Source organism: Flavobacterium niveum, from assembly GCF_055231775.1.
Map to the genome: position 1 here is coordinate 1 of NZ_JBUYSX010000007.1, position 57,671 is coordinate 57,671.

Below are 57,671 nucleotides of genomic sequence, written 5' to 3' on the forward strand. Positions count from 1 at the left end.
ATTAAGCCTGTGTCTTTTAGACACAGGCTTTTTGTTTTTGGTATGATGCTGTTTGGTCAAAGACCTGGGTTTCTTTGTTGTGTTTTATCTTCGGTATGAGCATAAAATCTTTTTTGTTTATCTATGATGAATAGATTATTGTCTTTTTATACTTAGGGGAAAAATATACTCCGGTTATTATTCTTTTCTATATCGGCTTTATTTTCTTATTATACAGAAGATACGAATGGTAAATTTCAATTGTAGCTTTTTTGATTTTGTCATGATATTTCACGCGTATTTAACTGGTTGTTAATCTGTGATTTAACAAGATAAATCTTTTTAAATTTCTTATTTTTTTGACTTGCATTTTATATGTAAATAATTTCCTATTTATAATTTACTTGTTAAATATAATCTTTCGTTTATTTTTATTTTTTACTGATTTAATCCTCATCTGAATGCTAATTTCGCAGATTTTATTCCTTAGTATTTAAGCAAAGTGCTTAATACACAGTGTCTTTAAGATTTTTTTAACGACTAAAAACCTATAACACCGACAAAGTGTATGTCATTTAAAATTTAATATTATTCAGATAAGGGCTTAAATTGGTGTAATCTTAAAATTATTATCTCTTTTTCAGTGTTTTATGTCTTTTTGGCTATAGTTATAATTTAATTATTGTTAAAATTATCGTTGTATTATACTTTCAACATGCTAAATATCACTTTATTACATTGCTTCTTTTCATAAAATTGTAATGGGGAAATGCTAAAGCAATAAGCCTTTAGTATTTATGGATTCTTACAAAATTAATGAACAGGATTTAAAGGGATTAAAACATGAAGGGATTATTACGTTTACTTGCATTAGTTGCCTGTTTTACTACTACAGCATTACATGCGCAACTTTCGAACTTTACACTTAATGTGGTTAAAACTGATGAGACGTGCCAGGGCAACGGATCACTAACTTTTTCGGTTTCTAACATTACTGCCAATGCGGCAATTTTATATAAGGTATATAAGTTGCCTAATACAAATAGCCCGGTATCTATTCAGGCTTCATCATATCTTGGCGGACTTTCTTCAGGAACGTATAAAGTTATAGCGATACAGTCGTTAAACAGCTTGCAGAATACTAAAGAAACGCAGGTAACGATTCAAAAAAATATTGTGCCGTTCGCGTTTTCTGTTTCATCTACTAATAACAGTTGTGCGCAAGGAGGTAATATCAGCCTGACTGCTACTTCGGGCAGTATAGCTACCTGCGAAATTATTTCGGGCCCGGAAATTAGGCCGTTACAAACATCTACGTTATTTGCTAACTTACAGTCGGGTATGTATAATATAAGGGCTTATGATGAGTGTGGTGTAGGTAAAGTAAAAACATTTACACTATCAGTTATCAATGCACAACTGAACATATCTGACCCTACATTTGAGGATAATTTTTCTGCTCCTTGTGATTCTATTACTGTTGTAAATACAATTACACCATCGGCAGGGGTTATAAACTATCCTATTACTGTGAAGCACAATATTAGCCTTATGGAAATAGGCGGACAGAATATTGTAATCGAACAGACTTTTGAAACCGGTGATCCGGCATCTAAAACAGTTACGGCTGTTGTGCCAAGGCTTCAAACGGATTCATATACTTACGAACTATCTGTTACAGACAACTGTAATACAGTATATATGAAAGACGACAATGTGGTAGATCCAAGCCTTGGCCTAGTGTTAACTACTGGAGAAGCACCTTGTGCTGAAAAATTCCTTAAAGTTGTTGCGTCTAAATTTAAGGGGTCATTTACCGTAAATTTTATCAGCTATCCTGAAGGTTTTGACCCGGCTGCTTTTAATGCTACACCACAAGGACCATTTACCACGCCAACTGTTAATTACGGAAGTGCTACAAACCCTGTGCCTTTCGGTACTTATGTCGTGGAAATAACTGATACTTGTGGAAGGACTATAACTGAAAGCATCATTATTGAATTTATAAAACCGGTTCCTTCGGTAGGTGCATACAATAATGGTTGTTTTGCATTGTACGGTGGTATTAACGCCGCTGTACAGCCGCAAATGATTGTTACTGCTACTATTACCGCTGCACCTGCATCTTATACAGGTACTTTGCCACAAGACGTTACTGAGTTTATTAATGCTCAGGGTGTACTTAGGCTGACAGACTTGCCTTTAGGAAGCTACACAATAACTTTTATAGATAATTGTGGATTTGATTATGAAAAAACAGCCAATGTTCCGGTATACTCAGACAAAGGACTTGGACTTGCTGCCCTGCCTGGCTGTGAGGCACACTTTGGCTCAGCAAGGTTCAGGAGTGGAAACGGGAAGCTTATAAATGCCCAGATTACTCAGGCACCTGCTACTTTCGGGCAAACTATACCTTATGACGTAACTGCAGCACTGACTGCAAATGGAGAACTGTACATGGCAAACCTACCTGAAGGTACATACAAATTTATAGGTACTGACGAATGTGGCGTTACAGCTGAAAAGGAAGTAAACGTTGAAGGCTATTTGGCACCGTCAGTTCCTTTTGTATATACTCCAAACTGTGGCACGTTTAACGTAAAAGTTACTGATGATGGTAACGGCATGGAAGGTGCTACATACTGGCTTCAGAAATATTTCCCGGATACTGACAGTTGGGGCCATCCACAAACCGGTGGTACTTATGTAGAGGGCGAAGAGCCGGTTGCGGCTAATGCTATCAGGCTTTATAATAATGTACAACGATCTAACCTTAGCTACTCTGGTAAATTCAGGATAGTGAAGAAGTTTGAAACTTTTGGCGACGGTACTTCACAAAATGTAAAATGTGTAAGTGTGTTGGGTGGATTTGAGTACAATGAAGGCCTTTCTATAAGCACTGCTTATACAATGGCATGTAGCGGATCTCCAAGGGATGTGGTTATTGAATACACAGGTAACCCTACTTCATTTAAAATCATTAAAAAGAACGGTGTAAACTTTAATATTAACAATGGTTCGAGCAATGTTTTCCAGAACCTTGAGCCTGCAGAATATGTGTTCCAGGTACAGGATGGTTGTGGTAACGTACTTACTCAATGGTTTAACTCTGTAGACCTGCCTGCAATAAGCGCTGCACAACAGCCTGCTGATATGGTAGAATGCGGACAACCGGGCGCGGGTACTACGGGCCAAAACTTTAACCTGCCTTCTAAAGATGCCGAAATACTTGGGCCGCTGTACAGCTCTATGTATTCTATTACTTACTACCTGACTGAGATAGAAGCTGAAGCTGCCGAAAATCCACTGCCTGCTGATTACGCTAACGTAGAAAACGGACAGGTTATATGGGCCAGGCTACAGCACAACGAAATAGACATTTGCCATACCCTTACATCATTCAAATTGTTTGTGGGCGAAGTGCAAACTGTGGCTGTAGAAACTTTCGGTACTATATGTAACCAGGGTTCTGTAACCATTACTGCCGATGCCGGTTTTGATGACTATGTATGGAGTAACGGTGCTACAGGCCAAACAATAACAGTTACTGAGGCCGGTACTTATACAGTTGAAGCCCGCCGTAATTATGGCAACGGTTATTGTTCAGCCACTGCTTTTGCTGAAATTATAGAGTCTACTACTGCTAAGATTACCAATTTGGAAATTGCCGACTGGACAGATGACCATAATGCAATTGTAGTACATGTAGAAGGTCTTGGTGATTACGAATATTCTATAGACGGAATCAACTACCAGACAGATAACACCTTTACAAACCTGGAAACAGGTGTATATAGGGTGTATGTAAAAGATATTAACGGTTGTGGTGTTGCATCACAAGACGTAGCTTTGTTAAACTATCCGAAGTTCTTTACTCCTAACGGAGATGGTACACACGAAAAATGGCATGTTAAATATTCATTTAGGGAGCCTGATTTCTGGGTGTCTATCTTTGATAGGTACGGTAAGCTTATCACCACGCTTAATGCATCCAACGATGGTTGGGACGGTACTCTAAACGGCATCCAACTCCCTAGTACAGATTACTGGTTTGTGGTAAAAAGGGAAGACGGTCGCGAGCTTCGCGGGCACTTCTCACTGATAAGGTAATTTCGACATGGTTTAATTCCTTTAAAAAAGCCTTCTGTTCAGAGCAGAAGGCTTTTAGTATTTTAGGTATTTATCTCAAGGTCCCTTATGTAATCCTCATATTCGTAGAAGAAGCGTTCGAAGGCATCCATATTAAGGCTGAAGAACCTGAAAGTAGCTACCCAGCTGGCCATATTGTACAGGCTTATACCGGTAAGCTCTACCCATATACGGCTTATTACCTTGCCGTTTTCCAGGTGGAAATCACGTTCAAATATCGCTTCGGGCAAAAATTCTTCAAGCAATATGGTTTTTAAGGATTCTATCTTTTCGTAGTAAATGGTCCTTTTGTCGTCCTCTTTCGGCTCAATGTCCAGCATTACCTGTGCCTTTTTGTTGTCTACATAAAATTTAAACGACACATCTTTTATACGGGTGTTGTACAACAGCCATTTACGCGGATAAGCTTCCGAAAAGGCCGTCCAAAACTCCTTTTTCATCTTTTGGGCTTCGGCTTTACTAAACATAACAGTGTATTTTTTTGTATCTTTAAGCAATAGTTACTGCAAAAAGAATGCTTTTTTCTGAGTTTACCAATTATCTGCCCAAAATACTCATACAGCAGCTCCCTGCCCTGAATGCCCAGCTTATTATGGCACCTGAAGGGCGCAGGCCCACCATGCTGCCTGATTATTACCTGAAGCTTAACCCCAGGCGGTCGGCAGTGATGATGCTTTTTTATCCTAAGGATGGGCAAGCCACACTGGTGCTTACGCAAAGGCACAGCTATGCCGGTGTGCATTCGGCCCAGATTTCTTTCCCGGGTGGAAAGGCGGAGCTGACCGATAAAGACCTGGCATATACAGCACTGCGCGAAACTGAAGAAGAAGTGGGTATACCTATAGGGGACATCCATGTGGTGATGCCGTTCACCGAAATCTATATACCGCCCAGCAACTTTTTGGTATCGCCGTTTTTAGGGGTGTTGAAAAGTGAACCTGATTTTAAACCTTCACAGGCGGAAGTGGCTAATATCATAGAGTTGCCGTTAAGTACATTGCTGGACGACTCGATTATAGTTGATGCATCCATACAGACTTCCATGGACATGCAGCTTAATGTACCGGCTTTTAATGTAGATGGTAACATAGTATGGGGCGCTACTGCCATGATGCTGAGCGAGCTTAAAGAAACAATAAAAAGCGCACTAAAATAATTTCGTTTTTGTAAATTTGCTTCTTATTTTCTAAACAAATATGGGTTTATTTAAAAGAAATCCGTTCGGACATATATTATTCTTAAAACGGTGGATGATTTTCGTTTTTGGGGTGCTTACCCACCGCCGTTACCGTGGCTTTAACCGCCTGGAAATTGATGGCTCTGAAATACTGCGCGATTTACCGGATACCAATGTACTTTTCATATCGAACCACCAAACGTATTTTGCCGATGTGGTGGCCATGTTCCATGTATTTAACGCCAGCCTTAAAGGCCGCGAAGACAACATTAACAACGTGGGCTACCTGTGGAAACCAAAGCTCAACATCTATTATGTGGCGGCTAAGGAAACCATGAAGTCGGGTTTTTTGCCGCGTATACTTTCGTATGCAGGGGCTATATCTGTAGAGCGTACCTGGCGTGCCGGCGGTAAGGACGTGGATGTAAAACGCGATGTAAACCCTAACGATACCGAAAACATCAGGATAGCCCTTAACGATGGCTGGGTTATTACCTTTCCGCAGGGGACTACCAAGCCGTTTAAGCCCATCCGTAAGGGAACGGCACATATTATTAAGCAGCACAAGCCTATAGTAGTACCCATTGTTATAGACGGTTTCCGCCGCTCGTTTGACAAAAAAGGCCTCAGACTAAAAAAGAAAGGCATCTTTCAGTCGTTTGTAATTAAAGAACCGCTGCAAATAGACTACGACAACGAAACCATAGACCAGATTGTAGAGAAAATAGAATACGCCATAGAACAGCACCCAAGCTTCCTTAAGGTAATACCACTGGAAGTGCTTGAAGCCAACGAAGAACTTAACAAGCAGCGCAGCTGGGATGCGTATTAATTCCCTATTTTTTCCTGTGGTTTAGGGCTGTTGCTGTTCAGCAGGTCGGCTTCTTTTTCCGGTTTGTTTTTAGACGGTATTTTGTAGTTTAATGATATACCCACCCTGCGCGAATCGTAGCGGCTGGTGTATACCAAATCAGTACCCGCCATTAAAAACGCCTGCCTGTTCGTATTCAGCACATCGTTCATCCACAACGAAACCGATAGGTTATCGGATAAAAACTTGCGTGAAAAGTTGAAATCAAGCTGCTGCTGTAGCGGCTTTTTCGCTATGTAATAGTAGTAGTTACCATCTTTGTTAGATGTGTTGTAATTCGCTGTGAATTTTATCTTCTTAGGTAAAATAATTTGCGAAGAGAGGTTATAACTCCAAATGCCTTTAGTGTTTAGCCCGGGTATTACGTGCTTTTGGTTACCCGCATAAAAGTACAGAAAGTTAATTTCATCCGGGTTAAAATTGAATTCCAGTGTTTTAGCCAACCCTTCGGTAAACAGCATCAGGGGGATAGGGATACCAAAGTTAAAGTTATGCGTGGTGATACGGCGCAGGTTTTCGGTTATGCTTGCGGCGCCGTCATCGGTAACAATCATGCGGTTGATAATCTGGTTATCAGCATCGGTAACCGAGTAGTTTATAAAGAAATATTCAAAGGCATTAATACCCACCTCATAGTTGTGGAAGAAGGTAGGCTCCAGGTTCGGGTTACCGAAAAAGCCCACATTAGGGTTTTGGTAATTGGTGTTGTTCGGGTTTAACGAGCTGGTGTCGGGTAACTGTATTTTGTTGTTATAGTTTACCTTGGCATACACCTGATCCATAATGTTATACTGTACAGAGGCATTAGGGAACAACCGAGTTTTGTGGAATGGTATCAGGTCATCGGTATCAGTATTACCCTCCACATTATAAGATTCCAGCCTGCCGCCGACTATAATGTCAAACTTTTTATACGTGGTTTGCCCTTCCACATACGCCGCACCCGATGTCCTGCGGTAATCAAGGTTGGTAAGCCCGAAGCTTTTGGCATTGAAATCCAGTATATCGCCCAGTATACCGGTGCTTATCTTAGTCTTTTCAAGGAAACTTATTTCTTGCGAGTAGTCGGTTTTAAACTGGTAAAAATCCTGCAGGTTGTCGTTGTTTAGCAGCGTGGCCTGTGTAAGCCTTGAATCCTGGTCGAACTTATTATTCCCGTTGTTGTAGTTAAAACGGAAATCCAGTTTTTTCGTTACATCTTCAAAACGTTTCTGGTAGGTAAGCATCACGTCATGGTAAAAGTTTTTTGTAATACCTTTATCGTCTGATACAAACCCTTCGCCACTTGCGGCAATATACGTGTCGTTATTGCTGTTGCTAAGGTCATAATTTACCAGCATGCGGTCTTTCCCGAAATCAAATTTCAGCCCGGTTTTCAGGTAATAAAAGCGGTTAAACCTGTCGCCATAGTTATCGCTCAGCGTTATTTCATCGTTATAAAAACTGCTCTGCCTGTAACTTTCACTATAGCTTTGCCCGCCCTGTATCTGCCAGCTGAACAGCTTGTTTGAGGCACTTACCGTAACACTGTTGTTAAAGCGGTGCCTTGCCTTGTCGTAATTGGTATAGCTGTAACCCGAAGAATAGGTCGCTGTTAAGTATTTCTGCGCTTTTTTTGAAGTAATGATATTGATGATAGCACCACCTGATGTAGCCGGGAACTCCGCACCGGGACTGGTAATTACTTCCACTTTTTCCACCGAATTTGCAGGTAGTCCTTCAAGGTAGGCAGTAAGTTCGTTAGAGTAAATGTTCAGCGGGCGGCCGTCCATGTATACTTGGAGCTGCTTGCCTTGGTAGAGCATACCGGCTACTTCGCTTACTATAAGTCCTGGCAGTTTTTTTAGCCCCTCCATAAGCGAACCCGAATTAAGGCTGGATTGTTCCGAGAAATCGAAAATAGTACGGTCGGCTTTGCGCTCTACGGCCTTTTTCTTTTTTTCTACTACAACTTCCTGTAGCTCGGTTTGTTTCAGTTCGGTTTCTTTAATGCTGTCTTTTACGGTTTCCTGGGAGAATGCAGTAACAGAGCCGAGCAGCACTGCACAGCGTAACAGGTTTTTCATAACTGGTTTGGTTCTTTTGATTGATGATGATGATTGATATTCGGTTGCCCTCAGGGCATTATTCGGGATATATTACATTGATGAAATGTTTTATTTAACAGCCTCTACCTTATAACCTTTTTTGCGCAGTAACAGTATCACGCCGTTTTCACCGCCGAGGTGCGCGGCACCTACAGCAAAAAGGGTAGGGGTGGCTTTGGCAGCTTCCTCTATTTTTGGTATCCAGCTCTGGTTGCGCTCGGTAAGCAGTACATCGGCATGGTCGCCATACATCTGGTTGTCTTCGGCATCCATAAAATCGGCTATGGCTTTCAGGTCCTGGCTGCGGTACAGGGCATCCAGTTTTTTACCTTCTTCTTTTTGTTTTTCAAGGCCTTCCTTAGCCATATCTACCAGCTCTTTCATCTGCTCCTCATACGGGATAGCATCAAAAATAGCCATCTGTTTTTCTACCGTTTCCAGCCCGAAAACCTGTTCGTTCTGTTCTTTAGTGGCGCTCATCAGCTCCATTTCTATAGATTCTGCCGGGCAGTCCATCATTTTCGGGGCCATCATCATGGCTATAAGGCCGGGCTTAAAACTGTCCAGCAGTGTGGCAGGCATACCCAGGTTGGTATTCAGGAAATCACTAACCAGCTTAAAGTCTTCGGCGCTGGCAAGTGTACTCATCTTCTGGCCGTTTTTCATCATTACCCCCTGCATCATCTTGGCTTGGAGGGCAGGGTCGTCCATGTTTATTTCCAGGAACAGCTGTTTGGTGGCTTTCAGGGCATTTACAACACGCGGATCCAGTGTGGCATCGCAGGTGATGTGTATGGTGCCGAAAAGGTACGAAGGCTCTTTAAGGCCGTTGCCCGATATTTTCCAGACAAGTGAATTTTCCAGTTTTTGGCTGTAGCCAAACAGGGAACAAAACCCAAGTATAACGATGAATAACTTTCTCATAGGCCGGTCATTTTTTTCAGTTCGCGGTAGTTTTTGTTTAGTTTCTTAAGCAGCCTTCCGTACAGCAGGTAGTACATAAGGCCGATGAAACCAATAAGTATAAGTAGCGTAACTATGGTAATGGCCATTAAGATATTGGCATCTAAAGTATCGTCTGCATTTTGCTTGTTGAATAACATTACCCCGCACAACATGCTAACAGTAATCATACCAATGTTATAAATAACATAAGCCGTAACAATGCGCTTTACCCGGATAATATTGTTCAGTAGCCCTTTAACCGGTTTTTCGGCAGATATTTTCCGGTAGTTAAAGTAGAACAATACTATAAACGTGATTACTACAACGTAGTTAATGTCTTCTAATATATAAATAAAGCCCGGCAGGCTGCCGTAATCTGCTATACCAAATACTGAATTGGCCAGCGATAAAAGCCCCCAAAACGCAAACTCCAGTACGCTGATAATGAGTATCCATTTTACAATGGAAGACGAGCGCTTGTGCAGCATGGCATAGATATCGCCCTCAGAAACCTTCGGGAAGGTTTCCTCATTTTTCTGCCAGTGGCTTTTTAGTTTATCCAGTTCGTCCATATTCTTTTTTAGGGGTTTAATAGTTTTTTCAGTTTGCCTTTAATCCTGTTCATCTTCACACGCGCATTCACTTCGCTTATGCCAAGTGTTTCGGCTATTTCTGTATAGTCTTTATCTTCAAGGTACATAAACACCAGTGCTTTTTCTATATCGTTCAGCTGGTGCACGGCTTGGTAAAGCTGTTTTATGTGTTCCTCTTCCTCGTAGTTGTATTCTTCCTGGTTTACCCGGTGCAGCTTGGAGTCAAACTCTATGGTATTAATGCTGCGGCCTTTTTTGCGGTATAGGGTAATGGCGGTATTAAGGGCTACCCGGTAGGCCCATGTGGTAAATTTTGCATCGCCCCTAAACTGTGGGTAAGCTTTCCAGAGCTGTATGGTTATCTCCTGGAAAAGGTCTTTGTGGGCATCCTCATCGTTGGTATAGAGCCTGCACACCTTGTGTATCAGGTTCTGGTTTTCCTGGAGCTGTTTTACAAATTCCTTTTCTGCGTTTGCACTCATGCCGTATAGGTATGCTTTAAGGTTAAAATGTTACAGTAGGTGTTACAATTCTTTATCCTTGTAGTAATTAATAAGTAGGCCGGTAAACTTGCTGTAGGTTTCCATGCCGTCTTTCTGCTCATTAGCTTTCAGGTAGTTGTCGTATATGTATTCAAAAATATCCTCTATAAACGATTCGTATTTTTTACTGAAATCTTTACTCTCTTTAAAGTTTTTACGGATGCCTTTGTTTATCCCCTTAGCAATGCTTTTGGCCTTAGCCTCGTCAAATTTGGCAATATTACCCAGGCAATACCGTAGCGCAAAGGTGTACCCCGAGTATTTAAAATAAACATCATCGCTGTAGGTACTGGCCATAAACCCTATGAAGTTGGCCTCGCTTTCGTTGGCATAGCCTATCTGGTGGCTCATTTCGTGGCAGGTGGTAGTAGGGAAGTTGTACAAAGGAATTTTAATATTCACCTGGGCTTCGTTAGTAAACGGGTTCAGGTAGCCACCAAAGCCCATATACGACTGCGGTACACTCATAAGCGACGATTTAATGCTCTGGTGTTCATACGTAAAGTAGGGGAATGCCTTGGAGAGTTTGGCATAAGCCTGTGGCGAACGGTCGTATATTTCGCTTACGGTGTAGGGCATTATTACTTTTACAGTATCGCTATGGGTTATTTGCAGGTGCAGGGCATTGGTTTTGGTAATAAGCCTTTGGGTAAAATCGATAAGTTCGGCCTGGGTATATTCTTTTTCGATGCCCATTTTCTTGTAAAGCGGCATACGCCTGTAGTTTAGCGCCCAAAGCAGGGTAAAGGCAAAATACACTACCGACAGGCAGGCGGCTATACGCAGCAGGTTGGTTTTGTATTGCTTTCGCCAGGTTTTACGGGTTTTCCAGAGCCAGCGCAGGGCAAGGATTATGAGTACGGCATACATAATGTCGCCTACTGAAAAACCAATCCACCCCAGGAGTATACGCTCAAAACTGCTGATGTACGGAAAAATGCCGTTGCTATAATACTTCTCTACAAATTCAGGGAAGAACGAAAGTATGTTTACGATAATAATCTGTACGGGAAATAATATAGCGAGCAGTTTTGTACGGTTCATGGATTTTGAAAAATGGTTGAGTAAATATAAAGAGTATTTTTATTTAAGGCTAATCAACAGAAGTTTTTAACCCCTACCTTTGCAAAGCATTTAACAATGGACAACAAACAACGAACATAATATGAGTAACGAAATACGCAACCTGGAGCCAAAAGCGCTCTGGAATAAGTTTGCCGACCTGAATGCCGTGCCGCGTGCGTCAAAAAAAGAGGAACGCGTTATCGCCTTTATGAAAGATTTCGGCCAGAAACTGGGCCTTGAAACCACTGAGGACGAAGTAGGCAATGTAATCATTAAAAAGCCTGCCACCCCGGGAATGGAAAACCGCAAAACAATAGTGATGCAGAGCCACCTGGATATGGTACACCAAAAGAATGCCGATACGGTTTTTGATTTTGATACGCAGGGAATAGATATGTATGTGGATGGCGACTGGGTACGTGCTAAAGGCACCACACTTGGCGCCGATAACGGCCTTGGCGTAGCTACCATTATGGCTGTCCTTGAAAGCACCGATATACCACACCCTGCTATTGAAGCGCTGTTTACCATAGACGAGGAAACCGGTATGACGGGGGCACTTGGCCTTAAAGGCGGACTGCTAAACGGTGAAATACTGCTGAACCTTGATACCGAAGAAGACGATGAAATAGACATCGGCTGTGCGGGTGGGGTAGATGTTACTGCCGAACGCGGATATGAAGCGGAGGAAGTACCTGAAAATTCGCTGGCGTATAATATTACGGTAAAAGGCTTAAACGGTGGCCACAGCGGTATGGATATCCATAAAGGGCTGGGCAATGCCAATAAGATAATGAACCGCCTGCTGTTTGACGGTTTTGAAAACTGGGGGCTTCAGGTGGCTGAGATAAACGGTGGCAGCCTGCGCAATGCAATCCCGCGTGAGAGCTTTGCCAAAGTAATTGTAAGCGATATTTTTGACGGTGCTTTCCAGCTGGATATGCAGGAAATCATTGCCGATATTAAGGCCGAGTTTAAAACTACCGAGCCTAACCTGCAAATCCTTATAGAAAAGGCTGATGAGCTGCCTGCAAGTGTTATGAACCTTGGTGTACAGGAAGGCCTGCTGCGTGCTGTTTATGCCGCGCACAATGGCGTATACCGCATGAGCGCCGATATGGAAGACCTGGTAGAAACCAGTAACAACATAGCCCGCGTTATTGTAAAAGACGGTAGCGTGTATGTGGGTTGCCTTACCCGTTCGTCGGTAGAGACAAGTAAGTTTGACCTGGCTAATGCCCTGCGTAGCGCGTTTGAGCTTACCGGTTGTGAGGTTACCTTTGGCGGTTCGTACCCGGGCTGGACACCAAATGTAAACTCGCCTATACTGGAAGTGCTGAAAGATATTTATACCAAACAAAACGGTACTGAGCCGCACGTGGTGGCCTGCCATGCCGGGCTTGAGTGCGGTATTTTGGGCACGAATTACCCTGATATGGACATGATTTCGTTTGGTCCTACAATCAAAGGTGCACACAGCCCCGATGAGCGCGCCGGCATAGCATCGGCACAGAAATACTGGAAATTTGTATTGGAAATTTTAAGTAATATCCCGGTTAAAGGGTAACTTTAATATTGAGATTAAACCTCCAAGAACTTGTAGGTTTCTAATAAAATAATAGGATGCCCCTGTAATTATGCAGGGGCATTTTTTGTACCTGCATTCCGGTTTCCACAATTCAAATAAAAATTTTAGATTGCGGTATCCAAACAAAACCCACAGACAATGAACGTAATCATCATCGAAGACGAAAAACCCGCAGCGCGCCTGCTGCAACGCAAGCTTGCCAAATTCGGTCTGGAAGCCACCACCATGCTGCACTCGGTAGAGGAATCGTTGGAATGGTTCGGCAGTAACCCGCAACCCGACCTGATTTTCCTGGACATACAGCTTAGCGACGGGCTTTCGTTTGAGATATTTGAAGCCATGCCCATAACCAGTGCGGTGATATTTACCACGGCCTATGACGAGTATGCCCTGCGTGCCTTTAAACTGAACAGTATTGATTATCTGTTGAAACCCATAGACGAAGACGACCTGGAAACGGCTGTAAATAAATACAAGGAGCGCCTGCCGAAACAGGAACCTGTGTCGCTGGACTTTGACCAGATAAAGCGCATGCTGGCCGGCGGTACTGCCGAAAAGGTGTATAAAAAACGCTTTACCATAAAAATGGGGCAGCACCTTAAGATGATTAATGTGGAAGATATTGAGTGCTTTTACAGCGAAAATAAAGGTACCTACGCTCATACTACAGACGGACGCGATTACCTGCTGGAAAATACTTTGGAACAACTGGAAACAGAACTCGACCCTAAACAGTTTTACCGCGTAAGCCGTAAGTTTATCGTATCGGTTAATGCTATAAAGGACATACTGGTATATACTAACAGCCGCCTGAAGGTGGTGCTGCCTACGTATAAGGATGACGAAGTAATCGTTAGCCGCGAACGGGTGAACGACTTTAAGGAATGGCTGGGGTAGAGAGAATGTGGTAGTTCGGTGATGCGGTTATTTGGTTATTCGAAATTTTTGAATCTTTAAATCTTTCAATCTTCTAATCTAAAGCGTACTTTTGCATCCGTAACTGCAACACAAACAACATGACTACTGAACAACTTTATTCTCAAATTCTTGCAAAGAAATCGTTCCTGAGTGTAGGACTCGATGTGGACCTGACCAAAATCCCGCCGCACCTGCTGGAAACCGAAGACCCTATCTTCGAATTTTGCAAGGCTATCATTGATGTAACACACGACCTGTGTGTGGCTTACAAGCCGAACACCGCTTTCTTTGAAGCGTACGGACTTAAAGGCTGGCAGGCCCTTGAAAAGACCATTGCCTACATCAATGAGAAACATCCTGAGATATTCACCATAGCCGATGCAAAACGCGGCGATATAGGCAACACCAGTGCCATGTATGCCAAGGCTTTCCTTCAGGATATGGATTTTGACAGCATTACCGTGGCCCCGTATATGGGTAAGGACAGCGTGGAGCCATTCCTTGCGGTAGAGGATAAGTTTACCATACTGCTCGCACTTACCAGTAATGAAGGTGCTTTCGACTTTCAGACGAAAGATGCCGGTGGTAAGGAACTGTATAAAACAGTGCTGGAAACCAGCAAAACCTGGAAAAACAGCCGGAACCTTATGTATGTGGTAGGCGCCACCAAAGCTGAATACTTTACCTCAATACGCCAGATAATCCCTGACAGCTTTATCCTGGTGCCCGGTGTGGGCGCGCAGGGCGGTAGCCTGCAAGATGTATGCAAGTACGGTATGAACGATAAGGTGGGGCTTTTGGTTAACTCATCGCGTGGTATTATCTATGCCTCTACAGGGGAAGATTTTGCTGAAAAAGCCCGTACAGAAGCACTGGCCATGCAGCAGGAAATGGAACAGATACTGGTATCTTCAAGGCTGAAAGCGCTTAAATACAATCTTTAATTTTGTTTCAGGTTTCAAGTTTCAGGTTTTTTTACAGTTGTGTATGGACCAAACTCAAATGGATACAAGAAACTTTAAACCTGACATGGATTCGACAGGATGATCTGAACGAAGCTAAATTTGGAACAAATTATGAAAACATACGTTGATCAACTGGGTAATTCCATAGCTCTTGAAAAACCGCCTGTGCGCATCATATCGCTTGTGCCGTCGCTTACAGAACTGTTGTTTGATTTGGGGCTGGAAGACCGCATTGTAGGCATTACCAAATTCTGTGTACACCCATACCACCTGAAATCTACCAAAGAAAAAATAGGCGGTACCAAAAAGGTACAAACGGAAAAGATCCGCCTGTTGCAGCCGGACATCATCATTGCTAATAAGGAGGAGAATACCCGGGAGATTGTGGAAACCCTGCAAGGCATAGCCCCGGTGTATGTTACGGACATCAATTCGATAGATGATACCCTGCATGTGATTGCCGAGTTTGGCAAACTGTTTTCAGTACGCACGCAGGCACAGCAATTAATAGACAAGATAGTATTTGGCCGTGCCGATTTTGCCAGATTTATGGAGGGCAGGCCGTGGCAGCGTTCCGCATATTTTATATGGAAAGACCCGTATATGGCAGCCGGTAACGGTACGTTTATAGACGAAATGCTGAAACTAAACCATTTTAGCAATATCTATGAAGCCCGTGAGGAACGCTACCCCGAAGTAATAGCACAGAAAATGCGCATACAAGGCGATCCTGAGGTTATTTTCCTGCCAAGTGAACCCTATCCGTTTAAGGATGAAGATGCATTTGAGTTGGGCCGCTTTACCCACCATGCCAAGACCGTTTTTGCCGATGGCGAAATGTTCAGCTGGTACGGCAGCCGTATCATTAAGGCGTTTGGGTATTTTAAGGAATTACAGGAACGGACTACTGAGCCGGTGTAGGTGTTTAGGGTATCTTACCTCCCCATTTTATCCAGCAGCGATACATACTCCTCGGCGGTGTCCAGGTCTTCATAGCCCTGCTTGTCCAACTTGGCGCCGTTTTTATCCAACAGCACTACAAACGGAAAGAACCCGTCGCGGTTGTACTTTTCTGCGAGGATTACATTTTCGGCATTCACGTTAAAAGGTTCGGGCATGCCTTTCTTCTGCGGGAAGTCCGCACGGAGTAGTACCCATTTCTTTTCGGCTTCGGCCTTAAAGGCATCGCTGGCCCACAACAGTTCGTCAAGGCGCATGCAATTGGCGCACCACCCGGGGCCCGAGAAAACAAGTAGAATTTTTTTGTTGGTGGCCGCTGCTTCTTTCTTTGCAGCATCGAGCGTGGTATACCATTCCTGGCTGAATCCTACCGCATAAGTCAACAAGCACAAGGCAATAAGCGACTTTTTCATCCTGCACAATTTTTTAACAAATGTAATAAAGTACAGCAATTATCAAAATATTATTTGATAAAAAAAATGTGAAAAAATCATTGTCCTGATGAAGATTTCGTAATATACATTCTGTCAACCCAAAGCAGATTGTAAATGTGCTATGTAAACATAAAAAATGCCGCGACTTTACAGAAGCGGCATTTTTCTAACTAACCCTAACCAAATGTGAGAAAACCATTTTATTAAACCGCAAATTACTTAAAAAGCTGCGGAAAATATGTTAAGGTTATGTTATATGTTGTTGTAATACAAATGTTTAACTTTTATTGTCCTGAAGTGCAAAAACACGTTGCAGCAGCGTAGAGGTACGTGCCGAAATATTAGTACGTATTTCCTTCTCTTCTACGGCTATCATTTTAAATACACCTTCCAGTGCTTTATTTGTCGTGTAATCTGTAAGGTCGGGGTTTACCTTTTTCACCAGGGGCAGGGCGTTATATTTTGTAATGATATTTGCCCAGACTTTATCGGCACCTACTTTACCGAACGATGATTTTATCACCGGGTTAAACTTGGCATACAGTTGCGTCGTGGTCGAATTTTGCAGATAGGTGGTAGCCGAACTGTCATTACCTAACAGTATATTGCGGGCATCATTAAAAGTTATGTTCTTTACTGCCGATACAAATATAGGCGTGGCTTCCTTTACAGCATCTTCAGCGGCGCGGTTCAGCATTTTCAGGCCTTCATCAGCAAGGCTGCCCAGGCCTACCTTACGCAGGCCACTGTCTACTTTTTGTAATTCTTCGGGCAACAGGATTTTCACCAGCTGGTTTTTATAAAAACCGTCGGTAGCGGTAAGTTTGCTTACTTGTTTTTCTATGCCTTTGTCTAAAGCCTCGCGCAAGCCTGAGGCAATATCAGCATTGGTAACGCCCACGCTTTGTGGCAGCTGCTGGGCCACCTGTTGTAATTCAGCACAGCCCGAAAGGGTAAGGCACAATGCGGCTACAGGTATAATGAGTTTTTTCATTCCGGTGTATTTTTGTACCATAAAAGAAAGGCTTTTTACAATACAAATGCATAAAGATTGTGATAAATTTCTGCCAAAATATTGTTCTTGATCAATGCCGGGGCAGTAACCATTATATTATCTTTGCGTAAGCGAAACCATAAACTGCTCCTACCCATGAAAATAAACCTGATGTATGCCATAGTTATGGCTTTGTTTTTTGGTACTGTGCTTTCACCTGTACGCGCACAGGTAGCTACAGACAGTACCGCTGTTACTGCCACAACCATTGTTACCGACACCATAACCGAAGCGCCTGAAAACGGAAACTTCGGGCACCGTTTTGCGTACGATATGGGTAGTATTTACCACAGTATACTATTTACCGCTACCGGACCGGGCCGATGGGATAAAGGTGATTTTATTACCGCCGGTGCATTCATAGGCGGCTCAGGGCTTTTGCTATTGGCCGATGAAGATGTGGCGCATTATTTCAGGGAGCAGGGCGAACGGGTGCCTTCAGGTTGGCACAAGGCAGGCTGGTACATGGGTAAGCCACAATACAACTATACCTTCAGCCTCGGGGTGTTTGCTACCGGGCTGATTACCAAAAATGAAAACATAAGGCGTACCAGTGTGTTAATCATTTCGGCTGCTACCACAGCAGGTGTTATGCAAACCATATTAAAAAAAGCTACAGGCCGTGCACGTCCGGGTGTTAATGAGGGCAACCTGTCTTTTAAACCGTTTGATAAGGGTGAGGGGTACCATTCATTCCCATCAGGGCATACCATACTTTCTACTACTGTGGTGTATGCTATATCTAAACAATTTAGCAATCCGTGGGCTAAAGCAGGCGTACTAAGTGTAGGGTTACTTACGCCGGTATCGCGTATGTGGGACAATGCCCACTGGATTAGTGATGTAGCTATAGGTGCGGGTTTGAGTATTATTTGTGTGGAATCTGCCGACCGTTACCTGAAACTGAACGGCCGCTATGCGCAGGACAGGCTGGCCGACCCACACCGCAAAAAAATATCATGGAACTTCCAGGCCGGGTATAATACCGTTGGGATTACCGGAACCTTTTAAAAACATAAAGCCTTTCCATTTCGAGCGAAGCTTTAGCGGAGTCGAGAAATCTCGTTTTTAATATTTTGAGATTTCTCGGCTTCATTGCATTACGCTCGAAATGCAAGAGCAATTATAACACTGTTTATTTACTATCCTGCAGGGCAAAAACCTTTTTAAGCAGGTCGCTTGTACGTGAATTTAGATTGTTTCGTATGTCTTTTTCCTCTACGGCTATCATTTTAAAAACACCTTCAAGCGCCTTGTTTGTGGTATAGTCGGTAAGATCCGGGTTTACCTTGGTTACCAGCGGAAGGCTGTTGTATTTGGTAATAATTTTTTTCCAAACCTCTGTAGCGCCCACCTCATCAAGCGAGTTCTTTACTACCGGGCTGAATTTTCCGTACAGTGGGGTAGTGGTGGTGTTTTGCAGATAGGTGGTAGCCGAGTTATCGGCACCCATAAGTATGTTCTTGGCATCGGTAAACGACATGTTTGTTATGGCATTTACAAATATCGGCGTCGATTCCTTCACGGCATCTTCGGCAGCGCGGTTAAGCAGTTTTATGCCCTCATCGGCTAGGCTGCCCATACCTATCTGGCGCAGTTTTTTGTCAACCATTTGCAGTTCTTCGGGCATTAAAATCTTTACTGCCTGGTTTTTATAGAAACCGTCTACAGCGGTAAGCTTGGTTACCTGCTCACTCACGCCTTTGTTCAGCGCTTCTTTAAGTGCCGATGCAATATCGGTATTGCTAAGCGATGAGGTGCCGGTGGCAGTGCTTACTTTTTCCTTGGCTTTTTTAAGCAAATCTTTTACCTGTGCGTGGGTTGTGCCCGAAACAGCCACAATAAGCAGGGCCGGTAACAGTATCTTTTTCATAATTATAATTTGTATTTTCAAAGGTAAACCAAAAACCGTACCTCAACGTGGGGCTTTACCTCATAAAATTTGCCATACTCCGCATTTACCCCATTACATTAATGGAGTATAGCGTTACTTTGACATGTGAATTCACGATATGTCGTTCTTTTGAAATTTTGTATTGACGCTTAGTTGTTGTCTGTTAATATTTTAGTAAATTGGTAAGAGGTTTGGCAATGGTGTTATAGCTATAATCAATGGTAGTTTGAATAATCAAAATCTATTGGTGTTTAGATTTGCATAGGTTTAATAACAATGAATCAATCGTATACATTATGTCACAACAAAAACTTACTACAGCATCGGGCAGGCCTTACACAGAACATGAGGACTCCCAAACCGTAGGCCCGCGCGGCCCCATACTGTTACAGGACTATATCCTGCACGAAAAAATGGCGCACTTTAACCGTGAGCGCATCCCGGAAAGGGTGGTACACGCCAAAGGTTCGGGAGCTTACGGTACATTTACTGTTACACATGATATTACAAAGTATACACGTGCTAAGATATTTGGCGAAGTTGGTAAGCAGACACCTATGTTCCTTCGCTTTAGTACGGTAGGTGGCGAAAAAGGTTCGGCAGACAGTGAGCGCGACCCGCGTGGGTTTGCCCTAAAGTTTTATACTGAAGACGGTAACTGGGACCTTGTAGGAAATAACACTCCTGTATTTTTTATAAAAGACCCTAAGAAGTTTAGCGACTTTATCCATACGCAGAAACGCGACCCGCAGACGAACCTGAAGTCGCCCACCATGATGTGGGACTTCTGGTCGCTTAACCCCGAAAGCCTGCACCAGGTAATTATCCTGATGAGCGACAGGGGTACACCGTACGGCTACCGCCACATGCACGGTTTTGGCAGCCATACGTTCAGCTTTATCAATAAAGACAATGAAAGGTTTTATGTGAAGTTCCATTTTTTAACTGCACAGGGCATTAAGAATTTTAATGATGCCGAAGCAGCCGAAATGAAGTCGAAAGACATGGACTTTGCACAGCGCGATTTGTTCGAACATATAGAAAACGGCAACTTCCCTAAGTGGCACCTAAAAATACAGGTGATGACTGAAGCAGAGTCTAAAACGTACCACATCAATCCGTTTGACCTTACCAAGGTGTGGCCGCATGCCGATTATCCGCTGATTGATGTAGGCGAAATAGAACTGAACCGCAACCCGGACAATTACTTTGCCGATGTAGAACAGTCGGCTTTTGCACCGGCGCACGTTATAGACGGTATAGGTTACAGCCCTGATAAAATGCTGCAAGGCAGGCTGCTGAGCTACCCCGATGCACACCGTTACCGCCTGGGGGCTAACTACGAGCAGATACCGGTAAACCGTTGCCCGTTTGCAGTGCGTAACTACCAGCGCGACGGACAGATGAGGGTTGATGGTAATGGTGGCAGTACGCCAAACTATTTCCCGAACAGCCTTGACAATGTGGTTGTAGACCAAAGCTATAAGGAGCCTGCATGGGAACTGGATAGCCTGGTGGCGGACTGGTACGACCGCAATGCTGAGGGTGAAAACGACCACTACACCCAGCCGGGTAACCTGTTCAGGCTGATGGATGACGAGGCGAAGCGCAATACAATACACAATATAGTAGGTGCCATGAGCGGTATTGCCGGCCCTAAACGAAACGAGATTATAAACCGTCAGCTGTGCCACTGGTTCAGGGCAGACATAAGCCTTGGCCTGGGTATAGCACAGGGATTACAAATACAAATAGACCCTGCCATGATGGGTGGCGGGCATCAAAAATAATATTGGCCTTAGAAGGTTAATAATTGGTTGGTTGGTTTTTTTGAAAACCCTGCTCTCTCAAGGCAGGGTTTTCTCTTTTATAGCCTCACCCCAACCCTCTCCAATGGAGAGGGAGCAGCTTCACTCAGCAAAAAAATCCGTGAAAATCAGTGATTACGCAGTATCTGTGTCATCTGTGTTCCAATTAAGCCTTGTTTACGGAATAATTCCCCACATTAAAAATGATTATGGAAACCACGATAAGCGCATACGAAACCAATTGTATGGGGGTAATGGCTTCATTATAATAAAATGCGGAAAGCCCGAAACCGATAAGTGGGTTCAGGTACATAAGTATACCCAGTGTAGAGGATTTGATGCCCTTTAGTGCAAACAGGTTCAGGAACATCGGGATGATTGTAAAACCTACAGCAATCAGGCTTATGTAGCCATAGAACTTGGGTTCCTGTGGTACGTTGCCACTGTATATAAAATAGAAAGGCAGCAGCATAATACCCGTAAGGGTAATCTGTACGCTGAGCAACACAAACCTGTCAAAACCGGCAAATTTCTTTTGTAATACAAGGTATAGCGCATACGAACCCGCCACAAGCAGGCTGTAAAACAAATCGGCATAACTGCCTACAGACAGCAGTGCGCAACCTGCAACGCTAATCAGCACGGCGCCCCACTGTATTTTACCCAATTTTTCGCGCAGTATAAAATACGCCAGTACAGTGGTGAGTATGGGGCATAGCATATAGGCCAGTGATGCAGCCTTTACGCTGATGTGGTTCATTACGAAGATAAAGGTAAACCAGTTGGCCACCAGCATCATCGAGCTGATGAGTGTAAGCCATAGTATATTTCTCTGCTCTCTTTTTTCCATCGACCTGAAATACTGAAGCGTATCTGCAAGGGGTTTCCTGCGGAAGAGCAGGTTTAGTGGCAGCATCAGGGCTACACAGGTAAATATGCGGAAAAACAGTATGTCCTGAGACGGATAATCGTGTAGTGGGCGCAGCACAAAGCTAAACATGCCCCAGATAGCGAAGGCGGTTATGGCTGCGGCGTAGTATTTAGAGCGCATTTTCTGTTGGGTAAAATTACGCCGCAAAGGTATTGCATTTCGCCTTAAAAAAGCAGGCTACTCTATATCTATCTTGTACTTATGCAGCAGGCCGTCTATATTATCGCGGCTGAAACGGGCTTTTTTAATATGGTTGCTTTCGGGGCAAATGGCAAAGTTATAGGCGCTGCGCAGGTCGGCCTTTTCCAGTACGGTACGGTCGAACACAGCGTTTTCGAGGTCGCATTCGGCGAAGCAGGCCCCGGTAAGGTCGGCTTCGGTAAAATCGGCTTCTGAAAGGTCGCAATGAATGAACTTTGTGCCTTTTAGCTTCATTTTGTAAAACGATGCAAGGTCCATAAGGCAGTGGTCAAAACTCACACTGAATAAAAACAGGTCGCATCCGCTGAAGTTGAGCCCCAGCAGCTTACACTCCTTAAACTCACATTCCTTAAAAGCGCTTCCGCCTATGTGGGCATTGCCCATATTACAGCTTACAAACGTGCAATGGCTGAATACAATACCGCTGAGGTTGGCATTCTCAAAGTTGCATCCCGTAAAGGTACAGCTGTCGTATTCTGCTTTGGCAAGCGGGTTGTCGGTATAATCCTTCTTTTTAAAATCAAGGTCGGTAATCAGTTGCATGGTCACAAATAAAGTGCTAATGTATTCAAAAAAATAATGCAATGCTGAAGATGAGAATACCGATTATTACTTCACCTTTTTCATCGGGAAGGTTTCGCTTGCAGGCTTACCCTTTTGTGTACCGTAGATAACCGCAACAAGTGAATCGGGCTTCACCTGTGTGTACACAATCTTATTAGGGTAATCGTGTTTAGGGTTTTCAAATACCATTTCGGTATCGGTAATTTTTGTCAGGTCAAAGCGTACGGGCTGTTCGTTATTTTGTCCGGGTACGGTAACGGTGTAGGCCATTTTCCCTGCCGTATCATCCAGCACTACCGTTTCAGCAAACAGGGTGTCTTTACCCGAAATGTAATAGCTTGCTCCCTTTAATACCGAGTCATTTGCTTTTACCCACGTTTCCTCATACAGCCCGTCTTTAGATGGGTTTTCCCAACGTCCCAATAACCATTCGGCTTTGGTAATCTGCTTATCAGGTGCAGGGATTTCCTGTTTTTCTTTTTTGCACGAAGCGGTAAGCAATCCTAAAGCGATAAAAGTGGTGAAAAGGGTACGGTTCATGGTATTTCTTTTTATGCAATTTAAGCAAAAAATGAGATGTATCCACAAACCAAAAAATCCATATATTTGCTATACGGCAATGATGTCTGCCCCGAACCGCCCTAAAAAGCTGATGACGTCTACTTAACCGGCTTATGCCGCTGTAGATGTATTTTAGTAAACCAGACATAATGAAAGAACAACAAAACATTGCCAATACTCCTGTAAAACATTTCCTGATTTCTTTTTGTAAATGGCTGCTGCTTGCTGTGCCTATAGGTGTGCTTGTGGGTTGCGCTTCTGCATTTTTTCTGTGGTCGCTTAACAGGGTTACCGATTACAGGGAAAGCCACCTTTGGCTCATCGCCCTGCTACCGTTGGGCGGATTTATCATTGGTCTTACCTACCATTATTTTGGCGAAAGTGTAGTGAAGGGGAATAACCTGCTGCTGGAAGAAATGCATTCGCCTAAAAAGATCATCCCGTTCCGTATGGCGCCACTGGTGCTTTTTGGCACTCTGGCTACGCACCTTTTTGGTGGTTCGGCGGGGCGCGAAGGTACTGCGGTGCAGATGGGCGGTGCTATTGCCGACCGTTTTACCAAGTGGTTTCGTCTGGAAGATATTGACCGTAAGGTGGTGCTGATTATGGGTATCAGTGCGGGTTTTGCCTCGGTATTCGGTACGCCGCTGGCCGGTGCCGTATTTGCCGTTGAGGTAATGATGATAGGCCGTGTGCGTTACCATGCCTTGCTACCCAGCCTTGCCGTGGCGTATATAGCTGACTGGTCCTGCGAATTTTGGAACATTGGACATACACATTACAGCATACCCTCAGTCCCTGATATTACTGCTGAAGGATTGTTGTATACGTTGCTGTGTGGCGTATTGTTTGGGTTGGCGGCGTTGCTGTTCAGTAAGGCTGTACATTTCTTTAGCAATCAGTTTAAGAAATACATCAGCTACCCTCCGCTGCGTCCTGTAGTGGGTGGGGTGGTTATAGCCCTTGCCGTGTGGGCGCTGGGTACTACAAAATATGTAGGGCTTGGAGTACCTACTATAGTGGAATCATTCAGCGTAAGCGAGCCTCCTTATGCCTTCCTACTGAAGTTACTGCTTACCACCTTTACGCTTGGAGCAGGCTTTAAAGGCGGCGAAGTTACCCCGCTATTTTTCATAGGCGCTACGCTGGGCAGTGCACTCTTTATGGTAGTACCATTACCGCTGGCATTACTGGCGGGAATGGGATTTGTTGCCGTATTTTCGGGTGCTACCAATACACCTATAGCCTGTACAATTATGGGTATAGAGCTTTTCGGTGCTGAAGCCGGTGGATACCTTGCCATAGCGTGTGCGGTGGCGTACCTGTTTTCGGGGCATACCGGTATTTACAGCAGCCAGGTTATGGGCGGGCCAAAGTATATACTGTACCGAAAGTTTGGTAAAAATAAAAGCCACGAATTACACTAATTGGCACAAATTAATTTGTAACCCTATAGTTGTAATCCGTGGCTCAACTGTTTACTGTGACTGTAAACTGCGGCTGATTATTTTCCGTAAACCCCGGTTAAATAGTCTTTTAATGCCGTAGGTTTCCTTCCGATAAGCGCTTCAAGGTCAGACTTTCCGGTTTCGTATTCATGCTCTTTAACCGACTTGGCAAATACGCTCAACATCCACACAAAAATATCAGGTACACCTGCATCTGTAAGCACTTGCTTGTAGGTATCTTCATCCGGGCTTACATAGCTTACTTCCTTACCTGAGATTTCAGAAAGGTAGGCGGCTACATCGGCAAACGAATATTCTTCATTGCCTGCTATGGCGTATTCTTTATTGTTATGGCCTTCGGTAGTAAGTACCGTAGCGGCTGCAAGCGCCATGTCTTTGCGGGTTGCAAAAGGTACTTTACCATCTCCCGCAGGGAAAAAGATACCTGTTTCCAGTACTTTTTCGCCTACAAACATTGGTACCACATCAGCATACAGGCCATCGTTTAGCAGTACATAGTTTAGCCCGGATGCTTTAAGGTAATCTGCCGTAAGGGCATGGTCTTTGGCAATGATTTCCGTAGCCGAATTGTGCGCATCCTTAGCTTCGATGCTGGTATAAGCTACCTGTTTTACGCCTGCTTCCTTAGCGGCATCGATAGCATTCCTGTGCTGGCCAAAACGGTCGTCAAAATCATTAGATGATATAAGCAGTACTTTTTCTACACCCTGGAAAGCCGCAACAAGCGAATCGTAGTTTTTATAGTCGCCTATGCGAACACTGATGCCTTTATCACCAAAGGCTTGTGCTTTTTGTGCATCACGTGCCAAAACGGCAATTTGGGATGCAGGTACTTTTTCAAGAAGGTAATTTACAACGGCAGTACCAAGCTGCCCGGTTGATGCTGTTACAAGTATCATATTACAATGTTTTAAAAAATTATTAGCTATTGTTTTTATTACATTGCAAACTTATCTACATTTGCTATACAAAATATAGTACTATGCTTTTGGGTAGCGCTACCCTTTAGTATAGTGCCTTTAAAAAGATATAGCATGGAAACACCCGATATAACCCTTGAACCCTTTGTACGCTGCCATAAAGAATCCATGCGTCCCATAAAAGACGCATTGGAAGCCTTGAGCGGCAAATGGAAAATGCCCATAATGGTAGCGCTTAGCAGCGGCCCGAAACGCTTTAAGGAGCTTTCGGCTGAGGTGGGGGGCATTACCGACAAAATGCTGAGCAAGGAGCTGAAGGACCTTGAAATGAACCAGCTGGTAAAGCGTACGGTTTTAGATACCTTTCCGCCTACGGTAGAGTACCGCTGGACGGCCCATAGCTATACGCTGGGTAATGTAATGTGTGCCCTTGAAGAATGGGGCAGGCTGCACAGGGAAACGGTTATAGGCAGATAATTTTAGATTTCAGAGGGTAGATTTCAGATTGAGCTTCACTCATACCCATACCGCCGACCCTGCAAGGGTCGCGCATATTAGCCCCGGATAACGTCCGGGGAGACATTAAAATAAAAGCAGCATGAAACTCAATCTGAAATCTACCCTCTGAAATCTGAAATTATAACTATCTCATCAGGCTGAAATGCCCTTTATGAACGGTCCCATCAGTGCGTTTTACCACAAACCAATAATCGGTGGCGGGCATACGGCGGCCATTGTAAGTGCCGTCCCAACTATCGGTGTATTGCAATACGGTTATCAGTTTACCATAACGGTCAAATATCTCCGTAACTAATCCTGCCTCCAGCGAGCCGAATTCCACCCGCCATGTCTCGTTATACGAATCGCCGTTCGGGGTAAAGTATTTCGGGTAATTCAGCAGATAAACAGTATCGCTTACGATGCCACAGCCGTTTTTATCACGTACGTAAGCCCGATACCTCCCCGGTTCCAGTCCCATAAATACATTGCTGTCCTGCCAGTTTTGTCCGTCTATGGAATACTCGTAGTCGCCCAAACCTGTGGCATATATCTCAATCACGTTGTTTTCATCCGTCCAGTCGCTTACTTCAAAGCCTGTTATGGTAGCCGGATTTGATACTATAACTGTAAAATCCTTCACACTTGTACATACCGTACTCCCGTGGTTTTGGGTAACCGTAACCGAATAACTGCCTGCTTCGTCTATGGTTATGCTTTGGGTAGTTTCCCCTGTAGACCAGCTGTAACTGTCGAAACCCGCACCGGCATCAACGGTTACCGTACCGTTTTGGCACAGGGTCGCAGTATCGTCTATGGTAATTACAGGGACATTTACCAGTTGCAGTATAAGCGTTACCACCTGGTAGCACTTATCAGACGATTCTATCCTTACATACAGAATGTTCGTACCGCTAAGCAGCGTATAAGCCTCAGGCGATGCTACCTGCTGGCTAATTATCTTTTGTGTTGCCGCCTGTACCGAAGTATAATACAGGAACACACTGCTTATGTCTGTGGTAAGCTGGGTTTGGTATGCTGTAAGGTCTACCGTTTCGGTATTGTCGTTGCCCTCATCGCACACAACATCCGAAGCATTACTCACCGGGATTGACGGTGACACGATGCTTACCGTTACCGCAAAGCGTACCTGGCTTTCACATCCGCTTATAGTTTGGCTGGCGTAGTAGGTAGCCCCGTCGGTTAGTGATGTATAGGTTGTAAGTGCCATATCACCGGTTGCCGTGCTGTACCATTGTACATTTGTACCTGTGGCTTCCAACAGTGCTACGGTAGGGTTTTGCGTGGTGCAGAATTGTTGTGCGGCATTCCCGGTAGGGGCAGCTACATTCAGCACCGTTATGGCTACCGGTATGCGGAGGCTTTCGCAAATGTTTACTGTTTGGCTGGCATAATAGGTAGTGCTGTCTGCCAATAGGGTGGAGGCCACCAATGCGGAACCTCCTGTAGCAGCAGCATACCATTGTACATTAGTCCCCGTAATGGTTATATCGGCCAGTGTAGCATTATTGTATATACAGAATGTCTGCGCGGCATCGGCCACAGGTAGCGGCTCGTTATTTACGTAAGGATTTATAGTAATGCTAAACGGGTCAGACAGGCAGCCCAATATGTTTTTGGTCAAAACCGTATAGGTACCCGCTGCCAGGTTGCTTTTTGTGGCGGAAGCCTGCCATGTAGTGCCGTTATCAAAACTGTAGGTAGCCTGGCTGTCGGTTATGGTAATGGTGCCGGTAGGGGTAATGCAATCGGGCTGGGTAACACTCACCGTAGGCAACGGCGGAAAGCCCGAAGCTTCAGGTAAGGTAACCGCTGTAGCATCAGACGAGCAACCCTGTGCATTCTTCACTTTTATCTGGTAATCGCCGGGAGGTACTGCCGCTGTGTTTGAAGCTGTCCACGTAATGCCATTGTCAAAACTATAAAAGGCTTCAACAGAAGTGATAGTGATGGTACCGTTGGCATCGGCACAAGTAGCAGGGGCAGTTGTTGTAACCGTTGGTACATTCGGTATGCCGCTGCCCACGCTTACGTGTACTGTGGTTACAGCTGATACACAGCCTGTCGTTGTATTTTTTGCTGTAACGGCATAATCCCCTTCGGCAAGAGCGCTGAAGGTGGTGCCCGCCTGGTAGTTTACACCATCTATGCTATAGGTAGCCCCGGTAGGCGATGTTATACTGATGCTGCCCGTAGGGTTACCGCATTCAGAAGGGGTACTGGTGGCTACAGGTGCATCGGGTGCGTCGCTTACGGTTATGGTAATCAGGTTACTTGCCACACGGCACGCAGCCGATGCTATATTGCTCGTTTCCGCAGTAGAAAGGCGGTACAGGTATACCCCTGCTGCACTTACACTTACGGTATAGGAGGTTGTAGTGGCACCCGATATATCCGTCCAGGTAGTGCCGTTATTGGTACTTACCTGCCATTGGTAGGCAGGGTTGGTATACACCCCGCTGGTAACAATTTCGCCCGTAAGGGTATACGTAGCCGTTTGCCCGTCGCAAATTTGCATACTTGTGGAAGTGGTATTGTTTATCTCGGAAGTAACCGTAGGGCCGCAGGGTGCAAAAGCTATATCATCGAGTGCTATGTCATTGCCCGGCATGGCGCCTACCTTATTGTTCCGCATGCGGATGATTACTGTATCAATGCCTTCCGGAGTTTGGAAATAGAATCCGAACTGTTTCCACAAGGCGCTGCCTGCAAGAGGGATGTTTCCCGTATTGTACGATTCCAGTATGGTGCCGTCGGTCTTTTCTATGGTAAAGGTGATGTTTGGAGTACTGTTGTCCTGGCTTTTCAGCAGGTTCATTATCCATGCCGAAAATTCGTAAGTAGTATTAGGGCACAGGCCGCTAACGGTATTTTTATAGAAATAATCGGTTACCGATGTGCTGGCGTTTACCACCATCATGTAGCCGCCACCGGTATGGTCGGTCGTCGTCCACCAGGTGTTCGGGGTATTGGTGGTTTTTTCTATTGTATAGCTACCGTCATTTGGGAAATCAGCGCTGGAATAGGTGTAGCTGGTTATACTACTGCCCAACGCAGGACCATGGCTGTTACTGCCGGTACCGAAGTCGAGTTTCACTACAGGGTCGCCCAGGCTGCCGCTGCACAGCTGTGCATAACCCGAAAAAACTGTGAGGATAAAGGCAGCCAGTAAGAAATAATTGCGTTGCATAGTGGTTATTTTAGCAAATACGAATGTAACGGTTACCCGAAGCCTCCATTGTGCTTTTGAGGTAAAGCAATGGTTATGTGAGGTAAAATTGCCTTTGCTTCAAAATGATAACAATTTGGCGAAAGAAAATTACCACTCACCGAACCTAATATTCGTCTCGCCGTATTTTGAAAAAGTGACCGGATATTGAATATTACTTTTACATCAGTAATGCAAAACAGCCATACCATGAATGCGCATATTATTTTGATTGACGATGATGATGATGACCGCCTTTTGTTTCGTGAAGCCATAAAAAGTACCGGTTTTGTAGATGTTTTTAGTGAATACACCTCCGGCAGGAGTTTTATTGATTACATGGATACCACGGCTTCAGCTTCGCCGTGCCTTATTTTTCTGGACATCAATATGCCCTCGATAGACGGCTACACACTGCTGAAGATTATCCGTGGCAACCGCTCGTTCGGGGCCAGTAACGTGGTAATGTTTACCACCGGAAGCAGCCAGTACAATGTAGATTTTGCCGAGCAGAACCTGGCATCGGGATTTGCTGCCAAGCCGCATGATTACAGCAGGCTTGAGGAAATTATCCAGAATGCGGTACACCATTTTTTACCGCCAAAGGCTCCCAAGCATTTTTTCAGTATGATTTAAAAATTAGTAAATTATATTTTTTTAGGATGTGCCGCTGCAAAGCGGCTTTTTTGTTTTTTGCATAGTGTGTAAAATTTCAGGTTAATAAGTGTTGATTATACAATTATTTTTACCAAATTTGTTTTAACCTCATTTTAAAGAACACCTTATTATGCTGAAAACCATTACTGCACGATGGCTTAGCGCTGCGCTCTGCCTTATGTCCTGCTTTGCCGCACCCACACTTTTTGCGCAAGGCACTACTGCCGCTAAAGCCACAATCACGGTAGACCTTAACCAAAAAACAGGAAAGATGAAGCCCGTTTGGGCATGGTTTGGTTACGACGAGCCAAACTACACCTACATGAAAGACGGCAAAAAGCTGTTGAGCGAAATTGCCGCCCTCAGCTATACACCGGTGTATGTGCGCACCCATAGCCTGCTGGTTACCGGCGATGGCACCGCTGCCCTTAAATGGGGCTCAACTAACATGTATACTGAAGATGCAAAGGGTAACCCCATCTACAACTGGCGTATTGCAGACAGTATTTTTGATACCTATGTTATCCGCGGTATGAAGCCTTTGGCACAGATAGGGTTTATGCCACAGGCACTTTCTACCCACCCGGAGCCGTATCGACACTACTGGAAACCCGGCGACCCGTATACCGACATCATTACCGGATGGGCCTACCCGCCGAAAGACTACGATAAATGGCGCAACCTTATATATGAGTGGGTAAAACACTGCGTGGCCCGCTACGGTAAAAGGGAAGTGGAGAGCTGGTATTGGGAAGTTTGGAACGAACCGAACGGCCACTACTGGAAAGGTACCCGTGAAGAATTCCTGAAGCTGTACGACTATGCTGCCGACGGTGTAAAGAAAGCATTACCAACCGCCAAAATAGGAGGGAACAACATAGCCGGTACACGCGGCAAGGAGTCGCAGGAGTGGGTACACGAGTTTATAAAGCACTGCCTGTACGGTACCAACTATGCCACGGGCAAGAAAGGCGCCCCACTTGATGCGCTGCTGTTCCATGCTAAAGGTTGGCCTAAATCGATAAACGGCGTGGTACAAATGGACATGAGCCCACAAATGAAAGACATTCAAACTGGTTTTACCATAGCCATGTCGTACCCGGAAACTAAGGGGTTGCCGCTTATCATAGGCGAGTCTGACCCGGAAGGCTGTGCGGCATGTGGTATGGCTACCAATCCTGAGAATGCTTACCGAAACGGTACATTGTATTCCAGCTACACGGCGGCTTCGTTTGCACGGAAGTACCAACTGGCCGACCAAACCGGGGCTAACTTCCTTGGGGCAGTGTCTTGGTCGTTTGAGTTTGAAAACCAACCGTGGTTTTACGGCTTCCGGGACCTGGCTACAAACGGCGTAGATAAGCCGGTGCTAAATGTGTTCCGTATGTTCGGGATGATGAAAGGCGACCGCGTAGTGGTAAACGGTAGCAGCATGTACCCGCTGGAAACCATAGTAAGCAAAAGTGTGCGGGGCGATAACCCTGATATTGGCGGCCTTGCCAGCCTTGATGAAAATTCAGCCGCAGTTATGGCCTGGAACTACCACGATACCGATGCACCCGCACCCGATACCCCGGTAACCATCACCATAAACAATATACCTGCCAAAGCGGCTAACGTGAACATTTATCTTATTGACAAAGACAACAGCAACTCATATGAGGTATGGAAAAAGATGGGTTCGCCCCAAAATCCTACTGCTGCACAAATAGCCCAACTGGAAGCTGCCGGGCAGTTGAAATGTATACGCACTGCCAAGGCAAATATTGATAAAGGCACGTATACGTTAGAGATGCCGCTTCAACGCCAGGCAGTAGCTTTAGTGAAGCTGGATTGGTAGGAGAGAAGCCACGAATTACACTAATTGTGACGGTAAGGATTACTTGTTTTTATGAGATTGCCATGCTTCGCTCCTTTAGATTTGTTTTTTGAAATTACTTAGATTTATGATTGAGAAAGGAAGCAAAAGTGCACTATGCTTCGCTCCGGGCTAATGACCCATATCGCGATTCAGACTTTCGCCTCCCTTTCATCAAATACTCAGATAGAAATTAGGGTTCGTGGCCCATTATTAAGGAGTTGAGTTTATGATGAATTTCTCAAATCACATTGTAGAATTGTAAAAGCAAATTTATGAAAAACATTATTATTGGGATTGACATTAGCAGCAAGACTTTAGATGTTTGTATCAAAGAAGGACAATCAATTAGTTACCTCACTATTGAAAACAAAACGAAAGCGATTAAAAGCTTTCTTAAACCCTATAACCAAAGAGATGTAGTTATTGCCATGGAAAACACAGGCAGGTACAACTGGACTTTATTGGAAGTATTGGAATCTTTTACCTTTAAAGTCTATGTTATATCTCCATTACATCTTAAAAAAAGTATGGGCATTGCACGAGGTAAAAATGACAAGATTGATGCTTTACGAATCTGTAGCTTTATAGAGAAGAACCAGCAGGAAACTCCTCAATGGAAGCCATCTACAGCGGCGATTAAAAAAATCAAAGTACTGCTGACAGAAAGGGCTTTGAGGATAAAAATGAAAAAGCAACTATCAGGCCAGCAGCATGATTATAAACTAATGAAGAATATAACCCTGAATAAACCGCTGTTGAAACTTAATTTACAACTAATCAAAAGTATTGAAGATCAAATCAAGGCAATTGAGACAAGTATTGAGAAAATCATATCTGATGATCAAGAGCTTAAGCAACAACACACCCTGGCTAAGTCGGTTCCCGGGGTTGGTAAAGTCTTATCCTGGATGTTCCTGTCTAAAACGGAAGGCTTTACTACGATAACAAATCCTCGAAAAATGGCCTGTTACAGCGGGGTTGTTCCTTTTGATTTTCAGTCAGGCACTTCAATAAGAAAGCGTCCGGGTGTGTCAATGCTGGCAGATAAAACAATTAAAAAAGTATTGCACTTGGGAGCAATGAGTGCTATTAGGCTGGATAATGACTTAAGAACATATTATCTCCGAAAAGTAGGAGAAGGAAAGAATAAAATGAGTGTTTTAAATGCTATCAGAAACAAAATAATCCATCTGGTTTTTGCGGTAATAAAAAACCAAATCCCTTATCAAAAAGATTTGGTTTTATCATAGAAATCGCAATGACGGGCCGTGAAAAACGCAGTGTATACCCAGTCCAATCCGGTCTGTCATTGCGAGCGAAGCGCGGCAATCTCACACGCATTTGGTTTTCAATCCGCGCTATCAACATAAAATTACCCATTTGTGTAAATCAGAGCAATTCGTGTCTGATAAAAACAAAAAAAGCTGCCAATTGGCAGCTTTTTGTATATTATAGCAAGTGATTAAAACACTTCGCTTTCTTTCAGTTTTTCGGTATTGTTTACCAGCTGAAGCTCGTCAATAAGTTTCTGTACGCTACCGTTCATTACACCGTCAAGGTCATAAATGGTAAGACCTATACGGTGGTCAGTCACACGTCCCTGAGGGTAGTTGTAGGTACGTATCTTAGCCGAACGGTCGCCGCTGCTCACCTGGCTGCTACGCTTGGCTGCATCTTCTTCCTGCTTTTTGGCAAGTTCCATTTCGTAAAGGCGCGAACGCAGTACCTGTGTAGCTTTATCCTTGTTCTTGTGTTGTGACTTTTCGTCCTGGCACTGTGCTACAAGCCCGGTAGGGATGTGCGTCATACGTACGGCCGATTTAGTGGTGTTAACCGACTGCCCGCCGGGACCCGATGAACAGAAAAAGTCGATACGTACATCGTTCATGTCCAGGTGCACGTCAAATTCTTCCGCTTCAGGAAGCACCATTACAGTAGCTGCAGATGTGTGTATACGTCCCTGTGTTTCGGTTTGTGGTACACGCTGTACCCGGTGTACACCGGCTTCAAACTTCAGGGTACCGTAAACATCTTCGCCGCTTACTTCAAAAATAACCTCCTTATAACCACCCGAAGTACCTTCGCTTACGTCTACAACGCTGGTCCTCCAGCCTTTGTTTTCGCAGTAGCGGGTATACATCCTGTACAGGTCTCCGGCAAAAATACTTGCCTCGTCGCCACCGGTACCGGCACGTATCTCCACCATTACGTTCTTGGCATCTTCAGGGTCTTTAGGTATCAGCATGAATTTTATTTCTTCCTCAAGCTGCGGAAGCCTTTCTTTGGCCTCATCCAGCTGAAGCTTAGCCATATCCACCATTTCGGCATCGCTGCCATCGGAAATAATTTCCTGGGCTTCTTCCATGTTGCCCAGTACTTTTATATATTCCTCACGCTTGTCTACCAGCGCCTTTAGGTCTTTATATTCTTTATTTAATGCTACATAGCGTTTTTGGTCGGCAATGATTTCCGGGTTTATTACAAGGTCAGATACCTCGTCAAAACGCTGTTTTATAAACTGTAACCTGTCTAACATAGTCTGTCTCTGCTTATTTCAGGGTGCAAAAGTACGTAATTTTTTTGATACTCAACAGCCTGCACGCAGTATACGACAGGCATAAATTTATATGCAATTAATGTGCCGTAACCACGTTACTATTGCACAGCCGGAAATTTTTTTGCTGTTTTGTACTATATAATTTAATACCACACACACCCAATGAAAAACAAACTTCGCGCAGCCGCACTTATGGCTGCACTGGCACTGGCCGTAGTAAGCTGCGGTGATGATGATTCAAGCTCTGTAAATTCGCCGCTGGTAGGCAAATGGAAGTACTATGGCGACTATGATGCTGTAGACGATGAGCTTGATGTATACGATGACGATTGTTATACTTCAACTGTAGAATTTAAAAGTAACGGCAACGCCAATTACCATGAAGCCGACTGTGAAGAAGGCTACGACGATACCGAAAACTTTACATGGGAATCTATGAACGAAAATGACACACAGATTAAGGTTAACTTTGACGGCGATACCGAAATTATGTACGTACGCTATTCTGCAAACCAAGACACGCTTACCATACAGGATGCCCAAAACGACCTGAGCGGAGAGGTATACCTAAGGCAGTAATTACCAAATAATTTATATTAAAACTGCAATACGGTTCAGGCTGTGTTGCAGTTTTTTTTTTGTGTGAAGGTTATTTTTTAGTGTTGTTATTGCCTCAAATTGTTTAACGATTATTAATTTTTTGAAATAAAGTTTTCATTCACGCACCAACCTCTTTTAAGTGTTCCTTCATGCACAAAAGTAATCGAAACATATTTTCCGACAATTTCGCCTAACTGTATATCAGTGAACTTTGGTATTGTGCACACAATTTTAGTTCTACCATCGGGTTCAGTATATATTCTTTTTGGAGTGTTTGTTTTTGCGTTATAAGCTGGAATGCTGTTTGCAACTACAGAGGTGGTAGTAATTTCTTTATCATTACTTGTTAAATATTCAAATAAATTACCAGCTTGAGATTCTAATATGCCAGCAGCACTAATCCCAATCACTACAGCAATTATTCCAACCAACGTAATGTTTTTAAAGTTTGTATAGATTTTTTCAAGTGCTTCCTTCTCTCTTGTTAACAATGCACTTTCCATAGCAGCATTGTATTTGTTCAGCACCCACTCCCATACTGATAGATAAATAGGCGGATTCTCATTCATTTCATGAGTTAAAATCTCACCAATATTTAAAGCAAATTCATTTGTTGTTTGTTCGTCAAGATTCTCGACTTGTGAATATACTGTACTAACATTCTCTGCAAAGCGTTCAATTTCTGAAGTGAGTTTAATATTTTTGGATAGCTTTGACTCGACTGAATTTGTAGATAATATTGTATGCCATTGCTGAAAAGGTCTATGCCAATCTGTAATTAAGTTAGTTTTGGATACGATTTCAGTTACGTTAACTAAAGAAGTTTTAGACCATGGATATGTTTGAATATTGGAATTACTATTAAAGAGTGATTGCAAATTCATTTTTGCGGTTAAAATACTCTGCAAATCTGTTAATGCATTGTTCTTTTGAAATTTATCACTCCAAGTAGAAATACTATTTATAGGATATAGCCTACCATGTGTAGTAGAAGTTTTTATAATGGACTCCCACATCTGTAATGTACTTCCGGTAACGGCTTTGAGTGCTAAATTTTTGTCTTCTTTGTGAATCCAGTTGTTATAATTTAGAGGATTTGATATTGCTGCTACACTAGAATTAATACTATTAGCTGTGGAGAAGAGTTGGGAATTTAATCCAAGTCCTAAAATTTTATTCAAATCGTCCATTATCGAAAATTATTACCAAATCTACAATTTATCAATAATCTAAACAATAGCTTGTTGACTAATTGTTTTAATTACTTTTGCCAAAATGCTTATGGTAATTATGGATGTATTAGATTTAAAAGACCTGCTCGATACTAAATACTACGAATACAACAACAGTAATTTTATAGCATCGGACCCGGTGCAAATCCCACACCTGTTTACCCTGAAAGAAGATATAGAAATTGCCGGTTTTTTGGCTGCTACCATAGCATGGGGTAACCGTAAGATGGTAATCAACAACTGCAACCGTATGATGGATATGATGGGCAACAGCCCGTACGACTTTATTATGAGCCACAAGCCACACCAGCTTGAACCGCTGGAAATTTTTGTACACCGAACCTTTAACGGTACTGATTTTACGACCTTTATAAGGGGACTAAGGCACATTTATACCGTACACGGTGGTTTGGAAACTGTTTTTAATAACCACCAGAAAGACGGTTACCTGCACAACGCCATAAACCAGCTGAAACAGAAGTTTTTTGAAATAGAACACCAGCAACGCACACAGAAACACATAGCAGACCCATTGCGTAACAGCGCTGCCAAACGCATACACCTTTTCCTGCGGTGGATGGTACGGAAAGACAATGCCGGTGTAGATTTAGGTATTTGGGATTCTATATCACCTTCATTGTTATCGTGCCCGCTGGATGTGCACAGTGGCAATGTAGCCCGTAAGCTGGGCCTGATAACCCGTAAACAGGACGATATAAAAGCGCTTAACGAACTCGATACCAACCTTAGGCTCTTAGACCCGGCCGACCCTGTAAAGTATGATTATGCACTATTCGGCCTTGGTGTATTTGAAGGGTGGAAATAGTATAACAGTCACTTCTCTCGTAGTGTAACCAATTTCCCGTTAGTTAAAAATAGGGTTTTACCTATATTTTTCCTGTAAGTATTTGCCTAATTTGGTAAACGTTAATTCAGGGCTAATTTATTTACCATGAATTGTTTAATTTTATTACGTAACCAAACAATTTAGCAATATGGATTCAGTTACTATCGAGCGTATTAAGTTCTTACATCCCAAAATCAGGCAGGAAGTTTTGGATATGTATACCCATGTAAATAACAAACTATTTGGTAAAGGCGTGCGCCTGCGTTTTGCTTATACGCTAAGGACAAATAAGGAGCAGGACGACCTGTATGCCCAGGGACGTACCAAGCTGTATGATAACAATGGCAAAAGGCTTGGTAAAGTTACTAATGCCAAAGGAGGGCAGTCCATACACAATTACGGCCTGGCCTTTGACATAGTGCTGCTCCTGGATAAGGATGGCAATGGTACTTTTGAGAGTGCGAGCTGGGACATTAAGGCTGATAACGACAAAGACAAAAAATCAGACTGGATGGAAGCTACAGACTACTTTAAAAGCTTCGGCTGGGAATGGGGCGGTGACTGGAACAGCTTTAAGGATTACCCGCACTTCCAGAAAGATTTTGGGTTTACCTGGCAGGCACTTAAAGCCAAGGTAGATTCCGGCGATACCACTACCGAAGTGATAGATGGTAAAACCTACAAATGGGTGAAGATTTAAGGATTAAAAACGGCATACGGGAGGCATCTGATACAGGTGCCTTTTTTATTTCCCTTACCTAATAATCCAAATATTTGAGCAGTGAATATTTTTTACCACGAGGGTCACAAAGTTTTTCACCAAGTCCACTAAACCATGAATTGATTAAAAGCGATACTTCTATGGACACAAAGGCTTTCCTTTGGAAAGCGAAAAGGCCACAGGTTCTTGATGATTTTACATCAGAGTGAAGCTCAATCAGAATTCTGAAATCTTTAATCTTAAATCAGGATTTTCCCGTCGCTCATCACCAACTTGCGGTCGGCCATATTTGCCAGTTCCTCGTTGTGGGTAACAATTACAAAGGTTTGCCCCATTTCATCGCGTAGCTGGAAGAATAGTTTATGCAGGTTTTCTGCTGAAACGGTATCCAGGTTGCCCGATGGTTCATCGGCAAAAATTACGGCAGGCTTGTTAATTAGCGAACGCGCCACGGCCACACGCTGCTGTTCACCACCCGAAAGCGCTCCGGGCTTGTGGTCTATACGGTGGCTAAGGCCAAGGTAATCCAGCAGTTTTTTTGCTTCGGCTTCGGTTTCGCCTTTAGGTTTACCGGCTATGTAAGCGGGTATGCATACGTTTTCAAGCGCAGTAAATTCAGGCAGCAGCTGGTGGAACTGGAAGATAAAGCCCAGCTCCCTGTTGCGGAATTTAGACAACGCCTTGTCTTTCAGTTGCAATACATCCTGTCCGTTAATAATAAGCGAAGAACCGTTTTCGGTATCGGGCTTATCCAGCGTACCCAGTATTTGCAGCAGGGTGGTTTTACCCGCACCCGATGCACCTACTATAGATACAATTTCGCCTTTGGTTATGGTAAGGTCTACACCTTTTAGTACGTGTAGCGCATCATAATATTTGTGGATGTTCTTCGCTTCAATCATTATATTAAGACTGGTTTCTTTTTCAGCAGTTGTATAATAGTTATACAACTGTTACATAGACACGCAAAGAAACAAACTATTTATGTCAAAATAAACCCTTTTGGCACAATATTTCGTATATAGAAATGTATCTATATGTTAAACGCCGCCCTCATCTTGGGCGTAAACCGTAACTTTACAAGAAAGGAGCACTATGAAAAAAGCTGCGCTTATATTACTGGCCCTTGTGGGCATTTCCTGCCAGGGAAACAGCAACCCGCTGGAGGGTTTTAAATACGAAAAGCAAAAGGATAATAAATTAGCAAACAAAGGAGACACAACAATGGATGACAAAAAAACGGAAACTGCCATTTTTGCAGGCGGTTGCTTTTGGTGTACCGAAGCTTTTTTTACCGAACTGAAAGGTGTGGAAAAAGTGGTTTCGGGTTATATAGGCGGTACTGTGCCAAACCCTACCTACAAAGAGGTGTGCAGCGGCTATACCGGCCACGCCGAAGCGATACAAATAACCTACAATCCTGCCGAGATAGCGTACGAAGACCTGCTTGAGGTGTTTTTTGCCACACACGACCCTACTACCATTAACCGCCAGGGGAATGATGTGGGTACGCAATACCGTAGTGAGATTTTTTATACTACTGAAGAACAAAAGGCTGCCGCCGAAAACTTTATAAAGTTGCTTACCGAGCAGGACATCTTTGGGAAAAAGATTGTGACTAAAGTTACCAAAGCAAGCGTATTTTATCCTGCGGAAGACTACCACCAGGATTACTATGCACAAAACCCGGACCAGCCGTATTGCAGCATGGTTATAGCACCAAAGCTGGATAAGCTGAAAAAGAATTACAAATCGAAGCTTAAAAAGCAGGAGTAATCTTTTAGGGTGATTCGGTTATATGGTGATTCGTTAATTCGGTTGCTACGTAATATAAAATTCAAAAGGAACAGCATTAGCCCTTTAGTATGGTGTAAGCTGTTCCTTTTTTATGGAAGTTATCCTGATTTTTATTTCTGAAAGTAAGGTTGTGCTACTTTTCTTCGTCTTTTGGCACAATGAAGCCAAGGCCCAGGCTGCGCAGCATCTTCTTTTCAAATGCCCAGAAGAATTTAAACTGGCCTGATATGAACCCGAAAAACATTAGCAATACCTGGTAAGCCGGAAAAATAATAATGATGTACAACGGGTAGTATGCCCAGGCTGACCAGGTGTCTTTAGTAATGCCCAGGGCAGCCAGTATGGGTTTAGATATGTAAGACGATGTAGAACCTGTAACGGCAAATACAATAAAAATAACCACCAGCTGGTAGTTATGTTTTAATCCCCATCGTTGTTTAAATTTTTCCATTTGTGGTACTAACGCCGCAAATATATTGTATTTAGTCGCGCGGTACAAGCCCCCCGAGCGTTTGGTTGTTATTTATTTGGAAATAGACCAAATAATTATACAAAAGGTAATTTACTTCATAGCCGTATTTTGTGTGGGCATCATAATCTATACGCATCAGGTACATATCGCCATAGCGTTGCGGTTGCAGTACACGGTTGTTCCATTCGATAACCCATTGCAGGTTTCGGGCGCGCATAAAAGGTTCCCCGTAAAAGCCACGAGGCTTGGCACGGGTATTCAGCCAGTTGTTAAAGCCCGGGTCTATAATAATCACCTCATATTCCAGCGAGTCGTTTGCTATGCGCACGGTGTCGCTTTTCTGGGGCGCGGCATTGCTGGCTACCTGTGCGGTTTCGTTACCCTTAATGTCGGCGGCGGGTATATTTTTTACGGTAGTGGTATTATTGGTACGGCAACCCGGCAGTACGAGCAAGGCCAAGCCGAAAATGGTTAGAATAAAAGCTTTCATAGTTTTTGTTTTAAATTTACAAAATAAAAAAAGGCAACCCTTTCTTATATAAGGATTACCTTTTTATGTAAATGGTTGGGGGCTAACCCAATTATTTTTAACTTATGCGGTGGGATTCGCAGAAGCCTCAGTTTTAGAGTGGATTTTATCCGCTATTTCAGTACCTTTTTGTACTGCTTCGTCAAATTTTTTCCCGGCGCTTTCTTTAAGGCTGGCGTATTTGTCTTTAATTTTTCCGCCGAGTTCCTCAGCTTTTTCGGTAATTCCGTCAAGGTAACCTTTACGCTTCAGGATGATTGCTGTGATTGCTAGGGCTGCAACTCCCGCTGCAACGCCTATTATTACTTTCTTGTTACTCATAATTATTGATTTTTTATTTCTTACTTCTTTTTTAAACTGTTTCATCGATTTGCTGCTGTACCTGTTTGGGCTGGTACCGGCATGGTCGGCATGGTGGTTAAAATCCCTTGGGGTATTTTTCGGATAATTGCTTTGCGTTTCCATGATTATTAGCTTTTATGGTTATTATTTGTCACTTCTGTACCATAAAGTTACCCAATGGAAACAAGGTGCTGTATTAACGAAGTCTTAAAAAGGGCAAGGCGGTATAAAGTTTAACCTTTTGTTGGGTTAAACTGCTGTATTTTAAAAAGATAATGTTAAAAATGGTGATGGTTATTCGGGATTCCATGTCGACGATAGGAGACATCTCAAAGATAGTGTAGAGATTTCTCGGCTTCATTGCATTTCGCTCGAAATGGAACGAGTGACGGGAATGTACCAAACAAAAAAAGCACCCTGAAAAGAGTGCTTTATACGTTACATATATTCGGTGTTTAAGCTGATGGCATTATACAAACAGAGGGTATTCTTCTTCGTCGTAGATGTCTTCCCTTTCTTCGTCCAATTCATCCTCGGTAAAGAAACCGAAGATTTTTACCAGCCCAAATCCGGCAACGGCAGCAAGGAAAAATTTCAGCAGTTTCATGTCGTCACTTTTTATTGGGTTGTTATTATTTTTCATGAGTCAGTCGTTTTTTATAATTGATGATTGATTTTTTTCTTGACGTAAAATTACTGCTCACATTCATAAAAAACACTATCCTTTAATAAAATTTTAGTAATCAAAACGTAAATTTGTAATGAAATCCTCTTTGAATGTAACAAAACGCCGAAGCGTTACAATGCGTGCATAATTTTTTAACGTTTTATAAATATTTGAGTACTTATATTGGCTTTTTTCTTACAATAAATGTTTTTTTTCGGACGGTGAAAAAAGCTATTTTAGCCTATGAAAACCACAGCCATGAAAAAACTACTGCTATTTGTTGTTACCCTACTATTTTTAGCCTGTTCAGATAAGAAAGAAGCGGCGCCTGCAGCGCCAAAAACAGCACCGGATGACATTACCCTTACAGAACTTAAACACGCTTTAGGGGAAACGTTTTTTATAATAGAAACGAACCGTATGGAAGAGTTGCATGGGCTGCCTTTCCAAAAGATTGCCCCGGACAGCAGCGGCTCGGTTGTAATAAAAGCGGATAACGGGAAAATTATTCAATTTAAAAAGTATGTAAACCCAGAAGACGAAACCGAAGGCTACAGCTATGTTTTACTTGGCCTGGAGCCAAAGAGCGGCCTCTATTGTGTGGAGAAAGAACTTTGGGAGGACCAGAAGTATTTCCTGGTGCGTAAGGCAAACGGTAAGCAATATGAGATAGCAAACGAACCTATAATCAGCACTGACGGTAAATGGCTGTTTGTAAAGCAAAACAATTGTTTCCGTATGTTTGATGATTGCCCAACAGGTTTTATGGTATATTCCCTGGGAAGGGGAAAGGTTGAATTATTTTGCGAAGCAAAGCTTAGCAATTATTATGTAGACCGTGGTGGCTTTCAGGTAAACGGGAAACTGGCAGTTTGCCTGAAAGCGATAGACGGTAAAGATGAAAAAGAATATTATTTTGAAATAAGCCCTAAGGGCGGGTTCAGGTAGTTACCTCAGGTATTTTACCATGGTTATTTTATCAACGGGCGTACCTTCCCTGAAGAAATCCTTTATAACCCCGCACTCCTCAAACCCGGATTTTTTGTAGAGTTTTATCCCTGCAATGTTATTGGCATACACCTCAAGCCAGATGATGCTGAGCAGGCTGTTTTGCACAGCCCATTCCATAGCCGTTTCCATAAGCAGTGTGCCTACTTTTTTGCCCTGCCAGTCCCACGCCACACCCATGCCCAGCATGGCGGTATGTGCCAGTTTTTGGCGGGCGCTTCCGCTGAGGTCCAGGTTGCCTATAAGCGCGCCGTTACATTCCGCAACAAAAAGTACGCTGTTGGCAGGTTTTAAAAAACGGTCTATCCATTCCTCTTCCTGCTTTACCGTATTGGTATACTCGTGCACGTATATCGGTATGGAGGTAGTGCCGTTAATGTAGCCTTTTTTCAGTGCTATAAGGGCAGCGGCATCGTTAAGCGTGGCATGGCGTACCGTTACAGTGCTATCGGTAGTAAAATCGGCCGGCACGTTACGGCAGCTTAAAATCAGGATTGTATATCAGCCCAATGACATTTCCCCAGGCATCTTTAACTGAAGCCGCCACAATATCGCCACCTACATTTTGAGGGGCTTCGTGTTCTGTGGCACCAAGGTCTATAAAGCGTTTGTATGCCGCTTCTATATCTTCCACACCCCAGTAGGTAACAACATTGTCGCCCGTTACGGCTTCGTCGGGCATCAGGCCAAGCTCATACCCCGCAATGTTGAAGCCAACATAAAACGGCTCGTCAAAATACGGTGCGGTTTCAAAAGCTTTGGTGTACCATGCCTTTGCGGCTTCAATGTCGGATACTTTATAGCCTACGGTGCGCAGGCCCAGGATTTTTGTACTCATGTTTTAAGGATTGATGTTTGCGTTATGCTACAAATATAGCAGATTAGTTGTGCCAAATAACCCGGTATGGGTAGCGTACCCCAAAACATTTATTATATTTGTGGCTTTGTAAAAATAAAACAAACATTATTTTATGAAATTACTTGAAGGAAAAACGGCTATCATTACCGGCGCCAGCCGTGGCATAGGCCGTGGTATAGCGCTGTCATTTGCACAGCAGGGCGCTAATGTGGCTTTTACCTACAGCGCGTCTGTAGAGGCTGCACAGGCACTTGAGGCAGAGCTTGCCACATTCGGCATTAAGGCCAAAGGCTACCAGAGCGATGCAGCCGATTTTAACCAGGCACAACAGCTTGTGGATGATGTAGTGGCAGAATTTGGTACGGTAGACATCCTTATAAACAATGCGGGTATTACTAAAGACAACCTGCTGATGCGTATATCTGAAGCAGATTTTGATAAAGTGATTGAGGTAAACCTTAAGTCGGTTTTCAACATGACCAAAGCCGTACAGCGCCCTATGCTGAAACAGCGTAAAGGCTCTATCATCAACATGAGTTCGGTGGTAGGCGTGCAGGGTAACGCAGGCCAGAGCAACTATGCCGCTTCTAAAGCCGGTATGCTGGGCTTTACAAAATCGATAGCGCTTGAGCTTGGTTCGCGTAACATCCGTTGCAATGCCATAGCCCCGGGCTTCATAGAAACGGAAATGACTGCCAAGCTTGACGAAAACATCGTTAAGGGCTGGGCCGATGCGATTCCGCTGAAGCGTGGTGGTACAACGGAAGATGTGGCTAATGCCTGTGTTTTCCTTGCCAGCGACATGTCTGCTTACATCACCGGACAAACACTTAACGTGGATGGCGGTATGATTACTGCATAAACAATAAATTTTTAAAATAAGCGATATTACTAAATGACTGCAACAACGGTATTACTACTTATTGTGGCTGCACTGGCAGCATTTGGATTATCGTTTTACCAATACCTTTTCGGGGCTAAAAAGAAGAGTGCTACACTTTTCTTTTTAGCCTTTTTGCGTTTCGTAACGCTGTTTGCCGTGTTTGTGCTGCTCATAAACCCCGTGGTAAGCCATAAAGACCTGCAAATTGCCAAAACCCCGCTACCGGTACTGCTGGATAATTCGCAGTCGGTAAAAGAACTGGGGCAGGACAGTATTGCAAGGCTTTTGGCAGAAAAAATATCGGGAAATAAACAGCTGAAGGACAAATACGATGTGCAGCTGTACACTTTTGACGATGCCTTTGAAACCGGTAAAGTACCTGATTTTAAAGGAAAACAAACGCACATAGACCAGGCGGCGCAAAACCTGCAGCAGCTGTACCGCAATGCTACCTATCCGGTAGTGCTGCTGAGCGACGGTAACCAGACGCTGGGCAACGATTATATATACAGTTTTAAAGACAATACTACAGTATATCCGTTAGTACTGGGCGATACCACTACTTTTACCGACCTTAGGGTAGGGCAGGTAAACGTAAACAAATACGCATTCCTGAAGAATAAATTCCCTGCGGAGGTGTTCTTGCAGTACAACGGCAATAAGGCCGTAAATGCTACCTTCAGCATTATGCAGGGCAACAGCACACTGCACAAGCAAACGGTGGCTTTCTCTCCCGATAAAAAGGCACAGGTAGTAAATGTATTGCTGAATGCCGAAAAAGTAGGCGTGCAGACTTACAAGGCCGTGCTTACTTCTGCGGAAGCGGAAAAGAATAAATACAACAACGTAAAGAATTTTGCTGTTGAGGTGATAGACCAGCGCAGTGAAATAGCCCTTGTGGCTGCGGTGAACCACCCGGACCTTGGCGCTATAAAACGCGCTATAGAAACCAACCAGCAGCGTAAGGTAACCATACTAAAACCATCGGAGGTGAAATCACTGGGCGATTATAACCTGCTGATTTTATACCAGCCTGATGCGTCGTTCCGCCAGCTTTTGGAACAGAATAAAAGTGCCGGGCTTAATACTTTTACCATTACCGGTAACAGTACCGATTTTAACCTGCTGAACCAAAACCAGGGTTTGGTTAACTTCCGGATGAGTGGCCAGCGCGAAGATTACCTTGCCGATTACAACAGCCAGTTTGGCCTGTTCTCGCAGGAGGATATCGGCTTTGCCAACTTCCCGCCGCTACAGCACCCGTTTGGTACCATTACGGTAAAGGAGGATGCTTCGGTACTGCTGTCGTCACGCATACGCAATGTGGCTACGGGCAGCCCGCTTATGGTATTCAGTGAAAATGGTGCCAAGCGTTCGGCTATGCTGTTTGGTGAAAACATCTGGAAGTGGCGTATGGAGTACCATATTACCAACAAAACGTTTGATGGTTTCGACATTTTCTTGGATAAGACAGTGCAGTTCCTTACCACAAATTCTAAACGTAAGTCGCTTGTGGTAAACCATGAAAGTTTTTACAACAGCGGAGAGGCCATTACTATTTCTGCGGAGTATTTTAATAAAAACTATGAGTTCGACGAAAATGCACGCCTTACGCTTTCGCTGAAAAATAAAAAGACCGGGGCTGCCAAAAGCTACGACTTCCTGAAAGGCAGTAGCGAGTATAAGGTAAACCTTGATGGGCTTGGGGCAGGTCAGTATAGCTTTACGGTTAAGGAAGCGGCTTCTAACACCAGCTATGCAGGTTCGTTTGAAGTGCTGGATTTCGAGATTGAGAAGCAGTTTGTAAACCCCGACCTGGCACGTATGAAACAGGTGGCACAAAACACCAATGGCTCTGTATACTATCCTGCCACCGCAGATGCGCTTGTAAAATCATTATTGGATAACGATACCTACAAGGCTACACAGAAAGAAGTGATTAAAAAATCACCGCTTATAGACTGGGTGTGGCTGCTGGTTATTGTAGCGTTTTCACTGGCTATAGAATGGTTTACAAGGAAGTACAACGGGTTGTTGTAAGTATTAAAGTAATCCTAATTAACAGGAAAGCCTTTTCAACATTGCTTACATTTGAAGTAAATAATATAAGCAACTACATCATGAAAAAGCTATTTACCTTACTGGGCATTACACTGTTTTCTATTACCATATCCTCTTGCGGCAGCGCTAAAACCGATACCAATCTTGATGCGCTTACTGCGGGGAACTGGGAACTGGAAACCATTAAAGGAAAAGCTGCCGGTGAAGCCGGTTTTGCCAATGCATTGCCTGTAGCTAATTTCAGCACCGACCTTAAGATAACTGGTAATAACGGCTGTAACCGTTACGGTGGTTCGTATAACCTTAACGATGAGGGCGGTATCAACATCAGCCAGGTAATCAGTACCAAGATGTTTTGCCCCGGCGATGGCGAAAAACTGTATATGGATGCCCTGAACAATGTTAACGTTGCAAAAATAGACCACGACAAACTGGTACTATTTAAAGACACAGAAGAGTTGCTGGTTTTTAAGCACGTAACCAAATAAATTTCATTTGACTGAAAAAAATATCACGTACCGGGTTTTTGCCCGGTATTTTTTATGGATATCATTTTGCACATTCAACCTTTTTTGTATGTTTGGCGCAAGATGAAGCGTTTTATAACCATAGTAGCATTATTAATCCCGGTGCTTGCGGTAGCAGTGCTGGCGTATTCTGTTGTGCCGGGGCTTTCACGCATCCCGTACGTAGGGGCGGCTGTGAAACATGCCAAGCGGAAAGCCGGGGTAGTAGTATTGTTTAAAAGTGAAAAAGGGCTTTCGGAAAGGCCCATATTCTACAGGTATTATGCCGATGGAAAATGGCAAACCGGTGAAAAGTTACAGGACGGGCTTTTCGAATCGTACAGTAAAACTGGTAACTACGGTGCCTTAAAACATTGCCGGTTAGACGGTGTTATAAGCATGCGCCTGTATTTTGATGTCGCAGAAAGGCACAAAAAAGATATTAAAGGCAGCAGGGAATTTATGTTGCTCAAAAAACATTTTATACAATCGCACAGTAATAATAAAGTGCCTGATTCTGTTGAATTTTCATTTTATACGCCGCCTACTACTACAAATAAGCAGGGAAAATTATTGCTAACTGTTAAAGATACACCATGAAAAAGTGGATTAATTCATTTTTAGACGGGTATCAGTACCTGATAGAACATTATAGCTTTCCCGACCGCAGTGTAGCCTTGTTCAGGAAATTGGTATATGTAATATTAGCTTTAAAAATGCTGTTCCTGTGGCCTGAGCTTGACGCTTTTTACAATTTTATAACGTTATTTAAAGGCAGGGTACCATATTCCCTAAAAATATTATATGTACAACCCATAAGCAATTACTACAGCTTGTTCTGGCTTTTAATGTGTGCTGTTATCTGTGCGGGTATCGTAACAAAAAGGCGTATATGGCTGTCGGTTATAATATTTGCTTTTAGCTACATCTATTTTAAGATAATAACCATAACATCTAATAACGGCGATACGCTTATCCATTATTTTACTTTCATGCTTATTTTCATAAGGGAAGGAGCCGAAAGGGGTACTGTAAGGCAAATGGTTAACAATGTTTTGCTCATTGCTATGCAGGTGTCATTCTGCCTGGTGTATTTTGTAAATGGTGCCGGAAAAGTGATACTGCCTTTCTGGAGGGATGGATCTTTTATGGCGCGAGTATGGGTATTTCCGTATTATGCGCAGCAGCGGCTTATACCGGATTGGTTTTCAAATCACCGGGTGGCATTAATTATGGGGTGGGGAGTTATGCTTTTTGAAATAGGTTTTGCCCTACTGATATGGTTCAGGCTGTTTAAAAAGTGGCTGTTTATTATAGGTATACTTTTCCATTTGGGCATCGCCCTGTTTTTGTCACTGCCTGATTTTGGCGCCAGTATGATTATTGCTTACCTGCTGTATACCGATGTAGATATTGTAAAGGAAGTAAGGCAATTAAGGCAGCGTGTATTGACCCATCAATAATCTCTTATATTTTTCTCGCAAAGTCGCAGAGACGCAAAGCTAATATTGACAATCCTAATTTAGATGAAGAGATTAATAAGACACAAAGCATTTGCGCCTTAATTAATTATCCTAATGCGATACTAACTTTGCGAGATACTCTTTAAAACTTAAATAAATAAAGGAGCCGGCGAAAAGCCGGCTGATTTCAGAGAATAGTAAAAAATCAGTGTGTATGTTCCCTTTTGTCCGAGATCCTGAGACCGGTGGCATTTTTCGTTCGGCTCCTGAGTAGTTGTATGCTTTTAGGAATGATGAAAAAGTTAGAATAAAGCCCGGGATTTACCAGGTCTTTACCAGGTCTTTACAATGTTGCTTCCGTCCCTGGCCGGTGTCACACGTTTGTTCACCAGGTGGCTTTCGTGGTCAGGGTGTCGGTTACTTGTACTCATTGCCACTTTAGGGAATGAAGCAAGTTCTGCGGGATTAACAATTGCTGGGTCATCATAGGGTAAATCAAATTTACCGGATGTATGGCTCATTTCTTGGTTACCGCCCAAATCATCCAGACCGGTACGGAAGGTAGTTGTTGTTGCCATTACAAATTGTTGTTTTACATAGTAAAGTTACGATGTTTTATTAAATTAACAATGAATTATCTTAAAAAATATTAATTTACTAAAACGATGTAAAAGTTACACTTATTGAAAATACCACAATTTACTGGCATTACAGCCCGTTTATTATGCCTGCACAAGGATTTGCACCTGGTCTTTAAGGCGCTCTATAAGCAGGTTCATCATACGTTTATTAAGGTTTGATGAGTTGGTTATGTACTCTTTATACTCTTCAAGGGTAAACATGCCTATAACCATCCCCTTAAGCGCATTACGGAACTTTATATCGCGGTGTATGGCGTTTTCTATGTACTGCAGCTTCTTTTCGGTATTCAGGGTAAAGAACTGCCCTTTCTGTTTTACGGCATAGTTAACAAAGGCTTCGGCAAGCACTTCATTTTGCAGTTTTAATACCGGGCGCAGGGTTTTATTTTGGAACGTTTCTTCAGCAGAGGCCTGTGGGTGTAGTGTGGCTCCTTCAATTACGGGCCTAAGGGACAGCAGGCCTTCGTCTCGTGTGTTCATGGTCTCGTTTTTCGTGAAGATACAAAAAAATACCCTAAGCTTAGTAAAGCTTAGGGTATTTTGCAGGCATTACTTCGTGCATAATGCCGTATACTTTTTCGTAGATATCTTCTACAGATGGTTTGCTGAAATAATCGCCGTCAGTAGCATAAGCAGGGCGGTGGGGTTGTGCGGCAAGCGTTTCGGGCTTGCTGTCCAGGTGTGTGTACGCACCCTGTACATCCACAATCTGCTGTAGTATGTAGGCCGATGCACCACCCGGCACGTCTTCGTCTATTACCAGCAGCCTGTTGGTTTTGGCTACGCTTTTGGCTATATCGTGGTTAATGTCAAACGGCAGTAGCGACTGTACATCTATAACCTCGGCATCTATGCCCGCTTCCAGCAGTTCTTTAGCAGCCTGCTCTACAAGGCGTAGCGTAGACCCGTACGATACCAGTGTAATATCGGTACCTTCTTTTACGGTTTCCACAACACCTATCGGGGTTTTAAACTCGCCAAGGTTCAGCGGCATTTTTTCTTTAAGGCGGTAACCGTTAAGGCATTCCACAATCAGTGCAGGTTCGTCGCACTCCATAAGGGTATTGTAGAACCCCGCGGCCTTGGTCATGTTTCGAGGCACCAGGACGTTAATACCCCTTAGCGCGTTAATAATCATGCCCATAGGCGAACCTGAGTGCCATATACCCTCCAGCCTGTGGCCACGTGTACGTATAATCAGTGGTGCTTTCTGCCTGCCGAAGGTACGGTAGTGCAGGGTAGCCAGGTCGTCGCTCATTATTTGTAATGCATACAGCAGGTAGTCCAGGTACTGTATTTCGGCAATGGGGCGTAAGCCGCGCATTGCCATACCGATGCCTTGCCCAAGGATGGTAGCCTCACGGATACCGGCATCGCACACACGGAAGTCTCCGTATTTTTCCTGCATGCCTTCAAGGCCCTGGTTTACGTCGCCTATGTTACCACAGTCTTCACCAAAAACAAGCGCTTCAGGATATTTGCTGAACAATGCATCAAAATTATTACGCATTATCATACGCCCGTCAGCTGCCTCAGGGGCGTCGCCATACTCGGGGGCAACTTCCTGTGCAGCCAGTACGTTTTTATCCGATTGCGAATGCAGGTGGCTGCTGTACTTCGGCTGGTTTTCGGCAAGATAACTACTTATCCATGCTGACAGCCCGTCTTTGCCGGGTTCGTTTATAACCATGCGCAGTGCCTTACGGGCAGCTACCAGCAGGTCTTTACGTTGTGGTTCTTTAAGGTTAGAAAGTTCGTTACTGTACTTTTCTATAAATATTTTGTTGTCGCTTTTGGCAGCAATACCCCTTAGCAGGTTTACAAGGCCGTCGCGCTCGTCTTTAATAGGGTTCTGGTATTCGGCCCAGGCTTTTTTACGGCCTTCCAGTACGGCGTCCTTGGCTTCTTTGTCTATTGTGGCAAGTTCTTCTTCGGTAGCAATACCGTTTTCTATAATCCACTTGCGCAGTTGTACGTTACAGTCGTATTCTGCCTCCCAGCTAAGGCGCTCAGGGGTTTTATAACGCTCATGCGAACCCGATGTAGAGTGCCCTTGCGGCTGTGTAAGTTCGTATACGTGGATGAGTACCGGTACGTGTTGTGTACGCGCCAATTCACCGGCACGTTCGTAAGCGGCCATCAGTTCGGGGTAATCCCAGCCTTTTACTTTTATAATTTCGTAACCGTTGGTGTTCTCATCACGCTGGAAGCCTTTCAGCACTTCAGATATGCTTTCTTTAGTGGTTTGGTAGCGCGCGTGTACCGAAATACCGTACTCATCATCCCAAACGCTGATAACCATAGGTACCTGAAGTACCCCGGCGGCGTTTATGGTTTCAAAGAACAGGCCTTCGCTGGTACTGGCGTTACCTATGGTACCCCAGGCTACCTCGTTACCTTTATCTGAAAAGTTTTCGCTGCCGCTGTAGTTGCCCACATTACGGTATATTTTACTGGCATGTGCCAGCCCTAGCAGCCTTGGCATTTGCCCGGCTGTAGGCGATATGTCTGAACTTGAGTTCTTTTGTTGGGTAAGGTTGCGCCAGTTGCCGTTTTCGTCCAGGCTGTGGGTGGCAAAGTGCCCGCCCATTTGTCGGCCTGCGCTGGTAGGCTCATGCGCTATGGAAGCGTGGCCGTACAGCCCCGCAAAAAACTGCTCTATGGTAAATTCGCCCAGTGCCATCATAAATGTCTGGTCGCGGTAATAGCCCGAACGGAAGTCGCCGTTCTTAAATGCCTTGGCCATAGCCAGCTGTGGCACTTCTTTACCATCACCAAAAATCCCGAACTTGGCTTTGCCCGTAAGCACCTCACGGCGGCCCAACAGGCTGCACTCGCGGCTGGTTACGGCAATTTTGTAATCGTGGAGCACTTCGGCCCTGAAATCGGTGTAAGAGAGGGCCTCTTTAGTTTCTGTACCGGTCATATCTCGAAGTTTGTGCAAAACACAAATTTAATCAAAACTGCGAGAAATCATAATATTAAGCGTTAAAATTAAATAGCGTTTTTATAACAAAAACTACCTAAAATTTTTAATAGTGTATTTTTAAGTAGTTTTTGGATTTTAAATTGAATTATCTTCAATGGTTAAGAGTGTTTTATGCGAATGTATGCTGCATAGCTTTAAGAAGCTGTTTTTAGAACCATTTACGCGTAAACAGGCTGAGCAATGTGCTGGGGCTAAGGGTAACCACAAAGCGTATTTTCTGCGAATAATTGCCCTGTGAAGGCTCAAAACCGTTGCTGGACTGTACGGGCAGGTACAACTCAAAATAATCAGTAACCAGGTTAAGGCGTACACCGCTGTCATACAAAAACTTAGTGCCGCTGTACTTGTTTTTCATAAGGCCTGCATCACCATACAGTTCTATCCAGTTCCATATATTAAAACTGCCGTTTACTGTGGTCATCCACTGGTTGGCATATCGGGTGTCAAACATCGATTTAAAACCGCCGTCGGCCATAATGTACTGCTGGCTGAAGAATCCGCTGGTTTCGCTACGGCCATAAAAGTTATAGTCAAACAGGTAATCGCTGGGCCTGTCCAATCCAAAACTAAAGAACTCTGAAGCGGTATCACGATACATAAATAATCCCGCAAAAACCCGCAGGTTTACCTGCCTGTTGTCGTTAAACAAATGCCGGTACTGGTACTCACCCGAAAGCTTGCCGAATATACCCGATAGCTGCACATCGGTACCAAAGCTGTTGGTATGGGCTATATCGCTTTTGGTAAAGTTATAACGTGCGTTAAATACCGAGTAGTTCTCATTCTGCTCCTGCGTATCGGCATACGCCGATTCCTGCCGCTGTACCATTACTTGGCGTATGGTTATAAATTCTCTTTGGTTAATCCGGTAGTTGTCGGGGCGTATGCGCAGCTGTATCCACGGCATCAGGCGGTAGTAGCGGGCATCGGGTGCGTAGTGGTAGGTGTTGCCCTGTAGGTTATAGCGCACATTAAACAGCGAACCTTCGCGTATGTACTGGTTGTACATAAACGATGCCGACCCGATGGCCTGGCCGGTATTGGGCGAATAGAGCCCGCTTACGTCAAACACAAAAGGCTTGTCTATAAACGACTTGTTGTTAAAGCGGATGCCGGGCGAAAAACCGTCGTACAGGTTGTAGCTAAAAGCGGGTACATAGAATATCTGGTTATAATCCGGGTCTTCCAAATCCAGGAAAAAGGTAAACTTGTACGGCCTGCGGTTCGGGAAAAAGCCTTTAAGCGAACGCTGGTTGTTGCGCGGGTTAAACTCGGGCATTTCCCTGTTGTAGTTCAGGGCAAGCCTTTCGGCATCGCGACGGGGCAGGGTTATGGTAGTATCCTTTTCGAAGGCATTAACCCATTGCTTAAACACCACTGCTTTTTTCTTTACCCCGTATAATGATACCGGTACCGGTGTGCCGCTTACGTTTTTCAGGGTAACGGTTACGGAATCTTTATCTTTTTTTACGGCGCCTATTTTGTAATCCACCACATCACGCGAATCTATGATATGGTTAAAAAACCAACTGATGTCTTTGTCAGTATTCTGGCGTAAAGCCAACTCAAAATCGTTGCGGTTAGTAGCCGTTGTGCTTTGGTTTTGAGCGAAAAACTCCTTTACCGATTTGTTTACAGCATTATTGCCTACATAGTCGTCAAGGTATTTGTAGCCCTGTGCAGCCTTATAGGCATTTGCTATCTGCTCGTTGAATTTTATGAATGAGCTTTTTGGGTCGCCTATGGGCTGGTCAAGGTTTTTGCGGGCCATAAGCAGGTACAGGTACAGGTATTGGTCTTCCTGTTTTATATTAAACAGATGGTGGCCCTGCAATAGGCTCCAGCTGCCCAGGTTTCCTGTAACTTTTTCGCCCGGATGGTATTCCCGCAGGTAATTGATAATTACAGAAGTTTCTATGAAGTTGTACACCCAGTTGTCTTCGCGCGGGTTCAGTTTCAGGGTATTGCGCAGGTAGGCGTTTACATAGGTTTTCAGGAACTTTATTTCAAAGATAAAACTATCGGGGAACGGCCTCAGGAACGACGGCAGCTGGTTTAGCCCGTATACAGGGCTGCGGTCGTAATCGGCCTGGGTAACCAGTATCTTTTCGTAAGGATATTTGCCAAGGCTGTTAGCGGTAAATGCTGCCACGCGGTCTATGAGTACGGCACGTTCTATATCGCTTACGCGGTTATCGGCTATGCTGTTGTATATAATCCCCGAGTTGAGGTTATGCACTTCTGTGACTTTTACTTTTTCTGCCTCAATAGTAAAGCCCATACGAGATTTTCCGGTAAAGGTGTAGGTGTCAACCTGTTTTGTAGTACCGTCAAGGTCGCAGTACAGTTTATAATCACCAGGTATGGTAATGGAAAAGTCGTAGTCTGAAGCCGCATTGGCTATGTCGTCCAGGTTTTCGTTGCTGGCAGTTACAAAGCCGTTCTCGTAGCGGGCAGGGGCCAGGTACCAGTCGCGCAGGTGGTAGTTGCCGGTTTTACCCTCGTAACCAAAATGTGTAAAGCGGGCATTGGGCAGCTTTACGTGATAGCTGAACGTTATTTTAAACGACCTGCCTGGGTAAATGGGATTTTTCAGCTGTACAAAAACCAGGTCCGGGTGGTCTTCCGGGCGGTTCCAGCTAAGGCTGAGGCCGTTCTGGTCGGTAAAGCTGTACAGGGTAGTGTTGCCACGGTCGGCTTCCTTAGCGAGGTGGAATGCCTTAATGAACTCATCGGTAAAACGTTTCGCCATAGGCGTTGTCTTGGCCGAGTAGGCGTTGTTCCAGTCGTTAAGGATAATGTGGTTCAGCGTATCGGCAGAGGTGTTTACGTAGGTAAGTTCCTGGCTTACATCTATAGTGCGTTCGCCGGGGTTAAACTGTGCCGAAATGTTGTTTTTGTGCTGTGCCAGAGCTACGTGGCTGCACACCAATAGTATAACGGAGCAAAGTGCTTTGCAGATGCGGTTCAAATTCCCTTTTTTTAGTTAAATTTTCTTTTGCCTATCGCTAAAAAGGGCCGGTGGTGCTATCCCTATATAACTCCTAATATACAAAAAAATTGTGCAGCACATTGAAGCACTGCACAATTTTTTAAACGCCAAAGCTTAAAAATTCGGACTAAGGCTGTATTTTTTGTAGAAAGCATCGATTACCTCAAGTACTTCATCGGCAGTATCTACCAGCTTTATCAGTTTAAGGTCGTCCGGGCCTGCATTGTGGAATTTGTCTATGATGGTCTGTTCTATCCAGCCCATAAGTCCGCCCCAAAACTCAGTGCCTACCAGTATGATAGGGAACTTGGCTATCTTCTTGGTCTGGATAAGGGTTACCGCTTCAAACAATTCGTCAAGCGTACCGAAACCGCCCGGCATGCCCACAAACCCCTGGCTGTACTTAACAAACATAACCTTGCGCACAAAGAAGTAATCAAAGTTAAGGTTAAAATCATGGCTGATGTACGGGTTAAAGTGCTGCTCAAAAGGCAATTCTATATTAAGCCCTACCGATGGCGCTTTGCCACGGCTGGCACCTTTGTTACCGGCTTCCATAATGCCGGGGCCGCCGCCTGTAATAACGCCGTAGCCTGCATTGGCTATCTTTTCGGCTATTTCTTCGGCAAGCAGGTAGTATTTATCATCGGGCTTGGTACGTGCTGAGCCGAATATCGACACGCACGGGCCTATCTTGGCCATGGTTTCAAAGCCGTTTACAAACTCGGACATAATCTTGAAGATTGCCCATGAGTCGTTACTCCTTATTTCATTCCAGGGTTTTTGGGTAAGCCCTTCCTGTATCCACTCTTCGTCGCTGCTGTATTTTTCTTTTGACATTCGTCTTTTGGTTTCAAGTTTAAGGTTTCAGGTTAATTTGACAGTTCGGCTGTTTCGCTGGTCGCTTAAAGCTAAATGCTAAATGCTGATAGCTGATAGCTGATAGCTGATAGCTGATAGCTCAAAATTTCAAAGCTGGCTAATATAACTCTTTTTTCAGGAAACGGGCTGTATGGCTCTTTTTATCTTTTGCCACTTCCTCCGGTGTGCCTTTGGCTACCAGTTGCCCGCCGCCTTTACCGCCTTCGTAGCCGATGTCGATTATGTAGTCGGCCAGCTTAATCACGTCCATGTTGTGCTCTATGATAAGCACGGTATTGCCTTTGTCTACCAATGATTTGATAACCTCCATCAGCACACGGATGTCTTCAAAATGCAGCCCCGTGGTAGGCTCATCCATAATGTAGAAGGTGTTGCCGGTGTCTTTCTTGCTGAGTTCGGTTGCCAGTTTAATACGCTGTGCTTCACCGCCACTAAGGGTAGTGCTTTGCTGCCCAAGGGTGATGTAGCCAAGGCCCACATCCTGTATCGTTTTTATCTTGCGGTATATTTTCGGGATGTTCTCAAAGAACGGTACTGCTTCATCTACCGTCATATCCAACACATCGCTTATCGACTTGCCTTTGTAACGGATTTCCAGTGTTTCGCGGTTAAAGCGCTTGCCCTGGCAGGTTTCGCATTCCACATACACATCGGGCAAAAAGGCCATTTCTATAACGCGCATACCACTGCCTTCACAGGTTTCGCAACGGCCGCCGCTTACGTTAAAGCTGAAGCGTCCCGGTTTGTAACCACGAATCATGGATTCAGGTGTCTGGGTAAACAGCGTACGGATTTCGCTAAACACGTCGGTATAGGTAGCCGGGTTAGAGCGTGGTGTACGTCCGATTGGGCTTTGATCAATATCGATAACTTTATCGATATGCTCCAGTCCTTCAATTTTCTTATAAGGTGCCGGTTTTTTAACGGCATTGAAAAAATGCGCGTTTAGTATAGGGTACAGGGTGCCGTTTATAAGCGTACTCTTGCCGCTACCCGATACACCTGTAACGCAAATCAGCTTGCCCAGTGGGAACTCCACCGAAACATTCTTCAGGTTGTTGCCCGTAGCGCCGGTAAGTTTTATTTTTTTGCCGTTACCTTCGCGGCGTTCTTTTGGGACTGAAATTTCCTTTTCACCGTTAAGGTAGGCTGCGGTAAGGGTGTGCTCCTTCAGTAGCTCTTCCGGTGTTCCCTTGCTCACAATCTGCCCGCCGAAACGCCCTGCAGCCGGGCCGATGTCTATTACATAATCGGCGCGTTCTATCATGTCCTTGTCGTGCTCCACAACGATAACTGAGTTGCCAATGTCGCGCAGTGATTCCAGTGAATGGATTAGTTTTTCGTTGTCGCGCTGGTGCAGCCCGATGCTTGGTTCGTCCAAAATATATAGTACGCCTACAAGTTGCGAACCAATTTGGGTTGCTAATCGTATGCGCTGTGCTTCACCACCCGATAATGTACCCGAGCTACGGTTAAGCGACAGGTAGTTTAGGCCAACATCTACAAGGAAGCCAAGGCGTGCGCTGATTTCCTTAACGATTTCAGCAGCGATTACTTTTTGCTTGTCCGAAAGGTGGTTGTGAAGTTCGCCAAACCAGGCAGACAGGTCGCTGATGTCCATCGCGCTCAGTTCGGCAATGTTAAGGCCGTTTACCTTAAAGTAAAGTGATTCCTTTTTCAGCCTGGTGCCTTCGCAGACAGGG

The 57,671-nt window shown here is 44.1% G+C and carries 53 protein-coding genes and 1 riboswitch (1 of these 54 running past the window's edge); of the genes, 24 read left to right on the forward strand and 29 right to left on the reverse strand.

The window, feature by feature from the left end:
- The first annotated feature begins 822 nt into the window (after positions 1-822).
- Positions 823-4,089 carry a T9SS type B sorting domain-containing protein gene (locus tag ACZIX4_RS16465; RefSeq protein ID WP_463336739.1) on the forward strand — a complete coding sequence of 1,089 codons (3,267 nt, stop codon included), beginning with the start codon at positions 823-825 and terminating at the stop codon, positions 4,087-4,089.
- A gap of 62 nt (positions 4,090-4,151) precedes the next feature.
- On the opposite strand, the gene ACZIX4_RS16470 is transcribed toward ACZIX4_RS16465, so the two are convergent.
- A complete protein-coding gene (locus tag ACZIX4_RS16470; protein WP_463336740.1) occupies positions 4,152-4,595 on the reverse strand; it encodes a DUF4268 domain-containing protein in 444 nt (147 codons plus the stop codon).
- Positions 4,596-4,642: 47 nt separating this feature from the next.
- On the opposite strand from ACZIX4_RS16470, the gene ACZIX4_RS16475 reads away from it, so the two are divergent.
- Positions 4,643-5,284, forward strand: coding sequence for an NUDIX hydrolase (locus ACZIX4_RS16475; protein ID WP_463336741.1), 642 nt, complete (start codon positions 4,643-4,645; stop codon positions 5,282-5,284).
- 40 nt (positions 5,285-5,324) lie between these two features.
- Positions 5,325-6,137 (forward strand): lysophospholipid acyltransferase family protein, encoded by an 813-nt coding sequence (locus ACZIX4_RS16480; protein ID WP_463336742.1) that lies wholly within the window; start codon positions 5,325-5,327, stop codon positions 6,135-6,137.
- On the opposite strand, the gene ACZIX4_RS16485 is transcribed toward ACZIX4_RS16480, so the two are convergent.
- The 5 genes from ACZIX4_RS16485 to ACZIX4_RS16505 all read right to left on the reverse strand — a co-directional run bounded on the left by ACZIX4_RS16485 (position 6,134) and on the right by ACZIX4_RS16505 (position 11,387).
- On the reverse strand, positions 6,134-8,242 hold the full coding sequence (locus tag ACZIX4_RS16485) for a TonB-dependent receptor domain-containing protein (protein WP_463336743.1): 2,109 nt from the start codon (positions 8,240-8,242) through the stop codon (positions 6,134-6,136). The genes ACZIX4_RS16480 and ACZIX4_RS16485 overlap by 4 nt on opposite strands.
- 90 nt (positions 8,243-8,332) lie before the next feature.
- A complete protein-coding gene (locus ACZIX4_RS16490) occupies positions 8,333-9,187 on the reverse strand; it encodes a TraB/GumN family protein (protein WP_463336744.1) in 855 nt (284 codons plus the stop codon).
- Positions 9,184-9,780: a hypothetical protein gene (locus ACZIX4_RS16495; protein WP_463336745.1), complete on the reverse strand. Its 597-nt coding sequence runs from the start codon at positions 9,778-9,780 to the stop codon at positions 9,184-9,186. Before ACZIX4_RS16495 ends, ACZIX4_RS16490 begins: the two co-directional genes overlap by 4 nt.
- Before the next feature lie 8 nt (positions 9,781-9,788).
- Positions 9,789-10,283: an RNA polymerase sigma factor gene (locus ACZIX4_RS16500; RefSeq protein WP_463336746.1), complete on the reverse strand. Its 495-nt coding sequence runs from the start codon at positions 10,281-10,283 to the stop codon at positions 9,789-9,791.
- Positions 10,284-10,325: 42 nt separating this feature from the next.
- Positions 10,326-11,387 carry a DUF3810 domain-containing protein gene (locus ACZIX4_RS16505; RefSeq protein ID WP_463336747.1) on the reverse strand — a complete coding sequence of 354 codons (1,062 nt, stop codon included), beginning with the start codon at positions 11,385-11,387 and terminating at the stop codon, positions 10,326-10,328.
- Positions 11,388-11,508: 121 nt separating this feature from the next.
- Between ACZIX4_RS16505 and ACZIX4_RS16510 the strand changes: the two genes are divergently transcribed.
- From ACZIX4_RS16510 to ACZIX4_RS16525, 4 genes are all read left to right on the forward strand, one after another.
- Positions 11,509-12,975: an aminoacyl-histidine dipeptidase gene (locus tag ACZIX4_RS16510; RefSeq protein WP_463336748.1), complete on the forward strand. Its 1,467-nt coding sequence runs from the start codon at positions 11,509-11,511 to the stop codon at positions 12,973-12,975.
- A 159-nt stretch (positions 12,976-13,134) separates the two neighbouring features.
- Positions 13,135-13,893: a LytR/AlgR family response regulator transcription factor gene (locus tag ACZIX4_RS16515; protein ID WP_463336749.1), complete on the forward strand. Its 759-nt coding sequence runs from the start codon at positions 13,135-13,137 to the stop codon at positions 13,891-13,893.
- Between the two features lie 119 nt (positions 13,894-14,012).
- Positions 14,013-14,858 carry an orotidine-5'-phosphate decarboxylase gene (gene pyrF / locus ACZIX4_RS16520; RefSeq protein ID WP_463336750.1) on the forward strand — a complete coding sequence of 282 codons (846 nt, stop codon included), beginning with the start codon at positions 14,013-14,015 and terminating at the stop codon, positions 14,856-14,858.
- Positions 14,859-14,990: 132 nt separating this feature from the next.
- Entirely contained in the window at positions 14,991-15,800 is an 810-nt protein-coding gene (locus tag ACZIX4_RS16525) for an ABC transporter substrate-binding protein (RefSeq protein WP_463336751.1), read from the forward strand.
- Positions 15,801-15,814: 14 nt separating this feature from the next.
- Here ACZIX4_RS16525 and ACZIX4_RS16530 read toward each other — a convergent pair whose 3' ends face one another.
- Together ACZIX4_RS16530 and ACZIX4_RS16535 are read right to left on the reverse strand one after the other, a co-directional pair.
- On the reverse strand, positions 15,815-16,252 hold the full coding sequence (locus tag ACZIX4_RS16530) for a thioredoxin family protein (RefSeq protein ID WP_463336752.1): 438 nt from the start codon (positions 16,250-16,252) through the stop codon (positions 15,815-15,817).
- Positions 16,253-16,550: 298 nt separating this feature from the next.
- Complete coding sequence (locus ACZIX4_RS16535) at positions 16,551-17,267, reverse strand: DUF4197 domain-containing protein (RefSeq protein WP_463336753.1); 717 nt, start codon at positions 17,265-17,267, stop codon at positions 16,551-16,553.
- 156 nt (positions 17,268-17,423) lie between these two features.
- On the opposite strand from ACZIX4_RS16535, the gene ACZIX4_RS16540 reads away from it, so the two are divergent.
- Positions 17,424-18,338 carry a phosphatase PAP2 family protein gene (locus ACZIX4_RS16540; protein WP_463336754.1) on the forward strand — a complete coding sequence of 305 codons (915 nt, stop codon included), beginning with the start codon at positions 17,424-17,426 and terminating at the stop codon, positions 18,336-18,338.
- Between the two features lie 124 nt (positions 18,339-18,462).
- Here ACZIX4_RS16540 and ACZIX4_RS16545 read toward each other — a convergent pair whose 3' ends face one another.
- Entirely contained in the window at positions 18,463-19,200 is a 738-nt protein-coding gene (locus tag ACZIX4_RS16545) for a DUF4197 domain-containing protein (protein ID WP_463336755.1), read from the reverse strand.
- A gap of 317 nt (positions 19,201-19,517) precedes the next feature.
- Between ACZIX4_RS16545 and ACZIX4_RS16550 the strand changes: the two genes are divergently transcribed.
- Positions 19,518-21,011, forward strand: a complete 1,494-nt coding sequence (locus tag ACZIX4_RS16550) for a catalase (protein WP_463336756.1) — start codon at positions 19,518-19,520, stop codon at positions 21,009-21,011.
- A gap of 184 nt (positions 21,012-21,195) precedes the next feature.
- Here the strand turns inward: ACZIX4_RS16550 and ACZIX4_RS16555 are convergent, their stop codons facing one another.
- The 3 genes from ACZIX4_RS16555 to ACZIX4_RS16565 all read right to left on the reverse strand — a co-directional run bounded on the left by ACZIX4_RS16555 (position 21,196) and on the right by ACZIX4_RS16565 (position 23,265).
- Positions 21,196-22,080: an EamA family transporter gene (locus tag ACZIX4_RS16555; protein ID WP_463336757.1), complete on the reverse strand. Its 885-nt coding sequence runs from the start codon at positions 22,078-22,080 to the stop codon at positions 21,196-21,198.
- 57 nt (positions 22,081-22,137) lie between these two features.
- A complete protein-coding gene (locus ACZIX4_RS16560) occupies positions 22,138-22,704 on the reverse strand; it encodes a pentapeptide repeat-containing protein (protein WP_463336758.1) in 567 nt (188 codons plus the stop codon).
- A gap of 66 nt (positions 22,705-22,770) precedes the next feature.
- Positions 22,771-23,265 carry a DUF6265 family protein gene (locus ACZIX4_RS16565; protein ID WP_463336759.1) on the reverse strand — a complete coding sequence of 165 codons (495 nt, stop codon included), beginning with the start codon at positions 23,263-23,265 and terminating at the stop codon, positions 22,771-22,773.
- Positions 23,266-23,331: 66 nt separating this feature from the next.
- Positions 23,332-23,394: riboswitch (Fluoride riboswitch) on the forward strand.
- A 41-nt stretch (positions 23,395-23,435) separates the two neighbouring features.
- Between ACZIX4_RS16565 and ACZIX4_RS16570 the strand changes: the two genes are divergently transcribed.
- Positions 23,436-24,713 carry a voltage-gated chloride channel family protein gene (locus ACZIX4_RS16570; protein WP_463336760.1) on the forward strand — a complete coding sequence of 426 codons (1,278 nt, stop codon included), beginning with the start codon at positions 23,436-23,438 and terminating at the stop codon, positions 24,711-24,713.
- A gap of 77 nt (positions 24,714-24,790) precedes the next feature.
- Here ACZIX4_RS16570 and ACZIX4_RS16575 read toward each other — a convergent pair whose 3' ends face one another.
- Positions 24,791-25,654, reverse strand: a complete 864-nt coding sequence (locus ACZIX4_RS16575; RefSeq protein WP_463336761.1) for an SDR family oxidoreductase — start codon at positions 25,652-25,654, stop codon at positions 24,791-24,793.
- 135 nt (positions 25,655-25,789) lie between these two features.
- Between ACZIX4_RS16575 and ACZIX4_RS16580 the strand changes: the two genes are divergently transcribed.
- Positions 25,790-26,152, forward strand: coding sequence for a winged helix-turn-helix transcriptional regulator (locus ACZIX4_RS16580; RefSeq protein WP_463336762.1), 363 nt, complete (start codon positions 25,790-25,792; stop codon positions 26,150-26,152).
- Between the two features lie 166 nt (positions 26,153-26,318).
- Here the strand turns inward: ACZIX4_RS16580 and ACZIX4_RS16585 are convergent, their stop codons facing one another.
- On the reverse strand, positions 26,319-29,384 hold the full coding sequence (locus ACZIX4_RS16585) for a T9SS type B sorting domain-containing protein (protein ID WP_463336763.1): 3,066 nt from the start codon (positions 29,382-29,384) through the stop codon (positions 26,319-26,321).
- Positions 29,385-29,612: 228 nt separating this feature from the next.
- Between ACZIX4_RS16585 and ACZIX4_RS16590 the strand changes: the two genes are divergently transcribed.
- The 3 genes from ACZIX4_RS16590 (at position 29,613) to ACZIX4_RS16600 (ending at position 33,170) form a co-directional block, all read left to right on the forward strand.
- Positions 29,613-30,038 carry a response regulator gene (locus ACZIX4_RS16590; RefSeq protein ID WP_463336764.1) on the forward strand — a complete coding sequence of 142 codons (426 nt, stop codon included), beginning with the start codon at positions 29,613-29,615 and terminating at the stop codon, positions 30,036-30,038.
- A gap of 151 nt (positions 30,039-30,189) precedes the next feature.
- Positions 30,190-31,899 (forward strand): GH39 family glycosyl hydrolase, encoded by a 1,710-nt coding sequence (locus tag ACZIX4_RS16595; RefSeq protein ID WP_463336765.1) that lies wholly within the window; start codon positions 30,190-30,192, stop codon positions 31,897-31,899.
- 293 nt (positions 31,900-32,192) lie between these two features.
- On the forward strand, positions 32,193-33,170 hold the full coding sequence (locus ACZIX4_RS16600; RefSeq protein ID WP_463336766.1) for an IS110 family RNA-guided transposase: 978 nt from the start codon (positions 32,193-32,195) through the stop codon (positions 33,168-33,170).
- Positions 33,171-33,382: 212 nt separating this feature from the next.
- Here ACZIX4_RS16600 and prfA read toward each other — a convergent pair whose 3' ends face one another.
- The gene (gene prfA / locus ACZIX4_RS16605) at positions 33,383-34,456 is read right to left on the reverse strand and encodes a peptide chain release factor 1 (RefSeq protein WP_463336767.1); all 1,074 of its coding nucleotides are present in this window, start codon (positions 34,454-34,456) and stop codon (positions 33,383-33,385) included.
- A 183-nt stretch (positions 34,457-34,639) separates the two neighbouring features.
- Here prfA and ACZIX4_RS16610 point away from each other — a divergent pair, with 183 nt between their 5' ends.
- Entirely contained in the window at positions 34,640-35,056 is a 417-nt protein-coding gene (locus ACZIX4_RS16610) for a lipocalin family protein (protein ID WP_463336768.1), read from the forward strand.
- 113 nt (positions 35,057-35,169) lie between these two features.
- Here ACZIX4_RS16610 and ACZIX4_RS16615 read toward each other — a convergent pair whose 3' ends face one another.
- Positions 35,170-36,267: a hypothetical protein gene (locus tag ACZIX4_RS16615; RefSeq protein WP_463336769.1), complete on the reverse strand. Its 1,098-nt coding sequence runs from the start codon at positions 36,265-36,267 to the stop codon at positions 35,170-35,172.
- 100 nt (positions 36,268-36,367) lie between these two features.
- On the opposite strand from ACZIX4_RS16615, the gene ACZIX4_RS16620 reads away from it, so the two are divergent.
- Together ACZIX4_RS16620 and ACZIX4_RS16625 are read left to right on the forward strand one after the other, a co-directional pair.
- On the forward strand, positions 36,368-37,135 hold the full coding sequence (locus tag ACZIX4_RS16620; RefSeq protein WP_463336770.1) for a TIGR02757 family protein: 768 nt from the start codon (positions 36,368-36,370) through the stop codon (positions 37,133-37,135).
- 169 nt (positions 37,136-37,304) lie between these two features.
- Positions 37,305-37,856 carry a M15 family metallopeptidase gene (locus ACZIX4_RS16625; RefSeq protein WP_463336771.1) on the forward strand — a complete coding sequence of 184 codons (552 nt, stop codon included), beginning with the start codon at positions 37,305-37,307 and terminating at the stop codon, positions 37,854-37,856.
- A 260-nt stretch (positions 37,857-38,116) separates the two neighbouring features.
- Here ACZIX4_RS16625 and ACZIX4_RS16630 read toward each other — a convergent pair whose 3' ends face one another.
- Positions 38,117-38,779, reverse strand: coding sequence for an ABC transporter ATP-binding protein (locus ACZIX4_RS16630; RefSeq protein ID WP_463336772.1), 663 nt, complete (start codon positions 38,777-38,779; stop codon positions 38,117-38,119).
- Positions 38,780-39,101: 322 nt separating this feature from the next.
- Here ACZIX4_RS16630 and msrA point away from each other — a divergent pair, with 322 nt between their 5' ends.
- Positions 39,102-39,653 carry a peptide-methionine (S)-S-oxide reductase MsrA gene (msrA, locus tag ACZIX4_RS16635; RefSeq protein WP_463337102.1) on the forward strand — a complete coding sequence of 184 codons (552 nt, stop codon included), beginning with the start codon at positions 39,102-39,104 and terminating at the stop codon, positions 39,651-39,653.
- 154 nt (positions 39,654-39,807) lie between these two features.
- Here the strand turns inward: msrA and ACZIX4_RS16640 are convergent, their stop codons facing one another.
- The 4 genes from ACZIX4_RS16640 to ACZIX4_RS16655 form a co-directional block, all read right to left on the reverse strand.
- Positions 39,808-40,125 (reverse strand): DUF6787 family protein, encoded by a 318-nt coding sequence (locus tag ACZIX4_RS16640; RefSeq protein WP_463336773.1) that lies wholly within the window; start codon positions 40,123-40,125, stop codon positions 39,808-39,810.
- A gap of 31 nt (positions 40,126-40,156) precedes the next feature.
- Positions 40,157-40,636 (reverse strand): DUF6146 family protein, encoded by a 480-nt coding sequence (locus tag ACZIX4_RS16645; protein ID WP_463336774.1) that lies wholly within the window; start codon positions 40,634-40,636, stop codon positions 40,157-40,159.
- A gap of 102 nt (positions 40,637-40,738) precedes the next feature.
- A complete protein-coding gene (locus ACZIX4_RS16650) occupies positions 40,739-41,140 on the reverse strand; it encodes a hypothetical protein (protein WP_463336775.1) in 402 nt (133 codons plus the stop codon).
- 346 nt (positions 41,141-41,486) lie between these two features.
- Complete coding sequence (locus tag ACZIX4_RS16655; RefSeq protein ID WP_463336776.1) at positions 41,487-41,660, reverse strand: hypothetical protein; 174 nt, start codon at positions 41,658-41,660, stop codon at positions 41,487-41,489.
- A gap of 282 nt (positions 41,661-41,942) precedes the next feature.
- On the opposite strand from ACZIX4_RS16655, the gene ACZIX4_RS16660 reads away from it, so the two are divergent.
- Positions 41,943-42,632 (forward strand): hypothetical protein, encoded by a 690-nt coding sequence (locus tag ACZIX4_RS16660; protein ID WP_463336777.1) that lies wholly within the window; start codon positions 41,943-41,945, stop codon positions 42,630-42,632.
- Here ACZIX4_RS16660 and ACZIX4_RS16665 read toward each other — a convergent pair whose 3' ends face one another.
- Positions 42,633-43,163 (reverse strand): N-acetyltransferase family protein, encoded by a 531-nt coding sequence (locus ACZIX4_RS16665; RefSeq protein ID WP_463336778.1) that lies wholly within the window; start codon positions 43,161-43,163, stop codon positions 42,633-42,635.
- Between the two features lies 1 nt (position 43,164).
- A complete protein-coding gene (locus tag ACZIX4_RS16670; RefSeq protein ID WP_463336779.1) occupies positions 43,165-43,530 on the reverse strand; it encodes a VOC family protein in 366 nt (121 codons plus the stop codon).
- A 133-nt stretch (positions 43,531-43,663) separates the two neighbouring features.
- Between ACZIX4_RS16670 and fabG the strand changes: the two genes are divergently transcribed.
- The 5 genes from fabG to ACZIX4_RS16695 all read left to right on the forward strand — a co-directional run bounded on the left by fabG (position 43,664) and on the right by ACZIX4_RS16695 (position 48,464).
- On the forward strand, positions 43,664-44,413 hold the full coding sequence (fabG, locus tag ACZIX4_RS16675) for a 3-oxoacyl-[acyl-carrier-protein] reductase (RefSeq protein WP_463336780.1): 750 nt from the start codon (positions 43,664-43,666) through the stop codon (positions 44,411-44,413).
- A 33-nt stretch (positions 44,414-44,446) separates the two neighbouring features.
- The gene (locus tag ACZIX4_RS16680) at positions 44,447-46,474 is read left to right on the forward strand and encodes a hypothetical protein (RefSeq protein ID WP_463336781.1); all 2,028 of its coding nucleotides are present in this window, start codon (positions 44,447-44,449) and stop codon (positions 46,472-46,474) included.
- Between the two features lie 80 nt (positions 46,475-46,554).
- A complete protein-coding gene (locus tag ACZIX4_RS16685; RefSeq protein WP_463336782.1) occupies positions 46,555-46,983 on the forward strand; it encodes an META domain-containing protein in 429 nt (142 codons plus the stop codon).
- Between the two features lie 102 nt (positions 46,984-47,085).
- Entirely contained in the window at positions 47,086-47,601 is a 516-nt protein-coding gene (locus tag ACZIX4_RS16690) for a hypothetical protein (protein ID WP_463336783.1), read from the forward strand.
- Positions 47,598-48,464, forward strand: a complete 867-nt coding sequence (locus ACZIX4_RS16695) for a hypothetical protein (RefSeq protein WP_463336784.1) — start codon at positions 47,598-47,600, stop codon at positions 48,462-48,464. Before ACZIX4_RS16690 ends, ACZIX4_RS16695 begins: the two co-directional genes overlap by 4 nt.
- 332 nt (positions 48,465-48,796) lie before the next feature.
- Here ACZIX4_RS16695 and ACZIX4_RS16700 read toward each other — a convergent pair whose 3' ends face one another.
- The 6 genes from ACZIX4_RS16700 to uvrA all read right to left on the reverse strand — a co-directional run.
- The gene (locus tag ACZIX4_RS16700; RefSeq protein ID WP_463336785.1) at positions 48,797-49,042 is read right to left on the reverse strand and encodes a hypothetical protein; all 246 of its coding nucleotides are present in this window, start codon (positions 49,040-49,042) and stop codon (positions 48,797-48,799) included.
- Positions 49,043-49,186: 144 nt separating this feature from the next.
- Positions 49,187-49,585: a glyoxalase gene (locus tag ACZIX4_RS16705; protein ID WP_463336786.1), complete on the reverse strand. Its 399-nt coding sequence runs from the start codon at positions 49,583-49,585 to the stop codon at positions 49,187-49,189.
- A gap of 40 nt (positions 49,586-49,625) precedes the next feature.
- On the reverse strand, positions 49,626-52,031 hold the full coding sequence (locus ACZIX4_RS16710; RefSeq protein ID WP_463336787.1) for an alpha-ketoacid dehydrogenase subunit alpha/beta: 2,406 nt from the start codon (positions 52,029-52,031) through the stop codon (positions 49,626-49,628).
- A 211-nt stretch (positions 52,032-52,242) separates the two neighbouring features.
- A complete protein-coding gene (locus tag ACZIX4_RS16715) occupies positions 52,243-55,065 on the reverse strand; it encodes a gluzincin family metallopeptidase (protein ID WP_463336788.1) in 2,823 nt (940 codons plus the stop codon).
- Between the two features lie 135 nt (positions 55,066-55,200).
- A complete protein-coding gene (locus tag ACZIX4_RS16720) occupies positions 55,201-55,926 on the reverse strand; it encodes an LOG family protein (RefSeq protein WP_463336789.1) in 726 nt (241 codons plus the stop codon).
- A 139-nt stretch (positions 55,927-56,065) separates the two neighbouring features.
- Positions 56,066-57,671: the 3' portion of an excinuclease ABC subunit UvrA gene (gene uvrA / locus ACZIX4_RS16725; protein ID WP_463336790.1), read on the reverse strand. It continues 1,226 nt past the right edge of the window; only the last 1,606 of its 2,832 coding nucleotides appear in the window; its start codon lies off the right edge, out of view — the gene reads right to left on this strand; it ends in the stop codon at positions 56,066-56,068.

Coding starts and splice junctions, on each gene's coding strand:
- ACZIX4_RS16570 (WP_463336760.1), top strand. CDS start 23,436: ATGAAAGAACAACAAAACATTGCCAATACTCCTGTAAAACATTTCCTG.
- ACZIX4_RS16615 (WP_463336769.1), bottom strand. CDS start 36,267: ATGGACGATTTGAATAAAATTTTAGGACTTGGATTAAATTCCCAACTC.
- ACZIX4_RS16530 (WP_463336752.1), bottom strand. CDS start 16,252: ATGAAAAAGTCGCTTATTGCCTTGTGCTTGTTGACTTATGCGGTAGGA.
- ACZIX4_RS16515 (WP_463336749.1), top strand. CDS start 13,135: ATGAACGTAATCATCATCGAAGACGAAAAACCCGCAGCGCGCCTGCTG.
- ACZIX4_RS16680 (WP_463336781.1), top strand. CDS start 44,447: ATGACTGCAACAACGGTATTACTACTTATTGTGGCTGCACTGGCAGCA.
- fabG (WP_463336780.1), top strand. CDS start 43,664: ATGAAATTACTTGAAGGAAAAACGGCTATCATTACCGGCGCCAGCCGT.
- msrA (WP_463337102.1), top strand. CDS start 39,102: ATGGATGACAAAAAAACGGAAACTGCCATTTTTGCAGGCGGTTGCTTT.
- ACZIX4_RS16565 (WP_463336759.1), bottom strand. CDS start 23,265: ATGAACCGTACCCTTTTCACCACTTTTATCGCTTTAGGATTGCTTACC.
- ACZIX4_RS16560 (WP_463336758.1), bottom strand. CDS start 22,704: ATGCAACTGATTACCGACCTTGATTTTAAAAAGAAGGATTATACCGAC.
- ACZIX4_RS16655 (WP_463336776.1), bottom strand. CDS start 41,660: ATGAAAAATAATAACAACCCAATAAAAAGTGACGACATGAAACTGCTG.
- ACZIX4_RS16540 (WP_463336754.1), top strand. CDS start 17,424: ATGAAAATAAACCTGATGTATGCCATAGTTATGGCTTTGTTTTTTGGT.
- prfA (WP_463336767.1), bottom strand. CDS start 34,456: ATGTTAGACAGGTTACAGTTTATAAAACAGCGTTTTGACGAGGTATCT.
- ACZIX4_RS16620 (WP_463336770.1), top strand. CDS start 36,368: ATGGATGTATTAGATTTAAAAGACCTGCTCGATACTAAATACTACGAA.
- ACZIX4_RS16670 (WP_463336779.1), bottom strand. CDS start 43,530: ATGAGTACAAAAATCCTGGGCCTGCGCACCGTAGGCTATAAAGTATCC.
- ACZIX4_RS16485 (WP_463336743.1), bottom strand. CDS start 8,242: ATGAAAAACCTGTTACGCTGTGCAGTGCTGCTCGGCTCTGTTACTGCA.
- ACZIX4_RS16595 (WP_463336765.1), top strand. CDS start 30,190: ATGCTGAAAACCATTACTGCACGATGGCTTAGCGCTGCGCTCTGCCTT.
- ACZIX4_RS16705 (WP_463336786.1), bottom strand. CDS start 49,585: ATGAACACACGAGACGAAGGCCTGCTGTCCCTTAGGCCCGTAATTGAA.
- ACZIX4_RS16650 (WP_463336775.1), bottom strand. CDS start 41,140: ATGGAAACGCAAAGCAATTATCCGAAAAATACCCCAAGGGATTTTAAC.
- ACZIX4_RS16490 (WP_463336744.1), bottom strand. CDS start 9,187: ATGAGAAAGTTATTCATCGTTATACTTGGGTTTTGTTCCCTGTTTGGC.
- ACZIX4_RS16695 (WP_463336784.1), top strand. CDS start 47,598: ATGAAAAAGTGGATTAATTCATTTTTAGACGGGTATCAGTACCTGATA.
- ACZIX4_RS16480 (WP_463336742.1), top strand. CDS start 5,325: ATGGGTTTATTTAAAAGAAATCCGTTCGGACATATATTATTCTTAAAA.
- ACZIX4_RS16660 (WP_463336777.1), top strand. CDS start 41,943: ATGAAAAAACTACTGCTATTTGTTGTTACCCTACTATTTTTAGCCTGT.
- ACZIX4_RS16590 (WP_463336764.1), top strand. CDS start 29,613: ATGAATGCGCATATTATTTTGATTGACGATGATGATGATGACCGCCTT.
- ACZIX4_RS16470 (WP_463336740.1), bottom strand. CDS start 4,595: ATGTTTAGTAAAGCCGAAGCCCAAAAGATGAAAAAGGAGTTTTGGACG.
- ACZIX4_RS16580 (WP_463336762.1), top strand. CDS start 25,790: ATGGAAACACCCGATATAACCCTTGAACCCTTTGTACGCTGCCATAAA.
- ACZIX4_RS16465 (WP_463336739.1), top strand. CDS start 823: ATGAAGGGATTATTACGTTTACTTGCATTAGTTGCCTGTTTTACTACT.
- ACZIX4_RS16585 (WP_463336763.1), bottom strand. CDS start 29,384: ATGCAACGCAATTATTTCTTACTGGCTGCCTTTATCCTCACAGTTTTT.
- ACZIX4_RS16690 (WP_463336783.1), top strand. CDS start 47,086: ATGAAGCGTTTTATAACCATAGTAGCATTATTAATCCCGGTGCTTGCG.
- ACZIX4_RS16555 (WP_463336757.1), bottom strand. CDS start 22,080: ATGCGCTCTAAATACTACGCCGCAGCCATAACCGCCTTCGCTATCTGG.
- ACZIX4_RS16720 (WP_463336789.1), bottom strand. CDS start 55,926: ATGTCAAAAGAAAAATACAGCAGCGACGAAGAGTGGATACAGGAAGGG.
- ACZIX4_RS16630 (WP_463336772.1), bottom strand. CDS start 38,779: ATGATTGAAGCGAAGAACATCCACAAATATTATGATGCGCTACACGTA.
- ACZIX4_RS16645 (WP_463336774.1), bottom strand. CDS start 40,636: ATGAAAGCTTTTATTCTAACCATTTTCGGCTTGGCCTTGCTCGTACTG.
- ACZIX4_RS16525 (WP_463336751.1), top strand. CDS start 14,991: ATGAAAACATACGTTGATCAACTGGGTAATTCCATAGCTCTTGAAAAA.
- ACZIX4_RS16600 (WP_463336766.1), top strand. CDS start 32,193: ATGAAAAACATTATTATTGGGATTGACATTAGCAGCAAGACTTTAGAT.
- pyrF (WP_463336750.1), top strand. CDS start 14,013: ATGACTACTGAACAACTTTATTCTCAAATTCTTGCAAAGAAATCGTTC.
- ACZIX4_RS16625 (WP_463336771.1), top strand. CDS start 37,305: ATGGATTCAGTTACTATCGAGCGTATTAAGTTCTTACATCCCAAAATC.
- ACZIX4_RS16710 (WP_463336787.1), bottom strand. CDS start 52,031: ATGACCGGTACAGAAACTAAAGAGGCCCTCTCTTACACCGATTTCAGG.
- ACZIX4_RS16610 (WP_463336768.1), top strand. CDS start 34,640: ATGAAAAACAAACTTCGCGCAGCCGCACTTATGGCTGCACTGGCACTG.
- ACZIX4_RS16495 (WP_463336745.1), bottom strand. CDS start 9,780: ATGGACGAACTGGATAAACTAAAAAGCCACTGGCAGAAAAATGAGGAA.
- ACZIX4_RS16510 (WP_463336748.1), top strand. CDS start 11,509: ATGAGTAACGAAATACGCAACCTGGAGCCAAAAGCGCTCTGGAATAAG.
- ACZIX4_RS16545 (WP_463336755.1), bottom strand. CDS start 19,200: ATGAAAAAGATACTGTTACCGGCCCTGCTTATTGTGGCTGTTTCGGGC.
- ACZIX4_RS16685 (WP_463336782.1), top strand. CDS start 46,555: ATGAAAAAGCTATTTACCTTACTGGGCATTACACTGTTTTCTATTACC.
- ACZIX4_RS16535 (WP_463336753.1), bottom strand. CDS start 17,267: ATGAAAAAACTCATTATACCTGTAGCCGCATTGTGCCTTACCCTTTCG.
- ACZIX4_RS16550 (WP_463336756.1), top strand. CDS start 19,518: ATGTCACAACAAAAACTTACTACAGCATCGGGCAGGCCTTACACAGAA.
- ACZIX4_RS16700 (WP_463336785.1), bottom strand. CDS start 49,042: ATGGCAACAACAACTACCTTCCGTACCGGTCTGGATGATTTGGGCGGT.
- ACZIX4_RS16475 (WP_463336741.1), top strand. CDS start 4,643: ATGCTTTTTTCTGAGTTTACCAATTATCTGCCCAAAATACTCATACAG.
- ACZIX4_RS16505 (WP_463336747.1), bottom strand. CDS start 11,387: ATGAACCGTACAAAACTGCTCGCTATATTATTTCCCGTACAGATTATT.
- ACZIX4_RS16500 (WP_463336746.1), bottom strand. CDS start 10,283: ATGAGTGCAAACGCAGAAAAGGAATTTGTAAAACAGCTCCAGGAAAAC.
- ACZIX4_RS16575 (WP_463336761.1), bottom strand. CDS start 25,654: ATGATACTTGTAACAGCATCAACCGGGCAGCTTGGTACTGCCGTTGTA.
- ACZIX4_RS16640 (WP_463336773.1), bottom strand. CDS start 40,125: ATGGAAAAATTTAAACAACGATGGGGATTAAAACATAACTACCAGCTG.